Annotated in this window: 35 protein-coding genes (1 of these 35 cut by a window edge); 14 read left to right on the top strand and 21 right to left on the bottom strand. The window is 72.5% G+C overall.

What is annotated here, in order from left to right; genetic code table 11:
* The 6 genes from ACFWNV_RS05330 to cqsA all read right to left on the bottom strand — a co-directional run.
* Positions 1–1135, bottom strand: partial view of an MFS transporter gene (locus ACFWNV_RS05330; RefSeq protein ID WP_383940796.1) — the 5' portion only. Its footprint begins 380 nt before the window's first position; only the first 1135 of its 1515 coding nucleotides appear in the window; it begins with the start codon at positions 1133–1135; its stop codon lies off the left edge, out of view.
* 1115 nt (positions 1136–2250) lie between these two features.
* Positions 2251–3678: an SDR family NAD(P)-dependent oxidoreductase gene (locus ACFWNV_RS05325; protein ID WP_383940793.1), complete on the bottom strand. Its 1428-nt coding sequence runs from the start codon at positions 3676–3678 to the stop codon at positions 2251–2253.
* Positions 3679–3737: 59 nt separating this feature from the next.
* Entirely contained in the window at positions 3738–5357 is a 1620-nt protein-coding gene (locus ACFWNV_RS05320) for a prenyltransferase/squalene oxidase repeat-containing protein (protein ID WP_383940790.1), read from the bottom strand.
* A 174-nt stretch (positions 5358–5531) separates the two neighbouring features.
* Complete coding sequence (locus ACFWNV_RS05315; RefSeq protein WP_383940787.1) at positions 5532–6464, bottom strand: terpene synthase family protein; 933 nt, start codon at positions 6462–6464, stop codon at positions 5532–5534.
* A 74-nt stretch (positions 6465–6538) separates the two neighbouring features.
* Positions 6539–6931 (bottom strand): lipocalin/fatty-acid binding family protein, encoded by a 393-nt coding sequence (locus tag ACFWNV_RS05310; RefSeq protein WP_383940784.1) that lies wholly within the window; start codon positions 6929–6931, stop codon positions 6539–6541.
* 441 nt (positions 6932–7372) lie between these two features.
* Positions 7373–8551, bottom strand: coding sequence for an alpha-hydroxyketone-type quorum-sensing autoinducer synthase (gene cqsA, locus ACFWNV_RS05305; protein ID WP_383940781.1), 1179 nt, complete (start codon positions 8549–8551; stop codon positions 7373–7375).
* A gap of 145 nt (positions 8552–8696) precedes the next feature.
* Here cqsA and ACFWNV_RS05300 point away from each other — a divergent pair, with 145 nt between their 5' ends.
* A complete protein-coding gene (locus ACFWNV_RS05300) occupies positions 8697–9254 on the top strand; it encodes an EF-hand domain-containing protein (protein ID WP_383940777.1) in 558 nt (185 codons plus the stop codon).
* Between the two features lie 390 nt (positions 9255–9644).
* On the opposite strand, the gene ACFWNV_RS05295 is transcribed toward ACFWNV_RS05300, so the two are convergent.
* Both ACFWNV_RS05295 and ACFWNV_RS05290 read right to left on the bottom strand, forming a co-directional pair.
* Positions 9645–10025: a hypothetical protein gene (locus tag ACFWNV_RS05295; RefSeq protein WP_383940775.1), complete on the bottom strand. Its 381-nt coding sequence runs from the start codon at positions 10023–10025 to the stop codon at positions 9645–9647.
* A gap of 861 nt (positions 10026–10886) precedes the next feature.
* A complete protein-coding gene (locus ACFWNV_RS05290) occupies positions 10887–11915 on the bottom strand; it encodes a hypothetical protein (RefSeq protein ID WP_383940772.1) in 1029 nt (342 codons plus the stop codon).
* 375 nt (positions 11916–12290) lie between these two features.
* On the opposite strand from ACFWNV_RS05290, the gene ACFWNV_RS05285 reads away from it, so the two are divergent.
* Positions 12291–12494, top strand: coding sequence for a hypothetical protein (locus ACFWNV_RS05285; protein ID WP_383940769.1), 204 nt, complete (start codon positions 12291–12293; stop codon positions 12492–12494).
* Positions 12495–12613: 119 nt separating this feature from the next.
* Here ACFWNV_RS05285 and ACFWNV_RS05280 read toward each other — a convergent pair whose 3' ends face one another.
* A complete protein-coding gene (locus tag ACFWNV_RS05280; protein WP_383940766.1) occupies positions 12614–18178 on the bottom strand; it encodes an FAD-binding protein in 5565 nt (1854 codons plus the stop codon).
* A 735-nt stretch (positions 18179–18913) separates the two neighbouring features.
* Positions 18914–19591, bottom strand: a complete 678-nt coding sequence (locus ACFWNV_RS05275; RefSeq protein WP_383940764.1) for a TetR/AcrR family transcriptional regulator — start codon at positions 19589–19591, stop codon at positions 18914–18916.
* Between the two features lie 112 nt (positions 19592–19703).
* Here ACFWNV_RS05275 and ACFWNV_RS05270 point away from each other — a divergent pair, with 112 nt between their 5' ends.
* Positions 19704–20660: an NAD(P)-dependent alcohol dehydrogenase gene (locus ACFWNV_RS05270; protein ID WP_383940761.1), complete on the top strand. Its 957-nt coding sequence runs from the start codon at positions 19704–19706 to the stop codon at positions 20658–20660.
* Positions 20661–21094: 434 nt separating this feature from the next.
* On the opposite strand, the gene ACFWNV_RS05265 is transcribed toward ACFWNV_RS05270, so the two are convergent.
* The 4 genes from ACFWNV_RS05265 to ACFWNV_RS05250 all read right to left on the bottom strand — a co-directional run bounded on the left by ACFWNV_RS05265 (position 21095) and on the right by ACFWNV_RS05250 (position 24499).
* On the bottom strand, positions 21095–21400 hold the full coding sequence (locus tag ACFWNV_RS05265; RefSeq protein ID WP_383940758.1) for a hypothetical protein: 306 nt from the start codon (positions 21398–21400) through the stop codon (positions 21095–21097).
* Between the two features lie 224 nt (positions 21401–21624).
* Positions 21625–22059, bottom strand: coding sequence for a DUF6892 domain-containing protein (locus tag ACFWNV_RS05260; protein ID WP_383940755.1), 435 nt, complete (start codon positions 22057–22059; stop codon positions 21625–21627).
* Between the two features lie 647 nt (positions 22060–22706).
* Positions 22707–23330, bottom strand: coding sequence for a GNAT family N-acetyltransferase (locus tag ACFWNV_RS05255; protein ID WP_383940752.1), 624 nt, complete (start codon positions 23328–23330; stop codon positions 22707–22709).
* Positions 23327–24499, bottom strand: a complete 1173-nt coding sequence (locus ACFWNV_RS05250) for a ThiF family adenylyltransferase (RefSeq protein ID WP_383940749.1) — start codon at positions 24497–24499, stop codon at positions 23327–23329. The genes ACFWNV_RS05255 and ACFWNV_RS05250 overlap by 4 nt, the downstream gene beginning before the upstream one ends.
* Before the next feature lie 509 nt (positions 24500–25008).
* On the opposite strand from ACFWNV_RS05250, the gene ACFWNV_RS05245 reads away from it, so the two are divergent.
* Positions 25009–25554 (top strand): EF-hand domain-containing protein, encoded by a 546-nt coding sequence (locus ACFWNV_RS05245; protein WP_383940746.1) that lies wholly within the window; start codon positions 25009–25011, stop codon positions 25552–25554.
* Between the two features lie 99 nt (positions 25555–25653).
* Here the strand turns inward: ACFWNV_RS05245 and ACFWNV_RS05240 are convergent, their stop codons facing one another.
* From ACFWNV_RS05240 to ACFWNV_RS05230, 3 genes are all read right to left on the bottom strand, one after another.
* Entirely contained in the window at positions 25654–26415 is a 762-nt protein-coding gene (locus ACFWNV_RS05240) for an IPT/TIG domain-containing protein (protein ID WP_383940743.1), read from the bottom strand.
* Between the two features lie 117 nt (positions 26416–26532).
* Positions 26533–27012, bottom strand: coding sequence for a ricin-type beta-trefoil lectin domain protein (locus ACFWNV_RS05235; RefSeq protein WP_383940740.1), 480 nt, complete (start codon positions 27010–27012; stop codon positions 26533–26535).
* Positions 27013–27607: 595 nt separating this feature from the next.
* Positions 27608–29632: a glycosyltransferase family 4 protein gene (locus ACFWNV_RS05230; protein WP_383940737.1), complete on the bottom strand. Its 2025-nt coding sequence runs from the start codon at positions 29630–29632 to the stop codon at positions 27608–27610.
* Between the two features lie 209 nt (positions 29633–29841).
* Here ACFWNV_RS05230 and ACFWNV_RS05225 point away from each other — a divergent pair, with 209 nt between their 5' ends.
* The 4 genes from ACFWNV_RS05225 to ACFWNV_RS05210 all read left to right on the top strand — a co-directional run bounded on the left by ACFWNV_RS05225 (position 29842) and on the right by ACFWNV_RS05210 (position 32573).
* Positions 29842–31107 (top strand): glycosyltransferase, encoded by a 1266-nt coding sequence (locus ACFWNV_RS05225; RefSeq protein WP_383940862.1) that lies wholly within the window; start codon positions 29842–29844, stop codon positions 31105–31107.
* Positions 31108–31300: 193 nt separating this feature from the next.
* On the top strand, positions 31301–31480 hold the full coding sequence (locus ACFWNV_RS05220; protein WP_383940734.1) for a DUF6480 family protein: 180 nt from the start codon (positions 31301–31303) through the stop codon (positions 31478–31480).
* Positions 31481–31590: 110 nt separating this feature from the next.
* The gene (locus ACFWNV_RS05215) at positions 31591–31878 is read left to right on the top strand and encodes a DUF427 domain-containing protein (RefSeq protein ID WP_383940731.1); all 288 of its coding nucleotides are present in this window, start codon (positions 31591–31593) and stop codon (positions 31876–31878) included.
* Between the two features lie 200 nt (positions 31879–32078).
* A complete protein-coding gene (locus ACFWNV_RS05210) occupies positions 32079–32573 on the top strand; it encodes a TspO/MBR family protein (protein ID WP_383940728.1) in 495 nt (164 codons plus the stop codon).
* A 105-nt stretch (positions 32574–32678) separates the two neighbouring features.
* Here the strand turns inward: ACFWNV_RS05210 and ACFWNV_RS05205 are convergent, their stop codons facing one another.
* Together ACFWNV_RS05205 and ACFWNV_RS05200 are read right to left on the bottom strand one after the other, a co-directional pair.
* Positions 32679–33641 (bottom strand): anti-sigma factor RsbA family regulatory protein, encoded by a 963-nt coding sequence (locus ACFWNV_RS05205; RefSeq protein WP_383940726.1) that lies wholly within the window; start codon positions 33639–33641, stop codon positions 32679–32681.
* Positions 33638–34423 (bottom strand): MEDS domain-containing protein, encoded by a 786-nt coding sequence (locus ACFWNV_RS05200; RefSeq protein WP_383940724.1) that lies wholly within the window; start codon positions 34421–34423, stop codon positions 33638–33640. The genes ACFWNV_RS05205 and ACFWNV_RS05200 overlap by 4 nt, the downstream gene beginning before the upstream one ends.
* A gap of 353 nt (positions 34424–34776) precedes the next feature.
* On the opposite strand from ACFWNV_RS05200, the gene ACFWNV_RS05195 reads away from it, so the two are divergent.
* The 5 genes from ACFWNV_RS05195 to ACFWNV_RS05175 all read left to right on the top strand — a co-directional run bounded on the left by ACFWNV_RS05195 (position 34777) and on the right by ACFWNV_RS05175 (position 55346).
* Positions 34777–42693 (top strand): amino acid adenylation domain-containing protein, encoded by a 7917-nt coding sequence (locus ACFWNV_RS05195; RefSeq protein WP_383940721.1) that lies wholly within the window; start codon positions 34777–34779, stop codon positions 42691–42693.
* Positions 42690–53201, top strand: a complete 10512-nt coding sequence (locus ACFWNV_RS05190; protein WP_383940718.1) for an amino acid adenylation domain-containing protein — start codon at positions 42690–42692, stop codon at positions 53199–53201. Before ACFWNV_RS05195 ends, ACFWNV_RS05190 begins: the two co-directional genes overlap by 4 nt.
* Positions 53202–53255: 54 nt before the next feature.
* Complete coding sequence (locus tag ACFWNV_RS05185) at positions 53256–53456, top strand: MbtH family protein (protein WP_383940715.1); 201 nt, start codon at positions 53256–53258, stop codon at positions 53454–53456.
* An 86-nt stretch (positions 53457–53542) separates the two neighbouring features.
* Positions 53543–54925: an MFS transporter gene (locus tag ACFWNV_RS05180; RefSeq protein WP_383940712.1), complete on the top strand. Its 1383-nt coding sequence runs from the start codon at positions 53543–53545 to the stop codon at positions 54923–54925.
* A 169-nt stretch (positions 54926–55094) separates the two neighbouring features.
* Positions 55095–55346, top strand: coding sequence for a hypothetical protein (locus ACFWNV_RS05175; protein ID WP_383940709.1), 252 nt, complete (start codon positions 55095–55097; stop codon positions 55344–55346).
* A gap of 101 nt (positions 55347–55447) precedes the next feature.
* Here ACFWNV_RS05175 and ACFWNV_RS05170 read toward each other — a convergent pair whose 3' ends face one another.
* Entirely contained in the window at positions 55448–55960 is a 513-nt protein-coding gene (locus ACFWNV_RS05170; protein ID WP_383940706.1) for a hypothetical protein, read from the bottom strand.
* 110 nt (positions 55961–56070) lie between these two features.
* A complete protein-coding gene (locus ACFWNV_RS05165) occupies positions 56071–57114 on the bottom strand; it encodes a helix-turn-helix domain-containing protein (RefSeq protein ID WP_383940703.1) in 1044 nt (347 codons plus the stop codon).
* A gap of 249 nt (positions 57115–57363) precedes the next feature.
* Here ACFWNV_RS05165 and ACFWNV_RS05160 point away from each other — a divergent pair, with 249 nt between their 5' ends.
* Positions 57364–57591, top strand: a complete 228-nt coding sequence (locus tag ACFWNV_RS05160) for a response regulator transcription factor (protein WP_383940701.1) — start codon at positions 57364–57366, stop codon at positions 57589–57591.
* The last annotated feature ends 80 nt before the right edge of the window (positions 57592–57671 follow it).

Below are 57671 nucleotides of genomic sequence, written 5' to 3'. Positions count from 1 at the left end.
GCGCCATGACGGCCACCCCGGCCTGGATGACCTTGCGGCCGAGGCGTTCGACGACGCCGTGCTTCTCGGCGATCTGGATGACGGCGAAGCCCAGGATCATGCCGAGGGACCAGGGCAGGCTGCCGAGGCCCGCGTGGAGCGGCGAGTAGCCGAGCCCGGCCTGCAGGAACAGGCTGAGGACCAGCGAGAAGCCGGTCAGTGCGGCGAAGATGACCGCGCCCACGACCAGGCCGCCGGAGAAGGCCCGCTTGCGGAACAGGGCGGGCATCACCAGCGGATCCCCGCCCGCACTGGCCTTGCGGACCTCGTAGCGGCCGAAGAGGGCGAAGAGGGCCAGGCCGCCCGCGATGGAGGCGAACGTCCATGCGGGCCAGCCCAGTTCACGACCCTGAACCAGAGGGAAGATCACGAGGAGCGCGGCCGCAGAGGCCAGTACGACGCCTACCAGGTCGAGGCGGGGCGGGACCGCGTGGCGCGACTCCGGGAGGAACTTCCAGCCGCCGATCAGAGCGAGGAGACCCAGCGGCAGGTTGACGGCGAAGATCGTGCGCCAGCCGGCACCGAAGAGGTCGGCGTCGATCAGCACCCCGGCCAGTACCGGCCCGCCGACGGTCGCCAGACCCAGGACGGGACCGAACATGCCGAAGGCGCGGCCCAGCTCGTGGCCGTCGAACATCTCCTTGATGATGCCGAGGCCCTGCGGGATCAGCACCGCGCCGAACAGGCCCTGCAGACCGCGCGCACCGATCAGCATCCCGGACGACACCGAGACGGCGCACAGCATCGAGGCCGCGGTGAATCCGGCGGCGCCGATCAGGAACATCCGCCTGCGGCCGACGATGTCGCCGAGCCGGCCGCCGGTGATCAGACCGACCGCCATGGCCAGCGCGTACGCGGCGCCGAGCCACTGCATCGTGGACTCGCCGCCGCCCAGGTCCATGCGGATCGAGGGCGCCGCGATGTTCGCGACCAGGGCGTCGAGCATGTCCATGGCCTCGGCGACCAGCAGCACGGCCAGGGCTACCCAGCGCCACCGGTACGGCGTGGTCGGTTGCCCGGGAGGCTCGACAGGCTCAAGAGCGGAGAGGTCGGTGGCGATACCGCCGCCCACGCGAAATTCAGACAGGTCAGCCACGGCTGTCCCTTTCTCAAAATGCTGACAGGAGAAAGAGACGCACCGGGCACTACCAGGAGAAACCTGGTGTGCTGAGAGCAAAGACTCCGCCCGGACTAACCAATACCGGGAACCGTGTTTTCGCGCGTCACTACCCGTCCAAAATAGCAGAGGCTCTCCTCGGCCCCCGAGCACGTCCTCGCCACCACGGCGGCCATGGAGACCATGGATCAAGCTGTCAAAACCTCGCGGCTACCACCCGCACAATCGCCCGCGCCCGACGTGGAGACCCCATCGGGGCAGGCCCTGAGCCGGGCCTTGGCCGCGCCGTCCAGAGCCGTACGCCGAGGTCGAGGTCGTGGTTGGCGGGGAGGGCCAGGCCCTGGGTCAGCGGGCCCCAGTAGCGGCGCGCGCCCTCGGACACCACCGACTCCCGGGCGGGAACGGGAGCGGGCGCCGGTCAACGGAGCGGCCGCAGGAGCGGGCGCGGGCGGCGGACCGGGAGCCGCAGCGGCCCGGATGCGGGTGCCGTCGTCACGGCGGGGCACAGGGCGTCGCCCACGGGCCTGCGCGATCCGCGCGGTCGCGACCTCACCCGATCCCCAAGGGCGCCGGCGGCTACGCGCATGGGTGAGGTGGCTGCCCGGCCAACGCCGGCCCGGCCGCGTGCGCACGCTCATCAGGTTGGGTCACCTCCACGCCATGGTTGTGGAGGCGGTCCGTGGCTGCGCCGCCAGTCCAGGCCGGGAAGGCGGGTACCATGCCACGGACCAGGTCCTCGGGCACCGTCGTGCCGACCCGCCCCGCGACCGGTGCCCCCGCATCCTTATACCCGCCGCCATCGCTTCGACGAACCGCTCGCCGATGGCGGAAAACCTCCCCAGCTTCGGCCACGGGACCCTCAGGCTGCCCGGCCCCTACGCCCGACCCGGCCCGAGCCGGGCCCGAGCCCGGGCCGGGCGCAGGGGCCGGCCGGTGGTCAGGGAGTGTAGGTCGGGCCGTTCGCGCCCCGGACACCGGCTGCGCCCGCGGTGCCGTTGGCGCCGTAGTAGGCGTGGAAGGAGTCCCACCCCGCCCGGGCTGCCGGTCCCCCGGGCGACCAGATAGATATCGGGCGTGCGGTGCCTGCTCGGGTGCTATGACGGGCGGCTGTCCGGGGCGGCCGTCGCGGGTATGGGGGTGTTGTCGGTGGTGGGGCTGAGCCGGAAGATCCTCAGGTGGCGTCCGGAGCGGTCGGCGTAGTTGGTGTAGGGCGGCCAGACGGCGAGGAGTTGCTGCCAGGCGCGGTCACGGTCGTCGCCGTCCAAGAGGTGGCCGGTGACGGTGGTGGTGCGACCGTCGCGGATGACGGTCGCGCGGGGGTCCGCGATGAGGTTGGTGCTCCAGGCGGGGTGGTGCGGCTGGCCGAAGTTACTGGCGACGACGAGGAGGTCACCGGTGGATTCGGTGGCGTAGAGCAGGGGTGAGCGGCGGGGCTGTCCGGTCTTGCGGCCGGTGGTCTGGAGCATGAGGGTGGGCAGGACGGCGGAGAACAGGGTGGCGCGCCCTGCGGTGAGGGTGTGGATCGCGCGGTCCAGGGGCGGGGAGATGCGCGTCATGGTGTTGGCCACGGCCCGCTGGGCTCCGAAGGCTGTCAGGAGGCGTCGTGCGCGGGAGGGCTGCCCGGCGGGCTTTGGGGCGGGGCGGGGTGTGCCGTAGTCGTTGCGGGCGTTGCCCAGTGCGCCGCTGAGGTGGGCGAACAGGCCGGGGGTGAGGGCGTAGGCGCGGTAGAGGGCCGGCAGGTAGCCGGGTATGTCGACCTGGGAGCGGCGATGGCGCAGGCCGTTCAGGACCGCGTTGGCGACCTGCTCGGGGGTGGTGGTGGGGAGGAAGTCCGCCAGGCGCGGGAGGCGGTGGGAGGGTACGTGGCGGTGGAAGAAGTCGGTTCCGACCACGACCCCCGGGCGTACCAACAGGGCATGGACGGGAGTGCCGGCCAGTTCCAGCTGCAGGATCCGGGTGTAGCCCTCCACTGCGGCTTTCATCGCGGCGTACGCGGCGGAGGGGCCCTTGACGAAGACCTTTCCCGCTGAGGAGCCGACGTTGACGATGTGCCCCGTCTTGGCGGCGTGCATGAGGGGCAGGACTGCTTTGACGGTGTGGACCATGGCGTCGTAGCCGACACGCATGGTGCGCCCGGCGTCCTCGACCGTCGTGTCCTGGACGTCGGCCCATTGGATGTAGGCGGCGTTGTTGACCAGGATGTCGATGCGGCCGTGTGCGCGGTGGGTGTCGGCGATCCATTGCTCCGTGCCGGGCCGGTCGCTGATGTCGAGTTCGTGGAAGGTGATGCTGCCCGGGCCGGGCAGGGCGGCCGTCTGTTGGGTGGCGTGGGCGAGGTTGGTGGCGGACACGTCGGCGGCGTGGACGCTCGCGCCGTGCGCGGCCAGGGCGCGGGCCAAGGCCAGGCCGATGCCGCCTGCCCCGCCGGTGACCAGAGCCACCTTCCCGCGCAGCCAGAGGTCCGGCGGAGCCGGCCGGGCGGAAGCCGGAGCCGAGGTGGGGGTGGTGGGCGGGGTGGGCACGGTGTCCTCCGGGATGCGTGGGCGGTGGGCGTTGCGGTCAGCAGGTGGGGCGTTGGGTGTCAGTGGAGGCTGACGCCTTGTTCCGCGTGACGGACGGCTGTGGGCGTCCGCTGGTCTGGTTGCGGTGGTATGGGGGCGAGGCGGCGGGTGAGGTGTCCCAGGGCGAGTAGGGCGAAGGTGTCGGCCAGGGCGGGGACGGTGAAGGCGAACGGGCGTGGGCCGATCGAGTCTGCGGCGCTCGCGATGGACCCGTCGGGGCGTTGCTGGGTCAGCAGGTAGGCGGCGCCGCGGGCGGCGGGTCCGGCGGCATCGTGGCGGGTCAGGGTGATCAGGGCGTAGGCGGTGCTCAGGGCGTCGCTGGCGTCGCTGTCCAGGCGGCCCCAGCCGCCGTCGGCGTTCTGGGTGCGCAGGACCAGGCGGATGGCCCGGTCGGTGATGCGCTGCCCGGCACTGCCCGGGATGCTGCGGTGACCGGTGGCGGCGAGGGTGGCGCGGAAGATGGTGTGGTGGCGGCTGCTGCTCCAGTCCGGTGGGAAGGAGCCGTCGGGGTGCTGCTGGGCGGCGAGGAATTCCAGGGCCGCCTGCACGGCGGTGCGCTGTGGGGGGCCTTGCGTTGTGAGGGCGTTGGCTGCGGCCGCGGTCATGGAGGCTTCCGAGGGGGCGCCGGCCAGGTAGGTAGGAAAGCCGCCGTCGTGGCCGCGTAACGCGTGCAGAGCGCCGATCGCGCGCTGGACGGGTGCCCGGTGGGTGCCGGGGCCAGTGAGGTGGAGCATCTCGGCGGCAACCGCGGTGCAGTCGGTGTCGGCAAGTCGGGCGTGCTCGGTGTAGGACCAGGAGCCGTCGGGGTGCTGGAGGCGCAGCAGGCGCCCGGCTATGGCGTCAAGGACCGGGCCCGGAGCTCCGGCGGCGTGCAGGGCGACTCCTGCGGTGGCGGTGACCCAGGTGTCCTCGTCGCAGATGAACGGCATCCCGCCGTCGGCGCGCTGGTGCTCCAGCGCGGTCCGTATCCCCTGGACGACCAGGTGGTGCTGGCCGGGCAGCCGGGCAAGCGCGTGCAGGACGGACAGGTGGATCAGGAGATTGCCCTCCCACACGGTGTTGGCCCGCTGGGTGGAACGCAGCAGGCCGACATCCCGCTCGTCAATCAGGTAGGGGTGCCCGTGAGCATGGGCCAGGACCGTTTTGACGGCCGTGACCTGGACTTGTGCCCAACTGTGCAGCCCGCGGTGGGAGAACGCCTCGGGGTCCGGGAGCCCGGGCTCCCGAGCGGCCCCGAGCAGCAGGAGGATTGCCTGCAGGAGTGCGCGTTTGCGGGGGCCGGTGAAGTCTGGTGCCTGGGCGAGGAACCGCTCCATGTCCGGTAATCCGGCCGGGTCCGGCCGCCGGTCCAGGGCGGTCCGGGCCAGCAGCCGGTCCATCGGATCAACCGAACTACGGTGCGCGGCAAGATAGTCGGCCAGGCGGTGCCGCGCTGCGGGTGCGCGGTGGGTGCGGTCGAGTAAGGCCAGGAGCAGAACCGATTCCAGGACGCGGCTGTGGCAGGGGGAACGCAGTGCTCCGTCGGCGTCGATCCGGTTCTGGATGTGGGTGCGCAGCCGCAGGGTGGCGGGTCCCAGGCCGGCGGGGAATGCCGCGGGCGGCCAGTGGGGCTGGTCGTCGGGGAGCGGGGCGCTTCGCATCGGGTCCGTTTCGGCTCGGCAGGATCAACTCCGGCCGCGCGCCCCGCCGGCGGATATGGCTGTCTGGGCGCGCGCCCGGGGGCGCGTCCCCGGGTACGTACCCAGTGCCGCACGGATATACGACTGATCCGATGATCTTGTGGCGCGTCAGTTTCCGGTGGGGCCGTCTGCCCGTCAGGGGGCCGGGGTGAAGCGTCCGGTGCAGGCCAGCCAGCGCAGGGTCGCCGTCATGAACGTCTCCACCAGGCCCACATAGCGGTGCAGTTCGGCGGCCTGTCCGTCCGGCAGACCGGACGCCGTGCGCAGTATGTGTACGGTGGCGAGGAGACGCATGCGGCGCTGCTCGATCATCTCCGCTACATGCTCACGGGCCTGGGCAACGGGCCAGGACCGTTCCCGGGCCAGGACCGTCACCAGATTGTCCTGGCCGGCGGCCAGGTCATCGGCCACCGAGGCCAGATCGTTCGCCCAGCCCGCGACATCCGCCACCGCCCACCGCAGGTCCCGCACCTGCGCGTCCACCCGGGGATCCTCCACCAGCGGGGTATGGCCGGTGCGTTCCAGTACATCCAGCACGGGCAGCAAGGTGATCGTCCGGCGCCGCAGCCGCAGATACGCTTCCAGGCCCAGGGGCACCTTGTCGCGGCGCAGTGCTACCTCCTGCGCGGTGGCGTCCAGGAAGTCCCCGTAGTCCGCGGCGAAACGCTCCCGCCACCGGCCCGGCATCCCCTCGGCGGTGCGCTCCCACAACTGCGCCAGCACCACCGCGTGAGGGGCCGTCGCCCCGGGAGGCGGGCCGCCGCCGTCGAGGACCTGGCGCAGCGGAGCGGTGAACCGCTCCAGCTCACCGGGGCGCGCCCCCAGCGAGTGCCGGTCGATGCGGTCGTCCACCCAGCAGACGAACGCCGCCCACTGAGCCGTCAGCACCACATCCGCCTCGGCGCCCTGCGGGAGGGCGCCGGCGGCCAGCACGTCCAACCGCATCGCGGCCAGCCGCCGCTCCTGACGATCATCCGCAACCAGCCCGGCGGCCCTGGCCCACGACAACACCGCCTCCACCACCGCAGGCTCCGTGAGAACCGGAGAGTCGTCCGCTATGCCAGTCACATCTCGATCCTGTCAGAGCACCGCCCGCCAGCCGGGCAGATCGGACGCTCCGAGCGCGGGTGCGCAAGCGATCGTCAGACCCGCTTGTAGGTGCGGTTGGACACTACGCCGCCGGCCTCGAACTTGGCGATGAGTGCGTCGCCGTTGAAGGTCCGGGTGATGGTCGCGTTGAGGTTGTCCAGCTTCTGCGTCTGGATCAGCCTGTTCCCGTCGCGGACGAAGGTGGTCTGGCACTTGCGTCCGTCGGCGGTCTCCTCCGTGAACTCCTCGCCGAGAGTGAAGGCCAGGTCCGTCGTCTTGAACGTCGTCACCGTCTTCAGCGTCAGGTTGTCGCCGTTCTCCGTCAGCTCCACGGTCGGCTTCGAGGATGCCGCCAGCTTCCGCGTCGCGAACCCGACCCCCACCGCCTTCAGGTACTCCTCGAAGTTGTCGCTGCTGGTCATCTCGTACTTACCGGCGAAGCTCATCGTTCTCCTGCGCTACGGGGATCCCTACCGTCCGAAACGTAGCCGCCCGGGCAGCACGCCCACCCAGGGCGACCCGATCGCGCCACCCAGCCATGCGAAATGACGCGAACCCGGCTGCTAGTTCTGGTGCCATGAAACGCGGCCCTCAAGCAACCCACCGCGTCGCCAACCCGTCACTGTCCAGGCCGCGGACCGACCGGCGCGTTGCCAGCCAGGACACCGTGCGGGCCCTCCACCACGCGTACGTCCGCCGCGCCCCTCATCCCCGCAGATCCGCACCTACCCAGGCCAGCCATCGCCTCGGACCGGCCAGTGGCCTTCCGGACCGCCCCGTCGTTCGCGCAACAGAGCACCCGCCGGCCGCAGCGGACGGTAACGGCAAGAACGGAGTGCGCAGCATGGAGAAGGAGCCTGAGGTGGGCAGGGTGCCTGTCAAGGGCTTCAGTTCGGGGCGGGCGCGTAGCGGCGCACGCAGGTGGTGACAAGGTGCTCGACCTGGGCGTCGGTGAGTGCGGCGTGGAGGGAGAGACGGACCAGGGAACGGGTGCGGGGGGTGGCGGGAGGGCAGAACACGGAGCCGAACACTCCGTCCCGCTCCAAGGCGTCCCGTAGCGACATGACCTGCTGTTCGTCGCCCGCCACGAGGGAGAGGATGTGGCTGCGCGAGCCGTTCAGGTCGAGGCCGGCAGCGCCGAGTTCCTCGCGTACGTGCGCGGCGATGGTGTGCAGGCGGGTGCGGCGCCAGGTGTCCTCGCGGATCAGGGCGAGCGTTTCGGTGAGGCCCGCGAGGTCGTGGGGTAGCAGGGTGGAGCTGAACACCGCGGGGTGGGAACCCATTTTGAAGTGGTCGGTGAAGTCCTCGTCGCAGGAGGCGATGAAGCCGGCCCGGCCGGCGAAGGCCTTGGAGAGGCTGGCGGTACGGAAGTGGATCCGGCCGGTGAGGCCGAGTTCTGCGCACATGCCTTCGCCGAGGCGGCCGTGGGTGCCCAGGGAGTGGGATTCGTCGACGACCAGGACGCAACCGTGCTCCCCCGCCAACGTCGCGGTCTCGGCAAGGGGGCAGGTGCTTCCGTCGGTGCTGTACACGGAGTCGACCAGGATGACGCCTGGGCCGTGGTCGGTGATGCGGCGGCGCAGGTGGTCGGTGTCGTTGTGCCGGACGCGGTGGAGGGTGGCGCCCGCGATGCGGGCGCCTTCCCACAGGGACATGTGGGCCAGCATGTCGATGTAGACGGGGGTGCCGGGCCCGGCCAGGGTTTGGAGGAGGCCGGTGTTGGCGGCCCACCCGGACTGGCACAGGATCCCGGCCGGGGAGCCCATGTGCGCGGCGAGTTCGCGCTCCAGCCGTAGCTGAGGGTGGTCCCCGTGGAGAAACACCCCGGACATCAGGGCGTCGGTTCCGTGGGTGTCCAGGGCTTCGGTCATGGCCTTGACGATGCGCGGGTGGCGGGCCAGGGCGAGGTAGTCGTTGTGGTTGACCATGACCGCGTCCGGGCCGGGCAGGCTGCCGTGCAGGGGGTGGCGCCCGTCCCAGTCCCGACGCACGCGCTCCATGTGGCGCTCGATCCCGCGCTGGAAAGACTTGGGAAGGCGCGGGTCCGGCGTGGTGGTGGGTTTCATCTGCTGCGTGAACCTCCTATCCCGGCGGGTGGTCAACTTCTCTTTCCGGAAGCCGTATCAAAGCAGATGGCCGATCGTTTCCTCCCATGTGATCACCATCGGGTGATCTTTGACCCCATGCGGGCAGAATAAGAGGAGAAGTCTCATGGATGCTGCTAACGGAGTGCTGGATGTCAAGCTCGGCCGTGCCTTCGCCCTGCTCGACGTCGACGCCGACGGCGACCTGCGCGAGGAAGACCTGCTGGCCCTGAGCAACCGCCTGGCCGGGGCATTCGACCTGAGCGGTGACGCCACGAAGATCGCCCGCCTGCGCCAGGCATTCACCCAGCTGTGGATCCACGACCTGTCCACCATGGACGCCGACCGCGACGGCGTGCTCGACCGGGCCGAATTCATCGCCGGGATGAAGAAGGCCGCCGCCAACGACCGCGAGGGCATCCTGCAGCGCCTGAGCGTCATGGTCGATGCGTGGATGGACATCGCCGACACCGACGGCAACGGCCTCATCAGCGAGGACGAGTTCCAGACCATGTACATCAAGTCGCTGGGCGCCTCCCCCGCCGACTTGAAGATCGCCTTCGCCAAGCTCGACACCGACGCGGACGGCAGCCTCCGCCGCGACGAAATCCGCCGTGCCACCGAGGAGTACTACACCAGCGAAGACCCCCAGGCCCCCGGCAACTGGCTCTTCGGAAACCTGTAACCCGGGCCCGTCACACACCTGGGCTCCCCGCAGCTTCCCGCCTGCCGCCAGCAGCCGACCACTCCCTCGCGGGCCTGCAGCCCGAAGGTACTGGCGCAGGCAGCCACCAAACAGTCGGCCTGTCCCTGTCAGCGGGCCAGGCCGACCGGCTCACTGGTGACCGGCACTGCGCCGCCCTGCCGGATCAGCGCCGCACAGCGAAAGAGCGTCTCGATGAACGCGAAGATCGCATGATCACGGGAAATCGGGAGTCCCAGGACGGGCGGCGGTGCTGCGGACCATACTCGTGGCCATGATCACTCTCCGCCGAGTCTCGCCGCCGTCGGCCGGGGCGGCGGCCAGGACGGCGGCCACCGCCTGGTCGAGGCCTACACCCGCCGCGTGCGCGGTCTATGACTTGTTCGCCAGCCAGACCTCGTCGGCGTCGTTGACCCCGACAATCGTGTCTCCGTCGTAGGAGATCTGCTTGAGCCCACCCGCGATGCGGCCCGTCGCCGCGAGACCAGCGGTTGCCGAAGCGTTCCCGACGCTGACAATGACTGCGTAGGCTCGGGCCAGCTCGGCCAGTGCGGCCGATGCCTGTCCTGCCGACTTCTCCACGACGTGCTGGGCTTCGGCGCCGATGGCGGCCAGAAGGGCGTCGCGGGCTTCAGTCGCGGCGGGCGGCTGGACTACCTGGACCTGGACCTGGATCTGGGCCGGGATCTGCTGCACGCCTTCTTCGGCGGCGGCGTGGGACTGGTCTTCGCTACCGGTGGGCTGGTCAGCCACGACTGTCTCCAGGTGATGAGCACAGAGTTGTTGGTCATGATCAGCATTCCGCGACGGCCGAGGACCAACAAGGGCAAGTTCACGCCACCAGCAGTTTCAAGCGGCCATCCCTGCAACCGGCATCCCGCGAGATCACCCCCAGGCGAAATGAGCGGGCTGGTCCGGGCGCAGCGGCACGTGCCGGCCCGGGAGCGCGGCCAGGTCCCGGCGACGGGCCTGGGTCTCGCCCCGGTCCGGTCGCACGTCGGGGAACGCAGGCGCCCCTGCGAGGTAGACCGGGAGGCCGGCCTCGACAAGGTGGCGGGCCGCGGCAGCCGGACCCTGACCGAACCGGGAACGTCCGTCCAGGCGCAGCATCTCCTACCTCGCCGTCCCGGCCCTGCAGAGTGCGGACTGGCGTGATGCCGTCCCCCGCAGGTCAAGGCGGCCTCAAAGGACGTCCGGGTACGCCGCCGTGTGAGGCCGGTCGCCCCGCACGGCTGTTCACGGCGTACCTGTCAGCGCCGGGGTGGGACGGGTGGCCGGCGGCCGGCGGCCGGTAAGGGCTTCGGCCCGATTCTTGGGAGGTTCCGCGATGTCGGCGTAGTCGCCGCGGGCGACGGACTGGAGCAGTCCGCAGAGCGCGGCGAGTTCCCCCACCCGTCCGGCTGGTGTTGCGAGGACGTCCGTGAGCTCGTCCCGTACGCGGGCCGCGACGGCGGGGACGCGCAGTTGTCTCCGCCGTCGCGGAGCAGGAGATCCCGACGGTGGGCGGTGCCCCGGGGGCGCGGGAGGGGGTCGCGCGGTCCGCACGGCCCTCCCCGGGTAAGCGGTCTCCGATGGCGTTGGAGCGTCACAGCCCTCCGCGCGGCCCTGCGGTGGTCAGGCGCTGTAGGTGTACCTGTCGTACTGCAGGCCGGAGGCGTAGAAAGTGGCGACGGTCAGGGTGGTGCCGTCGAGGGTGGCCGCCTGGCTGAGGACCTTTCCGGCGGCGTCCTTGGGGGTGTGCTGCAGGACGGTCCAGGGGCCGGAGCCGGTGGCGGGCTCTTCCAGGATCCACTGCTGTCCGGCGCCGGCGACGACGGCGATCAGCTGTCCCTGGGTCGGTCCAGGCAGCAGGACCGGACGCACCGAGGGGTAGGCGTTGGGGGCCGGCTGGCCGAATGGCAGCGGGGCCGGGCCGCTCCAGGTTCCGGCGGTGTTCTGCTGGACGCTGAGCAGGGTGCCGTCCGGGGCGGGGAACATCCCGATCAGGGGGTAGTTCCTGGCGGGTGCGACGGCCAGTGGGCCGGTGATGTTGTTGGCGGGGTTGGTGAAGGCCGACCAGGCTCCGTTGGGCGGGGTCTGCTGGATCATCCAGAGCTGGGCGGCGGTGTTGACGTGGAGGAAGGCCTGCAGGCCGTCGGCGGTGGACGCCGTCGCCAGCACGCGGACGTTGCCGCCGCCGATCTTCTGGGCGGGCGGCCAGCCTTCGGCGCCCGGGGCGGTGGCCCACGTGTGGTAGAGCACGCCGTCGGTGCCGGTGAGGTAGAGCTCGATCCGGCCGTCGGCGATGCGGCCGACCGCCGGGTCACCGAGCAGCAGTGCCCCGGCCACCCAGGCGGGCTTCTCCCAGCCGGTGTGGTCGGCCTTCTCCCGCAGGTACATCAGCTGGTTGCCGGGGTCCCGGTAGAACACGGCCATCCGTCCGTCGGCCGCCGCGGCGGCGACGGGCGTGCCGGCGGTCTTGGCCTGTGCGCTGACGTAGGTGTTGGAGGTCTTCGTGCTGTCGGCGGTGATCCAGCCGGTGTAGACCAGGCCGTTGGTGTTGGAGGCGATCAGGATACGGCCATCGGTGCCCTTGGCCATGGTCATCTGCGGGGTGGGCTGGGCGGTGGTGATGGTGCCGACGGACGAAGACGTGATCTTCATGAGGCTCCTGTCGAAGGCGGCCGGCGAAGGCCGGGCCGGTGCAAGCCTCCTCCGACAATCACTTTTTGTCACCACGTCATCACCGTCCAGAATCGGACAGGCAGTCCAGCGGCAGGCCGTGCGCGCCCGCTGACCGGCCGTGCCGGTGGGGGCGACGCGGCATGTGGGCCGGGAGGTTGCCTGCGCCCCCGGTCGCGCTGCGGCCGTCGGTGCGCCAGGCCGGGCCCCGGCACGCCTGGTGCTGCCCGGCGGCACTTTACGGCCAATTCGCCGGAGGGCCTGGCCGGTTCGCCTGTTCAGGCCCAGGCTGCGTACGTGCCGTGCCAGCGTGGACACGGAAGGTCGCCTCACGCGGCTCCGCTGACGCGGGGTCACATGACGTGGGACCCCGCCGTGTTCGGTACGACCGCGCCGGTGGGGATTCAGGAGCCCGTCCCCGGGCTCCGACCGCGGCACGTCGGCGGCAACACCGTCTCCGTCGTCGATCCCGCCACCAATACCGTCACCGGGTCGATCACCGTCGGCTCCTCCCCGCGTGACATCGACCTGGGGTCCGGGGCCGGGGCCCGCTCGGCGTAGGTGTCTCCGCACCGCAGGTGGCCGGGGCGCACAAGGGCTGGCGGCCGGTGGGTGGTTTTCGCCACCGCGTACCGATCTCCCGTTGCTGGCCGTCGGCCCCCAACAGGCCAGCCACACCTTCAGGTTGAAAAGAGTGACTGCCAAGTCGCCCGTCGCGGTGGTCCTGTGAGCATGTGGTGCTGTCCACTGGGATGGTGCCGCGGGGGTCCGTCCGTGGAGCGGGTGCCGGCTGAGGCCTGTGGCTGAGTGGGGAAGGCCGGCCGGGAGGGGGCTCGGACGGCCTGGGGGAAGTCGAGCACCTGGTCGGGGTCGTAGGTCGCCTTGACCTTCTGTAGCCGGGGGTAGTTGTCGGCGTAATAGGCGTGTTCCCAGCCCAGGAGTTCGGGATCGGTGTCGTTGACGTAGGCCCCGGGGCCCAGGTGCATCTGCATGGCTGCGTGGGTGTTTCGCATCGAATCCAGCCTGGCGGCGGAGTCGGAGGGCGGGCACGTCCGGGGCCATGTGGTGATGTATTGAAGGACTGCCAGGGCGTTTCGGTGGGGAAACGCCGTCGCGCTGCTGGTCATGTCGGCCACGGCGCCTCCCAGGGAGTCGAGGTAGAAGCCGCCGGTGGCGCCCAGGCGGTGGAGGTCGTCGATGCCTGCGATCAGGGTGGCGGTGGCGGCTTCGGTCATGGGGGCACGGACGATGTGCGACTTCCCGGCCCAGGCCATCCGGTCGTCGCCGCCGGGGGCGCCGCCCGAGTCGTTGTGGGCCCCCGGGTCCGTGAAGGCAGGGGCGGGCCAGGCGGATTCGGAGTGGGTGGCGCTGTCGCGCAGGGGGTGGTCGGTGACCATGGCGGATTCGACGTAGCTGCCGGGTGTGACGGTGATCCGTTTCGGCGGGCGTCCGACGGCTGTGATCAGGCGGTCGATCTCGCGGAGAAGCGAGGGGGTGCCGCCGATCCAGGCGCCGTGCACGATGGGTTGGGAAGGCCCGCTGCCGTCGAGCAGGATCCGTACGTCGCAGGAGACCTCGCGCGGTGTACGGGGGTCGATGATCCAGTGCTGCCATCCGCGCAGCGCGCTCGCCATGTCGGCGTGCGCCCACTGGATCTGGAAGTGCGCGAACGAAAGGCCGGTGATGTCGACCGGTTGGAACTCCAGGGCCGTGACGACGCCGAAGTTGCCTCCGCCTGCGCCGCGCAGGGCCCAGAACAGTTCGCGGTCGGGATCCTCGGGTGCGCAGGTGAGGTGGCGCGTGCATCCGTCCGGGGTGACGATGGTCGCTCCGATGAGCCGGTCGCAGGACAGTCCCCAAGCGCGGGTGAAGGCGCTCTTGCCACCGCCGAGGGTCAGGCCTGCGACCCCGACCGACCCCCACCGTCCTGCTGCGATCGCCAGGCCGGAGCGCGCGAGGGCCTGTCCGGCGCTCGTGCTGCTGACGCCGGCGCCCAGGCGCACCCTGTCACGTGAGACGGTGATGCCGTTCAGGGCGGCGACATCGATCACCAGCCCCGGGGTGGTGGAGAAGCCCGCGTAGTTGTGGCCACCGGCGCGGACGGCGGTCGCCGTGCCGGTCTCGGCGGCGTAGGCCAGGCACGCCGCGGCGTCGTCCTCGTCCGCGATGCGGGCGATGGCTGTGGGCATGACGACGTCGTAGCGCTGGTTGTGCAGCACCCGGGCCTTGTCGTATTCCGGGTCCCCCGGGCGCAGGAGCCGCCCACGAAGCCTTCGTGCCAGCCGGGTGAGCTCCGCGTCGGTGCGCTGGCCATGAGCCCGGACGGTGGGACGCGGTCCGGTGGGTGTCGTGGCCGTACCGGTGGAGGAGGTCGTGGCCGGGGTGAGGGCCTGGGGCTGGGTGAAGAACCGGTCCGGGTCCGCTGCGGCCTTGACGCGTTGCAGGCGGGGGTGATTGTCGCCGTAGTAGGCGCTTTCCCATGCGTCGAGTTCGGGGTCCATGCCGTTCACGTAGCCACCGGTGCCCAGGTGGGGGTGCATGGTGCTGTGGATGTCACGGAGCCACTGCACGCGCTGTTCGATGTGGGTCTGCGGGGTGAACTCGTGCCAGTAGGAGTGGTACTGGACGACACCGACCGCCGACCGGTGAGGGAAGGCGGTGGCATCCGGAGCCACGTCGTTGACCGCCCCGCCCATGGAGTCGATGAGCAGCCCTCCGGCTCCGGTGACGCCGCCCAGCCGGTGGAGCCGGTTGACCGCGGCGACCATGGCGTCGGCTGCCGCCGGGGTCATGGGCCGGCGGACGATCTGCGATTTGGCCGCGAAGGCAACGCGGGGCCCGATGGTTCCCCCGCCCCACCGCTCCGGTTCGGCTGCCGCCTGGACGTAGCTGACGGGGTGGGTGACGCGGTCGCTCTCGGGCCTGCCGACGGCGGCGACCAAGCCGTCGAGGAGCGGCTGGACTGCGCGGGGGGTGCCGATGAAGGTTCCCGTGACGACGAGTTCGGAGGGCGCGCCCCTGTCGCTGAGCTGTTCGATGGCGGTGCGCAGTTCGCGCGGCAGGTTCGGGTCGGCGTTCCAGGCCGTCCATCCCTGGATGAGGGCGGACATGTCCTTCATGGGCCAGCGCATGACGATGCTGGTGAAGGCCATGGCGCTGATGTCCACCGTGGTGTAGTCCAGTGCGGTGACCACGCCGAAGTTGCCTCCGCCGCCGCCCAGCATGGCCCAGTAGAGATCACGGTCGGCACCGGAGGAATGAGCGCCGACGCTGCGGAGTTGCCCGTCGGCGGTGACGATGTCCACGCCCGTGAGGTGGTCGATGGCCAGGCCCCAGGACCGGGTGAAGGCGCTCAGGCCGCCGCCCAGGGTCGCTCCGGCCACCCCGATGGAGGGGCAGCGCCCCAGTGGCAGGCCCGCTCCGGATGCGGCCAGGGCCAGGTGGGCCGCCATCCCCAGGGTTCCCGCGCCCAGCCTGACCCGGCCGTCGCCCACCGTGATCGAGTTCAGTTCGCGCAGGTGGACCACGAGGCCGGGACCGGTGGAGTACCCCGCGTAGCTGTGGCCGCCTGAGCGGATCGTCAGCTGTACGCCGCGCTCGCGCGCGAAGGTCACGCACGCGGCGACGTCCTCGGCGGTGGCCGGGTAGGCCACGGCTTGCGGGCGCACGTCGTCGTAGCGCTGGTTGACCACGAGCCGTGCCTGCTCGTAGCCGGCGTCGTGGGGCTCCAGCAGCGTTCCGCTCATGCTGCCGTCGAGGGCCGACCAGTCCACGGGGCTGGGGGCTCGGCCGCTGGACCGGGTCCTTCGGTGGGGCGCGGAGCTCGGCGACGGGGCGGCCGGATCGTGGGTGAGGGAGGCTGCGGTGAGGAGGGCCGGCAGGGTGTGGAGGGAGGCCAGGACCGGAAAGTCGAACGGCAGCGGGCGCGGGCCCGTCTGGTCGGGTACGGAGGTGAATCCGCCGTCGGAGTCCTGGTGGGCCAGGAGGTAGCGGATCCCGCGGCGGGCGTACGCGTGGTTGCCGTGGCGGGCCAGGACGGGCACTGCCTGCGCCGTCGACAGCACGTCGCTGGAGTCGTCGTTCTGCCGGCCCCAGCCTCCGTCGGCGTTCTGCACGGCCGTCAGGTGTGACACTGCCCGCGCGGTCGCTTCGGTGATCCGGGCGGCGAGGGAAGCCGACGGCTGCGGGACCGCGTGCAGGGCGTCGAGCGCGCGGAGGATCCCGCTGGACTCGCTGATCGTCCAGCTGCGCTCGAAGGTTCCGTCGGGTCGCTGGGCGTCGAGGATGAACCCGGCGGACCTGGTGAGCATTGCGTGGTGCCGCCCGGTGGGGGCGAGTGCGAGGAGGGCCCCGGCGGTCATGTCCAGGTCGGGCGCGTCGCCGCGGACCCAGGTCGGGAAGCCGCCGTCCGGCCCGGCCATGGCTTCCAGGTACCGGGTGGCCCGTCGCAGGTGGGAGGCGTAGCGCTCGGGGGCACGGGCCTGGAGGAACTCCATGCAGCGGGTGGTGGTGTCGAGGTCCGTCTGGGACATGGCGCTGGCGAACGGCCAGCCACCGTCGGGCGCCTGCCAGGAGGCGACGAACTCGGCCATCCGGCCCGTGAGCGGGCGCAGCCGGTCATCGGCGAGGAAGGCCAGTCCGGCGACGGCTGCGAGCCAGAGGTCCTGGCTGTCGAGAAACGGCAGGCCTCCGTCGCGGTTCTGAGCCAGCGTCATCCTCAGAATGCCGTCGTCCACCACCGGGTGGCCGGGGCGGAAGCCGCGAACGGCGTGCAGGGCGAGCAGGTGGGTGGTGGCGCCGGCCTCCCAGAACAGCCGGTTGCGGCCGGAGTCCAGCGAGTCGACCAGCCGGTTGCGTTCGGCTCCGGTCACCATGTGCGGGTGGCCTGTCGCCCGGGCGCAGATCGCTCGGATGGCGAGGAGATTGACATCGGTGTACGTCGTGATCCGGTCCGGCGGCATCGGCGGCAGGAGATCGTCGTCCGTCATGGGGGCGTCGCACAGCAGGTGAAGCACGGCCTGCAACATGGCGGCTTTGAACCGGCCGCGCCCGCCGGTTCCTCGGTTCAGCCCTCCGGCAAGCTCCGCGACGGCCTGGCCTGCCCGTCCCGCTGTTTCGGCGGGGTGGAGGCAGGCATCGATCAAAAGGGCGTCGACGGGATCCGCGCCCGCCCGGCGTGAGCGCAGGAACGAGGTCAGCTGTTCCTGCTGGGGCTCGTGCGTCCGTGCGGCGCGCAGGAGGGCAAGGAACAGTGCCGATTCGAGTACCCGGCTGGCGCACCGGTCGGTCACCGCTCCTGCGGGCGAGACGGCCAGTGAGAGAAGCCGGGTGAGGCGCTCGATGCTCCTCGGCACGTCTGTCGGTGCCTGCCCGGGGCCCTGCCAGGGACCCAGCCAGGGGCCGAGCCATCCGGTGGCCGGACCGAAGGGCGCAGGATCGTTGCCGGCCCACTCTGACCTTGCCGGTCGGGCGGCATCGGGGGCGGCTGCCTCGGGGTCGTTGCGTCGTGTTTCCCCCTGCCAGGCCAGGGCCCCGTCGAGGAAGGAGCGGATCCGATCGACCCGTGTACTCAGACCTGCAGTGTGCGGGCCTTGAGCGAGTGCGGCTGCCGCTGCCGCGTCGAAGGCGTCCATGCGTTCGCTGATCATCGTGCGGGCGATCGCGGCAGCCTCGTGGTGGGTGCACCGGCGTTCGCGCGCGAGGACCGAGACGAGGTTGTCCTTTCCTTCAGCGGATTCCCGTTCCGCCGACGCCAGGTCGTTGGTCCACGCGACGAGATCTGCGGTGGCCTCGCGCAGACTCTCCAGGTCGCCCTCCTCGCCGGACAGCCCGCGCTCCACCAGAGCGAGCATCGGCAGCACCGTGATGGTGTGCCGGCGCATCTCCACGTAGCGGGACAGCGCGAGAGGGGTGCGCCTGGTGCGCAGCAGGGATTCTTCGCAGGTGGCGTCGGCGAAGTCGCGGTAGCGGGCGGCGAATCGCCCGGCCCATTGCGGGCTGGTGGCCGGTGTCGAGCGGTTCCACAGGTCCATGATCGCCCGCACCGCGGGAATGGACGGATCGGATGTGGCGGCCGACCCGTCTACTACGGAGACCAGGCAGTCCATGAGGGCCCGTACGTGTGAGGGACTGCCGTTGCCCGGTCCGCGGTCGAAGCTGTCGTCGACCAATGCGATGAAGGCACCCCATTGTGCGAGGAGTTCGAGTTCGGCGGGGTCCGCCCAGGGAGCGACGAAGCCGGCCATCCTTCCCTGCCCCATCCTCTCCAGACGCCGCGTCTCTTCCGGGGTCGTGAGCAGCCCCATGCGGTCGGCCCAGGCGCGTGCACGGCGCTCTGCCCGGTCCCATTGCCGGTTGCAGGTGATCGGTCGGTTCACGGTTCGCTCAACCTCGATGGAAGTTCGTGTGCAGTTGGACAGCAGCGGGACGGGCCGCCTTCGAGGGGCTGGTGACCGACCTCGTATCGTGAGCACATCGGTAGGGAGGCTGCCGGCCCCGGAGAGGGGTCACGTTGAACCGGCGCTGTGGGCTCGCCGGTTCACCCGGATTGACACCGCGCTCCACGGCGATCCTGGGCCGGGCTCCCTGAAGGCGGATCTGACCCGCTGGTGCGTGCCGGCGGCCCGGCGCTCCGCCGTTGTCTTTGGCGGTGTCGCGACCGGTGCCTCGCCCGACAATCTCGTGAACAGACGGCGGTCCACGCCGGCTTCCTTCGTGATCTCCCGCAGAGCTCATCGCACCGCACTGGAACAGACCTGGAACGGCCTCGACACCGGACCTCGATGAGGGGCCGACCGCATCGTCAATCGCCCCTCCGCCACTCCGCCACTCCGAAAACCGACCGCAACAGACTCGCGGCACACCCCCGTTACCGCATCGGTTTCGGTGGACTCCCCTCCGCACGGGGTGATGCGCGAACGCCTGTACGGATCAAGGGCATCTTCAAGCGCTGGCCCTGACGCCGTGCTGGGCGTTGGGTCTCAGAGGTGCGGGTGAACTTTGTGCAGCCCCAGGTGTGGGGGTGGTGGCATGGGGCTCGTGTATCGGGTTTGGGCCGAGCGGAGGAAGTGGGCGAGCAGGCGGCGGGAGGCTGCCAGCGCGGTTTCCTCGGGCTGTCCGGCCAGGCCCCTGTTGGCCAGCAGCAGGAGGGTTACGTCAGCGGGGGCCACGTCAGCGCGGAGCTGGCCGGTCCTTTTGCCGCGTTCGATCAGCAGCGCCAGCCCGTCCTCGGCCCGGGCGCTCTCCTGGTCGTAGTCGAGAGCGTCGGGGAAGTGCTCCATGAACGCCGCCGCGAAGCCGCGGTCGGTGGCCTGCATGGCGCACACCTGCTCAAGAAGGTTGCGCAGGCCGCGCAGCGGGTCCGGATCGTCGAGCGCCTCGTCGAGAGCGGCCACGCACACGGCGAGCTGCTCGGCGAAGGCGGCGCTCACGAGGGCGGCGCGGGTAGGGAAGTGCCGGTAGAGGGTGGCGGCGCCGACGCCCGCGCGGCGGGCCACCGCGGTCAGGGGAACGTCGATGCCCTTGTCGGCGAAGGCATCCTGGGCTGCCTGGAGGATACGGGCGCGGTTGCGCCTGGCGTCTGCGCGCCGCTCTGCCGGACCGGCGTCGGCCCGGCCCTCGGCCCGCTGAGGGGGTTCGTGAGAGGGCTGAGCAGGCATGTCTCTCACTTCTCTGTAAGTGGAAGGTGTCGCCCGTTTAGGGGGTTAGCGTGAGTGTACCGGCGGGGCCGGCCGCTCCCCCGGCACCTTGAACGTGGAACAGGACAAGAACATGAGTGAGATGCGTGCTGCCCTCTTCGACCGCTACGGGCCTCCGGAGGTTCTGTACGTCGGAAGCGTGCCGATACCAGCGGTCAAGCCTGACCAGGTCCTGGTCCGTGTCCACGCGGCCAGCGTCAACGGCGGTGAACTCGCAGGACGTGCGGGCAAACTGCGCCTGATCACCGGCCGCACATTCCCCCAGGGCACCGGGGTCGACTTCACAGGCGAGATCGCCGCGGTGGGCGCCTCGGTCACCGGAGTGCGTGTCGGTGACCGGGTGTGGGGCATTCAGCGGCTGAAGGTGGCCAGCATGGCCGAGTACGTGGCCATCAGCCCCCGAAAGATCTCCCCCGCCCCTCGGAACCTGACTCCCGCGGAAGCGATCTCCCTGCTGGCGGGCGGGACCACATCTTTGACGGCGCTACGCGACCACGCGGCGATCAAGCCCGGGGAGCGGCTGCTGGTACGCGGCGCCAGCGGAGGCGTGGGGAGCGTGGCCGTTCAGATCGGCAAGATGCTGGGCGCGCACGTCGTCGCACTGGCCGGAGCACGGAATCTCGACTTCGTCCGCGGCCTGGGGGCCGACGAGGTGCTCGACTATCGCACGACCCCCCTCTCACAGCTGCCGTCCTTCGACGTCATCCTCGATGCCGCCGGCACCCAGCAGTCCCGCCTGCGCCGCCTGCTGGCACCGGGCGGCCGCATGGTCGCCATCACCACCGACCTCAACCGCCCCGTCGCCAGCCTCACCACCATCCTCGCCTCGGCCATCCACGGCCGGGGACGCATCCGCATCTTCAGCGGCAACCCCGGCACCCGGCTCCTCACCGAACTCGCCCAGTACGCCGAGAACGGCGACCTCGTCCCCGTCATCGACACCGTTCACACCCTCGACGGCATCGCGGAAGCCCACCGCGCCCTCGAAGCCGGAGGCGTCCGCGGCAAGCACGTCATCAAGGTTGCATGAATGCAGCCCTACCGCGGTGCGGTGGCGTTCGCGGGGCGCGGCGGGCGCCTGCTCCCACGGGTCCGCGCGTGAGAGACCGAGCAGTGCCCGGTCCACGGCACGTGTCAGCAACGGCAGGACCTCGGCGGCGGGACGGCCCCGGTGCGTACGCGCGAATTCCTGCCGTTTCTGACAGGGGGCACCGTAGGTGCCGGAGCTTCCGTGAGCAGCCGGGACAGGTGCCCCCGCGACCACCCTGATTTCGCCTCTCGCTGTGCTCCTTCCGGCACGCGGCCGGCCGCTCCAGCCCTCGGCTTTCTACGGTACGGACGGCCATGGGCAAGCGGACCATGACAGGGGGGAAGTGTCGCGGGCCCTGACGGCTCGGCGGATGCGGGCGTTGAAGGACAGATGGCTCCCGGCGAGGGACACGGCCGCCAACGGGCCGGGGTCTGCTACCAGGGTGTACAGCGGCTGTCCGGGTGCCCGGTGCGGTCCATCTCGTCGTTGTGCCAGCTGCCCGAGCGGTCGCAGTGCCAGTCGTTGCCGTTGGGGTCGCTGGGATCGGTCTGGCCGGGGTGGTTCGCTCCGTACCACTCATCCGACCGGGACGAACCCGAAGGCGACGCCGAGGGCGAGGCCGACGCGGAGGGCGGATCCACGAGGGTGGGCGTCTGGGCGCCCGCCGTGCCCGACAGCGATGCCGTCGTCAGCACGCCCAACGCCGCTGCTGCCCACCAGCTGCCTGTCTTGCGCTCCACCAGGTTTCCTTCCGTCGCCCGAATCTCAACCGGCAACGTACGGACCCCGACCAGGAATCGTCGACCTGGCCGGCCTGCGATACCGCAACACCACCCGCCCGGCCCATAAGGGGCATTGACGGAGGCAGTGCCCGTCGTCGACGGTGACGCCGGGGCGTGTTCAGGACCCACCCAGCCGCGCGGTAGCGGGGCCGGATTTCGAAAGCGCTGCCAGGTGAGCGGGCTCAGTCCGTGTCAATGCCTCGCCTGGCGAAGACCTCCGCTGCGTCCGGCACCGCCAGGACGCCGTCCTCCACGAAAGTGACCTCCCGCAGGTTGGGCAGCAGGGCCAGATCGTCAAGCGACCGGACGTCGAACAGGTCGTCCTCGCCGTCCCAGGCCGGGGCGCAGTGCCCAAATACGTCCGCCCCTGCGTCGAAGCACAGCTCCTCGACGGCTGCGAGCAGCGCAGCCGGTATCTCCAGGGCCTCGAAATAAGCCCGGGACTCCGCAAGCACCTCCGCATGGAGGCCGTTCTCCAGGACGTAGGACGCGGGATCGCCGATCCCCTGCTCCGCCAGCCGCGCGGGCAGGTCGTAGACCGGCAGGAGCGGCTCGGGGCCGTACATGAGCTCCTCGATGACGAGCAGCTTGAGGTTGAAGTCGTGGAACTGGCTCATGGGAGACGAGTACCACGTGGTTCGGCTCGAATGCGAAGCTCATGCCCGGTCGCAGTTCCAGGTCGGGCAGGAGCGTGGTGCGGTCGGACACGGCCGGATACCGAGCCACGGAGCTTGCTGGAGAGCCCACGGCCCTTGCCCAGGGCGAGTCCCGTGGATGTCGCTGACGGCGATGGTCACCTGGTTTTGGGGGTGGCATCCCGCGAAGTTGGAGAAGACCTCGGCGTAGATTACGTCCCCCTCGGCGCGGATGCGGGGGGGCGGGAGGGGCTCGTCGCGATCGTTCGCGGGGTTTTTCCGGGCCCCCGCAGGTCCGTCGTCGAGTGCGGTCCCAGCGCGTTCCGGCACACGCGGTTGCGCGGGGCCCTGCGGCGGGACGGCGGCTCCCCTCGGCGGGCCCGTACCGCATCCGTGTACAGCTCCCGGGTCAGGCGGGGCCGGCCGCCCGGGGCCGCGGCGGCGGGCCTGGTGGCCGAGCGGGAACGAGCCGCCGGAGAGACCCTCACCCACGACTCGGGCGCGGCCGGTGTGCTCGAACTCCTCGTCCTCCATGCACCCCAGTTCCGCCCGGGCATCTCCGGATGTCCCACCGCTTCATCGATGCCGAGGACGTCCTTGGCGCGGGGATCCGGGTGGGGCCGCGGGCCTCAGGGCCTGGCGCCGGCTGGTACTCGTTCGAGGTGGGGGCCGGCTTCGAGGATGGCGAGTTCGGACTCGGTGGCCTGGAGTTTCCACTCGGGGGCGACGGTGGAGTAGGTGGTGACGTCGTGCCAGGTGCCCTGGGTGCGGAACAGCTGGCGAAGGGTGGCCTCGGGGCGCAGGCCCGCGGCGTGCATGACCGTGGACATCCGGTGGTGGTCGCTGCGGTGCCCGGCCCAGATGCGGTGCAGGCCCAGGTGCCCGAACCCGTAGGCCATGAGGAGACGGCCCGCCTCGTGGCCGTGGCCGCGCACCGGGGCTCCGGGCAGGAGCACGAGGCTGGTGAGCATGGCGTTCCTCCCGTAGTCCTCGACGAGAAGCCCCATGGTGCCGACGAGGGTGTCGTCGTCGGGTGGGCAGACGGCCAGGGTGTACTTGCGGCGCGGGTGGGTGTGGGGCTGGGCGAGGCTTTGCGTGAAGGCGTCGTGGGCCTGGTCGGCATCCATCCGGTCGATGCCGAGGTAGCGGGTGAGTACGCGGTGGGTGAGCATCCGTGCGAAGGAGTCGTGGTCGCCCGCGTGGAGTTCCCGCAGCTTCAGGTGGTGGCCTCGGAGTTCGGGGACTCGGTTCACGGGGTGCCTCCGTGCGGTGCGGGCAGGGCCGCCAGAGCCGGGACGAGGGCCTCGAGATCGATGGAGTGGCGTCCGGACGGCACCGGTTCGCCGAGCAGGATGCGGCGAGCGGTATCGGTGACCAGGGCCGCGCCGAGCATGACGCCGCTGGCCAGTTGCGGCCAGCTGGAGAGGGTTCGTCCGACGCGGGTGAGTGCGTCGGTCATGGCGGGGCTGAGCCGCTGCTCGTCGACGATGTCGAGGAGGAATCGGATGCTCTGGTCTCGGTCGAGGCCTTGTACATCGGCGGCGGTCGTGGCGCCGGTGCGGCCGTGGAAGAGCGGGCGGTCGGGTTCGAGGTCGAAGCGCTCGATATCGAGCAGGCCGCGGTCGTTGGTGTCCATGAGGACGGGAATCCGGCGGCGTCGGGCGTGTTCGCGGGCAGCGACCTTCACCCACGGGGTGTCGCACTCCTCGACCAAGAGGTCCAGGCCCGAGCCGCCCTCTCCGTCGGCGAAGAAGTCCGCGATGCTCTCCTCGGTGACGCCGCCTCGATGGATCTCGATGTCGAGGTAGGGGTCGAGTTCGTACATGCGCCGGGCGCACAGCACGCTCTTTTCCACACCGAGCTCGTGGACGCCGGCGCGCAGCCGATTCAGGTTCGACAGGCCGAGCCGGTCGAAGTCCGCCAGCCGGAAGGCCCCGCCGACACCCTCCATCGCGCAGGTCAGAGCGGCGCTGCTGCCGACCGACAGGCCGATGACGCCCACCCGGCGACGCAACAGCCCCTCCTGCTGTTCGCGGGTGATCTTGTCCCGGTTGCGGTCCGTGCGCACCAGGCGGAACTCCGCCTCGGGCAGGACGTGGACCAGCTGTCCCGACCACGGATACCAGGCCCACCGCCCGTACGCGTCCGGGCGGCCGTCGACGACCTCGCCGATCGCGCGCCGCAGGGCCTGCGCTGCGAGAGCTTGCTGGGGTGCCCGGCTGCGTACGAGCTCCTCGACCTGGTCCTCGATCCGGTCGTGGACCTCGCGCACTTGGCCCGAAGCGCGCAGAGCGGCCAGGGCGGCTGCGCCGGAAGGCCGTGCGGGGTCGAACAGGACCGGGCGAAACGATTCGCTGGCCTCGTACGGGGAGGGCATAAGGAACTGGTCCGGCTCCGGGCCGGCATCCACGAGGTGAGTCACGGCCGAAAAGCTAGCAACCCAAGATCTTGAAGAACGGACCGTCACCCTCACAGGCGCACTCGAATTGATCTTCTATCCGAATGCGCCCCCACGCACGCTCTTCGCGCCCCGTCGCCGCCTCCGCGCGCACGGGCCGGCCAGCCGCCGACGACGCGGCCACCGTGGTGGTCGTACTGCAAGCAGCCCACCCGGAGAGCAGGTCCCACGGCGGTCGCGGAGGCCGGACATCAAGGTCGCACCGGTGCAGCGGATCCGAGCGACCCGAGCTCCACGCACGACCCCAGCCGTTCACCTGAGGACGGGGTTCATCGGCCCGCGCAAGGTCCATCACCTCTCGCAAGATCACACGTTGGAATGACCTGCCGGCACAGGATTGGGCCACCCGGGTGACAGCACGACCCGCCGCGGCCGGCGCTCCCTGTAATCCTTCGTGCCGTCCAAGAGCCCCCACTGCAGCCCGCCCGCTCAACCCGACCATCGGGACGGGTGTGGCCGGCAAAGGAGACCCCATGACCAACGTCATCCACGACAAGTGCGATCGCCTGTTCGCGTTCTACGACACCGACGGCAACGGCCGGCTCGACCGCGACGATGTGAACCTCATGGTCGGCAGGGTCCTGGCCGGCAGCCATGTCCCGCTCGACTCGCCCAAGGCCGCCGCCGTACGAGCGGAGTACGACGCCTGGTGGCAGTCGCTGGTCGACCACGCCGACACCGACGCGGACGGCGTGATCACTCAGGACGAGTTCCGCACCGCGATGAGCGGGCTCTCGCCCGACCGCCCGGCGATCCAGTCCACCGTCCGCAAGGCCGTCGACGCAACGTTCACCGCCATGGACACGGACGACGACAACCAGATCCCGGTCTCCGTCGTGGTCGCCATGTTCACCAGCGGGGGGCTGAGCCATGAATCCGCGGCGGAGGCGGCCCGTGTCCTCGACATCAACGGCGACGGCACCATCACCCGGGACGAGTACGCCACGGCCTGGCTCGGGTTCTTCCTGACCGATGACCCCGATGCCCCGGCAAGCCGCATCCTCGGCAAGCTGTCCTGAACCCCGACAGCCCGCCCCGACTCCTCGCCACGGGCACCCGGGGTTGCGACGTGGGCGTCCGCGGCCGGCGGGTTTCCCGGCCGACCGCGGACCGGGTGTTCAGGGGCAGGTGACCAGGACGATGGAGACGGCGGTGCAGGTCGCGGTGGCGCTGTCGTTGGCCGTGTTGGGGTCGGTGGGCGTGGAGACCGTGCGGCCTGCGGTGACCTTGACCTGGCCCAGGGTCAGCAGGTGCAGCGGGACGCGGAAGGTCTTGCTCGTGCTGAAGCCGTTGGTGAGGGTGCCGTAGGTGCAAGTCACCGTCCCTGAGGCGCTGGTGCATCCGGCGGACAGGTTCGTTGCGGCCGTGCCCGGGGGCAGGGTGGCGGTGATGGTCGCCGAGGTGGAGTTCGCGGGGCCGTTGTTGTGCGCGGTCAGGGCGTAGGTGAGGTAGGGGACGAGGATGCCCAGGTGTGGCTGGGCGGTGACGTGGACGGCGAGGTCGGCGGTGGGCGCGATGTAGGTGAACTGGTCGGCCGCCGTGACCGCGCTGATGCCGCCGGGGGTGGTGACCGTGACGTGGACGGTGCCCGCGGCGTGGGCAGGTGAGGTGGCGGTGCAGGAGGTCGCCGTGCAGCTCACGCCGGTGGCGGGGGTGGCGCCGAAGGTGACGGCGGTGGCGCCGGTCAGGTCGGTGCCGGTGATGGTGACCGCGGTGCCGCCGGCGGTGGTGCCGGAGGCGGGGCTGATGCCGGTGACGGCGGGGGCGGGTGTCGCGGCGCCGAGCTGCAGGACGTCGACGGTGTTGCTGGAGTTGTTGACGATGTAGCCGAGCGGGCCGTCGGGGCTGACGTCCTGGCCGTCGCCCCCGACGGCGACCACGTCTACACCTCGGCTACGGGCCAGCTGTCAGAGCTCCCTGGGGACCCCTGACAACTTGCCGTCAATGCGGTCGGTTTTGCGAGAACCGGCCGGGAATGCCGTGGGCGCGGGAAGGCGTCAGGCGGCGGCGAGGCTGATCTGGTCCTTGAAGATCACCCAGCGCTGGCCCTGGTCCTTCGTGTCGCACGGCTTGGTCGAGACGCTCGGGGTGTTCCAGGCGTTGGCGAAGCAGTAGGCCGGTGCGTAGGAGAGGGTGATCTGCTGGCCCGCCACGTTCCAGTACTGGCCCTGGTCCTTCGGGTTGCACGGCTTCACCGAGACGTCCGAGGCGTTCCAGGTGTTCGCCAGGCAGTAGGCCGGGGCGTTGGTCAGGGAGATCTGGTGGCCCGCAAGGGTCCAGTGCTGGCCCTGGTCCTTCGGGTCGCAGGGCTTGGTGGAGATGTTCGGGGTGTTCCAGGCGTTCGCGAGGCAGTAGAGCCCGGGAGCGCGCAGGGCCGGGGCGGCGGTTGCCGCCGCCTGCGCACCGGCAGCCGGGAGGAGGGAAGCGGTCAAGGCCAGCGTCGTGAGGGCGAGCGTCTTGCGGAGGGCGATAGCCATGAGAGAAGAAATCCGTTCTTGCTTGAGAAGTTCGATTCACGCCCGAACGCGAGATGGAATTCCAACTCTGCGCCGAACGCAAAGTAATTGGTAGCAGCAGCCAAGAGTTGGCCAACGGTTTCTGCGCAGCGCGTTCATCCCTTAGAGCCGGTACATGTGATGACCCGACAGACCCCCGAAAGAGCTGTTTGGGAGTACACCGAGCCCCCTGTGCCCGTACAAAGCCAGAGTCCACTACCCCAGATCCAAGGGCCGGTATTGCCATTTCCCGCCCCACCCCTACGCCAGTACGGCGTCGACACCTGGTCAGACGCCGGGGAACAGCGGCCCGGGACGAAGATCCTTGAGGACGCCTGACTGAAATGGCCCTTCGATGCGCGGACAGCGAGGTCACGGGCGGTACCCGGAGATACGGTGGCACCACCGCCAGCCGGGGAAGGACACGGCCATGCTGGAATCCTTGATCCGCACCCTGCCGTGCCGCACTTGAGGTTGTCATCGACGAGGTGCTCGGCCCTCAGCCGCCACCCGGTTACTCCCGTTCAGCAGGCAGCGGTGTAACCGCTGCAGCCGGCGCACTCGTTGTGGGACCGGATCACGTGCGCTGTGCCGCCGTTTCGGTCCGCGGCAGCCTTGTGTAGACAGAGGCGAACGCCGTAGCTGCGGCGTCAATTGAATAGCGCGCCCGGACCGTGGCACGGGCGCGGCGGGTCATGGCGTCGACGACCGCCGGGGCCATCTCCAACAGCCGCTCCAGCCCTTCGGCCAGGGCTTTGGATGACGAGGTGTCCAGGAGGATTCCGTTGACCGAGTCCTCCACGTAGTGCGGAATGCCGCCTCGGCCGGTGCCTGCGACCGGCAGGCCCGCGTCCATGGCCTCCAGCACGGCAATGCCGAACTCTTCCTTCGCGCTGGGGCAGACGTAATGAGCTCGACCGCTGGTTCCCGGGCCTGCCAACGCCCGCTCCAGGCACCGGACCGCGTTGTTGGGCATCGCCGGCACCAGTGCCAGTCGTGCGGCGGCATCCGGGTGCTCGTCGATCAGGTCGGCGATGGCCGAACGCACCGCGCGTTCCGCTGGATCTCGCCCCTCCGCCCGGGCGGACCCGCCCACCACGACGAGGGTCGAGCGGAGGTGGAGGCCGGATTCGATCCACGCCCGGACCAGGACATGCTGCTGCTTGAGCGGGTGGAGGCGCCCCACGGTGAGTAGCAGGGGCAGGCCGCGCGCGGCGGGGTCGAGCGCCGAGGGGAGTTCGGTGGCGAAGAGACCCTCGAGGAGACTCTGCCGTCGCATTGCTTCGTCGGCGGCGGGCCGGTAAGCGGTGATCCCCTCCTGAGGTGCGCTGGGGCCTTCCCCACCCCTGACTGCGGCGAGCTGCGGGAAGTAGCGGATCAACTCGCCCGTGCCGCCACGGCCGGGGATACCGACGACTTCATCGGCACGGTCGACGAGCCTGTCCGCCGCGAATACGCGGTGAAGGTCCTGGCGCAGTTCCTCCGCTTCGGTCTCGCTGGTTGCCGTGCGTCCGGCGTGACGTTCGCTGACGCGACGGTGCGGGTCGGGTGTCGCGGTGAAGATCAGGCGTGCGCCCAGCTGCCGGGCGGCTTCGGCTACCGCAAGGGATCCGTCGTCCGCGTACCTGACATGGACGAGGTCCGGTCGTCGTCCCAGCCCATCGAGGACCCTGTTCGTCCACCAGGTCAGAGCGGTTCCGGCGGGAATCCCGGCAGTGGCGGTGTCGTGGGGGGCGGTCGGCAGGGTGAGCGTCCAATGCCCGGCTCCCCTGACGCGCAGGAGGTCAGGCTCCTCCCCCAGTTCCCGCGCGTCCTTCGTCACCAGAGTGATCACCGCATCGATACCGCGCGTGCGCGCGAGTGCGTCGCCCAAGCCGGCGAGAAGGACTCCGAGACCTCCGCTGCTCCCCTCCCCCGGGCTGTCCATCTCGCCGAGCAGCATCGACTGGACCACCAGCAGGCCGTCGCCCTTCGGAAAGGCAGGAGATTCGAACAATCGGCGGCCGCCGGCGGCCGCGAGCAGCAGGCGTTCATAGGCGTCGTCGGCCGTGCCGGGCAGCGGAAGGATCCGGCGCAGGTCGGGGTGGCCCGCGATGTGGCGCCACAGGGCGAGTCTGGCCGGTTTGGTGTTGAGGGGCTGCCGGCGGGCCAGGTCAGCCCATTGGGCCGGTTCCAGCACGTTCAGGCACCCCGCGGTGGCGAGGTCGATCAGGTGGGCCAGGGTCCCGGGATCCGTGCAGCGCAGGATCTCCTCACGCAGTCCGCGTCGCACACGCTCGGTGTCATGGAGGGGAAGCGACAGATGCCAAGCCTCCATGACCGTACTGCGCAGCCGGTGGTCCCCGCGCAGCGCTGCGGCCAAGAGCTCTTCGGGTGCGAGGGCCCTTCGGAGCCTCAGGTCGCGGCGCAGTGAAGCAAGCCTCTCGTCGAGTGGATCGGCAAGGAGACGGACCGGACGCTCATGGCGCCGGTACTCGGTGTGCAGGAAGGACGCCAGGATGCCCGGGGTGCCGGGAATCCGCAGTGCTGCCTCGGGAGCCCAAAAATTCTGGCGGGCCGCTACGAAGGGGTCGGTCCCGTCCTGCGGGGTGTGTGCGTCCATGGGGCGCTGCTCTCGCTCGGGCGGATGGTCACCTCCCCTTCCGTCACGCCCACGACTTCGGATGCGGACAGAGTTCCGTCCGACCGCTGCCTCCGCATGCGGGGCCGGTACGGAAGAAGACGTGACAGCCGTCTGCCGGAAGTGGATCCCTCATGCCTCGAGTCACCGTGATCGCTCCCCCGTTCCACTCGCACGCTGCTCCCTTGTCCGTGCTGGCCGGCGAGCTTCGTGCAGCGGGTGCCGAGGTCACGTTCGCCTGCGCGGAGGGTTTCGCACCCCTGGCCGAGACCGCGGGGGTGGAATTCGCACCGCTGAGGATCGGCCGCAACGCGAACACGGGCATCGCGCGGCGCACCGTCCAGGCCGAAGGTGAGGCCGGACGCCTGGAGGAGTTCTTGGAGGCGACCCGGGCCGGAGCCGTTCCCGCCCTGTTGGTCCAGGCCCGGCACCGCAGGGCAGACATGCTGGCCGACCCGGAACGGGTCCTCGCGGAGCTGCGGGCGCTGCATGCCCGGCATCCGGCGGACTGGTACGTGGTGGACCAGCTGAGCTACGCCGCAACACTGGCCCTGCACTGTCTGGACCTGCCGTACGCGACCTTCTGCCCCGGCCATCCCAGCTATCTGCCGGCCGAACCGGGTGCCCTGTTCGGCGTTCCCTACGCCTGGCCGCAGGAGGTGCGGCCGACCGCCGCGGACCTGCAGACGTTGCGTGGAGAGGCGCGGGCGAACGACCTCTCCTTCACCGCATTGTTCGCACGGTTCATCGCCCGCCACGCTCCGCACCGACCCATACCGCGCCGGGCGTTCGCTCTGTGCTCCCCCCACGCCGTCGTGCTGAACTATCCCCGGCTCGACTGGCTGCCCCCGCGCCCCGAAGGCCCGGCCTACGTATTCAGCGGGCACCTCACCCCCGCCGGCACGCTCGACCCGGGTCCCTTCTGGAACGCCGAGGTGGCCCGGCTGCGCCAAGCAGGCCCGCGCCTGGTGCTGGTCGCGCTGGGGACGTTCCTGTCGGCCCGGCGGGACGTACTGGAGTCGGTGACGCGGGGCATTCTCGCCGAGCGCCCCGACACTTCGGTGATCCTCGCAGCCGGGGACCAGGCAGCGCCACTGGCGGGTCTGGCAGGCCCCCGGGTCTCGGTGGCCGCGACCGTACCGCAGCAGGCACTGCTCCGGCATGTGGACGCCATGGTCCACCACGGAGGCAACAACTCCTTCACCGAATGCCTGGCCGCAGGCGTGCCCGCCCTCGTGCTCCCCTTTTCCAGCGACCAGTTCTCCGTCGCCCACGACGCCGAAAGGTCTGGCGCGGGCCTGTGCCTCGACCCGCACCGGCTGGACTCGAAGAGAGCGGGCCAGGCGGTCTCCGCCCTTCTGGACTCCCCCGGGCACGCCCTCGAGGAACTGCGCGGGCACGTACACGCACACGGCCCGCGACGAGCTGCTCGGCAACTGACCGCCCTGATGGCCTGACCCGAAAGTCGAGAAGATGGCGGGTGAGCCGGCGGGGCAGCCGTGGCGCAGGACGGCTTCCGTGCCAACCGCGCGGAGCTCTGATCTCGCGGGGCGGGGTTCAGGCGGTGCACGAACGATGCGAGGTGCGGCCGGGTGGCCGGCGTCGGACGGTTGAGGAGAAGGTACGACCGCGTCTGGCGGAGGAGGCACCATGAGCGCCCGTCCTGTTTTGCCGGAGGAAACGCCGTCAGCGGAGGGTTCCACGGCCGAAGCACACCAGGAACGACCTGACGGCGGGATCTGGGAGCACCCCTGGTTCTTCCTGGGGCTGATCGTGCTCGGCGCCGTCCTCGTGGCGGGCTTCTTCGTGGCACGGATCGCCGGCCTGTAGGGCGAGGGGACCGACATGGCCCTGCCTCAGGGCGGCGACCCGGCCGTAGCCGTACGAGCCGTGGTCGACCAGCTCAAGGGCCCGCCGCGCGGTGACCGAGGGGAGTGGCTTTGAACCCGACCGGGACATCGGGCCGACCCGCCGAGTCCGTGTGGGACTACCCACGACCGCCGCGCGTCGAGGCGGACGGGCGTCACGTGGTCGTCGACTTCGCAGGGGTCCGCATCGCCGACACCCGTCGCTCGGTCCGGGTGCTGGAGACCAGCCACCCCCCGGTCTTCTACGTTCCGCCCCAGGACACGCGCCAAGAGCTGTTCCGGCAGTCCGGTACCGGGGGCTGGATCACCTCCGAGGTCAAGGGGCCGTTCAAGGGCGCACCGGGTACGCGGGGGTGGTGATGCCCGACCGCGCCGCTGCCTGATGGGACCGGGTTACGCATCCGGCAGCGGCCCGGCAGGAGAAGAGGAGGCAAGCAGCAACAAAGCCGTGTCCGCGCGGAGGAGATGGCGGGCCGCGGCGTACGCAGGCCGCGCTGCGCGTCAGAAGTCGTCGAGCACACCGGGAGCCGGCCGTGGCACATTCCGGGACACCAGCACCGATGCCGGCCCCGGCCCGCCCGCACGGATCGAGGCAGTGGTGGGCCCTGGCGGGCTTCCTCGCCGTGAGTTACGGCGTCGCGGCACTTGGAGCGCTGGCCTCCGCCGATGCGGGTGAGGTGTACGCGGCGTTGGTCCGGCCCGGCTGGGCCCCGCCGGCCTGGCTGTTCGGGCCCGTCTGGACGGTGCTGTACGGGATGATCGCGGTCGCGGCCTGGCTGGTCGGGCGCCAACCGGATCCTCTGCGCGTGCGGCGGGCCCACATGTGGTGGTCGGTGCAGCTCGTCCTCAATCTGGCCTGGACCCCGCTGTTCTTCGCGGCCCGCCAGTTCGGACTCGCCCTGCTGGACATCGTCCTGCTGCTGGCCGCGCTCGCCACCACGGCTGTCCTGTTCTGGCGGCTGAGCCGCGCTGCTGCGCTCCTGCTCGTCCCATACCTGTTGTGGGTGGCCTTCGCGACCGCCCTCAACGCGTCCATCTGGCAGCTGAACCCGTGAAGGTCGAAGAGCAACCCCTGATGCCGCCGAGGGTCGGCAGCACGCGACCGCCTTCGCGATCTTCGATGGCCGGGAGGGAGGGGAACCGGGTTGGTTGTGGGTCGGCTACTGCTCCGCGTCCATGTGGAGGCGGACAGTGGTGCCTTGACTGCGGAGGGAGCGGATCTCGACGAGGTCGCAGAGCTGGTGGGCGAGCCAGAGTCCGCGGCCGCCGATCTGGTCTTCGGTGGGACGGGTACGTCCGGCCATGACGTCGCTGATGTAGCCGGCGTCGCGGAACTCGCACAGGAACGTGGCGTCCTGGGTCCAGGCGCGCAGGGTGCCGTGACCCCCGCCGTGGCGGATGCTGTTCGTCGCGATCTCCGTGACGGCGACCGCCAGCTGTCCCAGACGGTCCTCGGGCACGCCGGCCTCCGACGCGCTCTGGGACACCTTCGAGCGGATGACGGCAAGGTCCCCGTGTGTGTACCTGAGCTCGAAGGACGGCTCACGGGGGCCGATCAGGGCCTCGAAGACGTAGTCCTCGCCCGCGAGGTAGTCCTCGTTGGGCGCGTACATGTCGTTGCGGCGAATCAGGGGGTGACAGCGGGAGACGGCGGCCAGGGCGTCCGGGTCCTGGTCGGTGTCGTCGTAGGGGCACAGCATCGACCAGGTGGAGCTGCGCGCGAAGGCCCGGTTCAGCAGCCATTCGTGGTAGCGCAGCTCCGCGAGGTGCGCGGGGTTGCGTGCCTGTCGCCAGGCCGTTTCGCCGATGCCCCGTACCGGGGTCTCTCCTGCGCCGCGCTCTGTCATCCAGGCCGCCCAGGCGGCGACGAGCCGGCCGGGGTTGGGTCCGGCCGTGGTCGTGTCGACAAAGGTGACTGCGGGTTCGTCGGCGAGTTCGTCGCGCAGCAGGACGGTCTTGTCGGAGGGGACGGCGACGACGACCGCCTCACCGCCCTCGAGAGCTTCGTGGATGAAGCCGAGGGTGCCGGCCAGGAACTCCTGGGGTCCGCGGTAGGGGTAGAGCTCGTGCCGGAAGGCAGCTTCCTCCGGGCCGGACGGAGTCGGGGGCAGTGTCGTGGTCATGGTCCCATCACCACCGGGACGCCCTGATTCGCGTATCCCGCCAGTTGCCAGCACAGGCGCACGGTCTCGTTCGCACCGTCCACGAGGATCCGCCGGTCCGGGAGGTGGCGGGCCGCATCGACGAGCGCGTGCATCCCGGCTGCGTCGATCATCTCCAGGGCATCGAAGCGGAGCCTCAAAGCGGGCGCGTGAGCCATCGCGGCCCTCGCAGCCGTGTTGAACGCGTCCGCGCCCTCCGAGTCGATCACGCCGTCCACGCTCCACTCGTCCGTGCCCGTGCTGAACATCCGAAAGGCCGGACGCACCGCCCGTCTGCCCACCTCGTGCGGATGCACGCACGCCACCCGCTCCAGGGCCAGCGGGTCCCACAGCGACGGGTGGAACGCGCACACCACGATCGCTCCGCTCTCGGCCGCGAACTCGTCGAGCTTCAGCTCCTGCGCCAGCAGCTCCTCGACTCCCCCGGGCAACGCCACCGGCGTGGCCTCGGTGAGGACCCGTACCGAGCGGAATCCCTCACGGGCGGCGGTACGGACTTCCCGGCGGACCGCGGTCAACAGCGATGACGCGGCCGCGGGGCCGGGGAAGTCAAGGACCACCGAGGTCGCGGGCCGGCAGTCGCGCGGGATCGGAGCAGTACCAGGGGACCCGATCACCACGACCTTGTCCCCGTAGAGGGCGCCGTCGGCCACGTACGCCCGCGTATCCGAGAGGAGGGTGCCGGAGGAATTCATGAACCAGCAGACGTGGTCACCGAGCGCGACCTCATCCAGGCTCGCCAACGTCCGCGCCGTCCGCACCACGCCTCCTTCAGACCGTTCGGCCCGCCACGCCGGGCCCGGTAGAGCACCATACCGGGCGATCATGAAACCGGCCGGAGAACGACCGGAAGCGGGACGTCTCACACCATGCCGCCTGCCCGGTCCGGGAAGAATCAACCGTTGCCCGACCGTCCTCGGCCGCGGAGGTGGCGCGGTGGTGTGGTCACGGCAGTGCGGTACCGGGGACTTTTCCGGGTGGATCGGCGCTCGTCAAGAGGCGTATTAGTGGGACTTTCGGGACCCCGCGGCCGTCGCGGAGAGTGGCGTCACGTCGTCGTTGATCGACCGATCCGACTGAGGAGACTGACCACCGCATGGCCACTCACGACCGCGGGCCGCTGCCCCTGACCCCGCCGCAGAACGGCGTCTGGTTCGCGCAGCAGCTCGACCCCACCCGCCTCGACTACACCATCGGCGAGTACCTGGAGATCCGCGGGGCGGTGGATCCGGAGCTGCTCGCCGAGGCTGTGCGCACCGTGGTGGCCCAGACCGAGACACTGTGCGTGCGGTTCGCCGAGGTGGACGGGGTGGTGCACCAGATACCGGCCGGGCCTCCGCCGCTGCGGATGGACACGGTGGACGTGAGCGCTCACCCCGATCCGGACGCCGAGTCCGAGCGGCTGATGCGCGCCGAGCTGGGCCGGCCGACGGACCTGGCGAACGGGGACGTGTGCCGTCAGCTGCTCGTGCGGACAGGTCCGCAGGTCTACCGCTGGATGCAGGGCTACCACCACCTCGTGGCCGACGGGGTCACCGGATCGATCCTCGCGCGGCGCGCGGCCGAGGTGTACTCGGCGCTGGTCGCGGGAGAGCCCGTACCGGCCCCCGGGAGCGCCCCGTGGGAGCGGATCGTGGCCGAGGAGGAGGAGTACGCCCGCTCCGAGCGGTGCGCGGCGGACCGGGAGTTCTGGCGGGCCCGGCTGGAGGGCGCCCCCGAGCCCGTTTCCTTCACCGGGAGCGCCCCGGCGCCGGCGTCCGGTACGACGGTGCGGGTGAGCGGGGAGCTCGACCCCGCCGACGCCCGCACCCTGCGCGAGGCCGCGCGGCGGCACGGGACGCGCTGGTCGGCGCTGGTGATGGCCGCGGCCGCCGCCCACCTGCACCGCGCGGGCAGCACCGAGGACGTCGTCCTCGGCCTGCCGGTCACCGGCCGCACCACCCAGGACGCCCGCCGGACGCCCGGCATGTTCTCCAAGGTCCTGCCGCTCCGGCTGACGGTGACCGGGGAGACGACGGTCGGCGCACTGGTACGGAACACCTCCGCCGGTATCAAGGAGGCCCTGCGCCACCAGCGGTACCGGATCGAGGAGTACACCGGGACCGGGCCGCGGCTGTGGGACGCCGCCGTCAACCTCATGTCCTTCGACTACGAGCTGTCCTTCGCCGGCGCGCCCGCGTCGGCGCACAACCTCGCCGTCGGACCCGTGGAGCACGTCTCCCTCAACGTCTACGACCGCGGCGGTGACAGCCCGCTGACCGTGCAGGCCGAAGGCGACGCCGCCGATATCGGCGCGGACGAACTCGACGCGCTGCGCGTGCGGTTCACCCGCTTCCTGGTCGCGCTCGCCGCGGCCGACGACGGGGCCCCGGTCGGCTCGCTGCCCTTCCTGACCGCCGAGGACACGGAGCGCCTCGCCGGTTTCGCCGAGGGCGGCGGCGACGGCGCTCCCCGCGGCGGGCTGCTGCACACGCTCTTCGAGGAGGCGGCGGCGCGCGCACCCGGGTCGGTCGCCGTGGTCTGCGCCGGCGAGGAGGTCACCTACCGCGAACTCGACGCCTGGGCTTCGGACATCGCGGACCGGCTGCGGCCGGCCGTGGAGCCGGGCACCCCCGTCGGTGTGTGCGTGGAGCGCTCCCCCGCGATGGTCGCGGCCCTGCTCGGAGTCCTGAAGGCCGGCGGCTGCTACGTACCGCTCGACCCCGGCCTGCCGCCGGAGCGGATCGCGTACGTCGTGCGCGACGCGGGGCTGCGTGCGGTCGTCGCCGGGGCCGGGACGCGTGACCGGCTGCCGCAGGACCTGCCGTCCGTGGTCCTCGCGGGAGCGGTGAACGACCCGGTCCGCGGTGGCCGCAGAGGTGCGGCGGTGCCGTCGGCCTGCGCCGCGTACCTGCTGTACACCTCGGGCAGTACGGGCGAGCCGAAGGGCGTCGTCGTCCCGCACGCGGCAGCCGTCGACTTCGTACGCGGTCACCTCGCGCTGTGCGGCGGGGGCGAACACGCCGGATCCGCAGCGGCAGCGGGAGCCGGGCGTACGGAGCGGTTCCTCGGCTTCGCCTCGGTGTCCTTCGACGTGTCGGTCCTGGACGTCTTCGGCTCCCTGCTGAGCGGTTCCACCCTGGTGCTCGCCACCGACGCCGAGCGGGTCGACGTCGACCGCCTCCAGGCTCTCCTCGCCGAGCAAGCGGTGACGGTCGCCGACCTCCCGCCGGCGCTCCTGCCGCTGCTGGACCCGGCCTCCCTTCCCGAGCTGCGTTTCCTGTCCACCGGCGGCGAGGCCCCGTCCGGGGACGCCGTGGACCGCTGGGCGGTGGACGGCCGCGAGGTCTGGAACGCCTACGGGCCCACCGAGGCGGCCGTGTCCGTCACCATGCACCGGGTGGTACCGCCCTCGCACGGCCGGATCCCGCCGATCGGACGGCCGATGGCCCACCACCGGGCGTACGTGGTGGACCGGGACCTGCGGCTGCTGCCGCCGGGGGCGACCGGCGAGTTGTGCGTGGCCGGTGCGGGGCTCGCCCAGGGGTACGCGGGGCGCGCGGCCATGACGGCCGACCGTTTCGTGCCCGATCCGTTCTCGGGTGTTCCCGGTACGCGGATGTACCGGACGGGCGACCTCGTGCGCTGGTCGGCGCGCGGCGAACTGGAGTTCCTCGGGCGGGTGGACCGTCAGGTCAAGATCAACGGCCACCGGATCGAACCGGGCGAGGTCGAGGCCGTGCTAGGCCGGCAGCCCTCGGTCGGTCAGGCCGCGGTGATCGTGCACGCGCCGGCCGGCGCCGCCCGGCGGCTGGTCGCCTTCGTGGCACCGCCGCAGGACGGCCCGGCGCCCGAACCGGAGCAATTGGCGACGGAACTGGGCCGGGTCCTGCCCGGCTACATGGTGCCCCGCACCATCGTGGCCGTGGACCGGCTGCCGCTCACCCCGGGCGGCAAAGTGGACCGCGCGCGGCTCCACGTACCGCAGGCCGCGGCGCGTCCGGAGCGCCCCCAGCGCACGTACGGGGCCGTCGAGACGACCCTCGCGGCGCTGTTCTCCGAGGCCCTCGGCGTCACCGCCGCTCCCGACGACAACTTCTTCGAGCTCGGCGGTGACAGCATCACCGCCCTCACCCTGACGAGCCGGGCGCGGGCGCACGGCTTCTCCTTCACCTTGCGCGACGTGTTCGCGCACAAGACTGCGGCCGCCCTCGCCGCGGCCGTCGGCGAGCCCGCCACCGGGACGTCCCCGGCCGCCGCTCCGGCCGCCGACGCGTGCGGTCCGCTGCCCGCGACACCCGTCATGCGCTGGCTGCTGGACGGACCGGGCCCCATCGGGCACTTCAGCCAGTCCATGGTGCTGGCCCTGCCCGCGGGCGCGGACGACGCGACGCTCGTACGGGTCCTGCAGTCGGTCGTGGACCGGCACCCGGCGCTGCGCCTCGGCGTGGCCGCCGGCCCCGAGGGGCCGCTGTGCACGATCGGCGAGCCCGGCTCGGTGGACGTGTCCCGGCTCTACCGCACCGTGACCGTGGCGGGGCAGGACCAGTCCGCCCGCGCCACGACCGTGGCCGAGGCGGCCCGGGAGGCGGCCGGACAGCTGGACCCCGCGGCCTCGGTGATGCTGCGGGCGGTGCGCTTCGACGCCGGTGGCGCCGGGCCGGACCGGCTGCTCCTGTGCGTGCACCACCTGGCCGTGGACGGGGTGTCCTGGCGGATCCTTTCGGCCGACCTGGCCGTCGCCTGGGAGGCCGCCGTCGCCGGGCGGCCGCTGCCGGCCGCCGACGGGGAGGTGTCGTTCCGTGCCTGGGCCCGGCACCTCGAACTCCTGGCGCGGGCCCCGGAGGTGCTCGCCGAGCTCCCCTTCTGGCGCTCGACGCTGGAGGGCCCCGGGGCGGGAGCGGACCCCGAGGCGCCGTGGAACCGGGTCCCCGACCCGGTCCGGGACACCGCGGGCACCGCCCGCACGCTCACGCTCGACCTGCCGAGCGAGGTCGCCGGCCCGCTGCTGGCCGAGGTGCCCGGCGCGCTGCGCACCGGGCCGGCCGAGGTGCTGCTCGCCGGGCTGGTCCTGGCGGCCCACCGCCTCCGGTCCCCCGGGGCCGCCGCCGGGCCCCTGCTGGTCGACCTGGAGGGCCACGGCCGGGCCGACCGCACCGGCCGCCACGACCTGGCGCGCACCGTGGGCTGGTTCACCACCCAGTACCCGGTCCGCTTCGACCCGGCCGGCCTCGACCTGGACGCGGCGGCCCTGGGCGGCGAGGCCCTCGCCGACCTGGTCGCCCGGATCCACACGGCGGTCGCCTCCGTACCGGACCACGGCACGGGATTCGGCCTGCTGAGCCGCCTCAATCCGCGGACGGCCGCGGAACTGTCCGCACTCCCGCGCCCCCGGGTGCTCTTCAACTACCTCGGCCGGTTCTCCGGCGGGGACGAGGCGCCCTGGAGCCCCGCCCCCGAGGCGGGCGGGCTGCGGGCCGACGTGGACCCGGCGATGCCCGTCGAGCACGTCCTGCAGATCGACGCCATGGCCGTGGACGGCGCCGGCGGTCCCGCCTTCACCGCGGCCGTCACCCATCCGCGGGCCCTGCTCACCGACGCCGAGGCGGACGCCCTGGTGGCGGCCTGGGGGGAGGCGCTGCGCCTGCTGGCCGCCTGGACGGGCGCCGCCCGGCCCCGCCGCCTCACCCCCCGCGACCTGCCGCTGGTCCGGCTGACGCAGCCGGAGACGGACGCCCTGTCCGCACGGCACGCCGGGCTCGTCGACGTGCTGCCGCTCTCGCCGCTCCAGGAGGGCCTCTTCTTCCACTCCGCCTTCGACACGGGCGCGATGGACGCCTACACCGGCCAGCTCGTCCTCACCCTTCGGGGCCCGGTCGACGAACGCACCCTGCGGACGGCGTGCGACCGGCTGCTGCGCCGCCACAGCGCACTGCGCTCCGCCTTCACCGACCAGGGGCTGGACCGCCCGGTCCAGGTCGTCCTGGAATCCGTCGAGGCGCCCTGGGAGACGGTGGACCTCGGCGGACTCGCCTCCGCGGACGGGCAGCGCGCGTGGGAGCGGCTGCTGGCGGCCGACCGGGCCCGCCGCTTCGACCTGGAGCGGCCCCCGCTGGTGCGCTTCACCCTGGTCCGGTTCGGCCCCGACGAGCACCGGCTGGTCATGACGAACCACCACATCCTCTGGGACGGCTGGTCCTCGGCGGTCCTGCTGCGCGAACTGCTCGCGGGATACGCCGAATGCACCGCGCGCGCCGGGGAGAACGGGCCCGGGGAAACCGGCCCGGTCGCGGAAGGGGCTTCGTACCGCTCGCACCTGGACTGGCTGGCCCGCCAGGACCACCGCGCCGCCGAGGCCGCCTGGAGCGGCGCGCTGGCCGGGCTGGCGGAGCCCACCCTGCTCGGGGCGGCAGACCCCCACCGGATCGACGCCCTGCCCGAGCGCGCCGCGGTGGAACTGTCGGCGGAGCTGACGGCGCGGCTCATCGCGCGGGCCCGTACCGCGGGGGTCACCCTCAACAGCGTCGTCCAGGGCCTGTGGGCGGTGCTTCTGGGCCGGGTGACCGGGCGGGACGACGTGGTGTTCGGCGGCACCGTCTCCGGGCGCACCGCGGACGTCGCGGGCATCGAGGAGATGGTCGGGTTGCTGATCAACACGCTGCCCGTGCGGTTCCGGATCCGGGAGGACGAGCCGCTGCTGGCCGCGCTCGCCCGGTTCCAGGACGAGCAGGCGGACCTGATGGACCACCAGCACGCCGGACTGGCCGGCATCCAGCGGGCGGCGGGGCTGGGCACCCTCTTCGACACGACGGTCGTCGTCGAGAACTATCCGCTCGACCTGGAGTCGATGCGGGACCTGGCCGGCGGGCCGCGGCTGACCGGGGTGGAGGGTTCGGACGCCACCCACTACACCGTCAACCTCATCGTGCTGCCCGGGGAGCGGCTGCGGCTGCACCTGGACCACCGCACGGACGTCCTGGACGCGCGGACGGCGCGCAGTCTGGGCGAGGCGCTGGAACGGCTGCTGACGGCCGTCGCCGACGCTCCCGCCACCCCGGTCGGGGAAGTGGACCTGCTCTCCGCGGAGCAGCACCGGCTGATCCGGGAGTGGAACGGCACCGCCGTGCCCGTCCCCCGCACCACGCTGGTGGAGCTGTTCGCGCAGCAGGTGGCCCGGACGCCGGACGCCCCGGCGACCGTGTTCCGCGGCGAGCGCCTGACCTACGCCGAGCTCGATGCCCGTGCCGAGCGGCTGGCGCGGGAGCTGTGCGACCGGGGCGCCGGTCCGGAGCGGATCGTGGCGGTCGCCCTGCACCGCTCCACCGAGATGGTGGTCTCGCTGCTGGCCGTGCTGAAGTCGGGGGCGGCCTACCTTCCGGTGGACCCCTCGCTGCCGGCGGACCGGATCGCGTACCTGCTGTCCGACGCCGAGCCCGTCCTGCTGCTCGCCGACGACGCTGTGGCGGCCGCGCTGCCGGCCGCCGCGGGCCTGCCGCGGCTGGATCCGGGGGCCGTCCACGTCGGGGGCGGCGGTGCACCGCTGCGGATGCCGCTGCCCGCGCACCCCGCGTACGTGATCTACACGTCCGGCTCGACGGGGCGGCCCAAGGCCGTCGTCGTCGAGCACGCGGCGATCGTCAACCGGCTGCTGTGGATGCAGGACCGGTACCGGCTGGGCGCGGACGACCGGGTGCTCCAGAAGACCCCGTTCGGTTTCGACGTATCGGTGTGGGAGTTCTTCTGGCCACTGCTGACCGGTGCGGCCCTGGTCGTCGCCGAGCCCGGCGGGCACAAGGACCCCGCCTACCTCACCCGGGTGATCCAGGAGGAGGCGATCACCACCGTGCACTTCGTGCCGTCCATGCTGGCGGCGTTCGTGGAGGACCCGCAGGCGGGCCGCTGCCGGTCGCTGCGACGGGTCGTGTGCAGTGGCGAGGCCCTGCCGGAGGAGTTGAAGAACCGATTCCTCGATGTGCTCGACGTGCCCCTGCACAACCTGTACGGGCCGACCGAGGCGGCCGTGGACGTCACGCACTGGGACTGCCTCCGCGAGGAGACCGGACCCGTGCCGATCGGCCGTCCGATCTGGAACACCTCGCTGTACGTGCTCGATCCGCGGGGGCGGCCCGTCCCGGTGGGCGTGGCGGGCGAGCTGCACCTCGCGGGCGCGGGCCTGGCCCGCGGCTACCTGCGCCGCCCGGCGCTGACCGCGGAGCGCTTCCCCCTGGACCCGTTCGGCCCGCCGGGATCGCGCATGTACCGCACCGGTGACCTGGCCCGGCACCGGGCCGACGGTTCCGTGGAATACCTCGGCCGCACCGACGACCAGGTCAAGATCCACGGCTTCCGGATCGAACTCGGCGAGATCGAGACGGCGCTGGGCCGGCTCGACGGGGTGGGGCGGGCCGCGGTCGTCGTCCGCGAGGACGTCCCGGGCGAGCGCAGGCTCGTCGGGTACGTCGTCCCGGAGGCCGGGGCCGCCCCGGACCCGGCCCCGGACCGGGAGCCGGGACAGGCCCGGGCCCTGGACCTGGAGGCGATGCGCGCCGAACTGGCGCGCTCCCTGCCGGAGTACATGGTGCCGCTGCTGATGGGCGTCGACGGGCTGCCCGTCACGGCGAACGGCAAGCTCGACCGCAGGGCGCTCCCGGCGCCCGCCGCGGCAGCCGCCGCCGGGTACGAGCCGCCCGCCGGGGAGACCGAGGAACTGGTCGCCATGGTGTGGGCCTCCGTACTGGACGCGCCGCGCATCGGCCGCCACGACGACTTCTTCGCCCTCGGGGGGCACTCGCTGAGCGCGACCCGGGTGGCGGCCCGGCTGCGCCAGTCCCTCGGGCTGGATTTGCCCCTGCACACCCTCTTCGAACAGCGGACCGTCGCCGCGCTCGCCACCGCCGTCGAAACGGTGCTGCTGGCCGAACTGGAGTCCGAAGCGGCCCCGTTCGACACAACGGCCCCGTTCGACGCACAGACCGCCACCGCCGACGCCATCGACGGCGTTCCTTCACTCGTACTTCAGGGAGAGACCTCGTGACCACCCAGGAGAGCCTGCCCGCGGGCATGGACAGCCGGCTGGCCGCCGCCCGCGAGCTGCTGCGCCGCCGTGTGCGCGCAGCGCTGGACGACTCGACGGCCGGCCCGGATGCCCCCACCGCGGCCACCGACGGCCACGGCCTCGCCCCCGTCGCCTCCTTCGCCCAGGAGCGGATGTGGCTGGTGGACCGGATGACGGACGGCACCCCGGGCTACGCGATCCCCGAGGTCGTCCGGCTGCGCGGCCCCCTCCGGCCGGACCTGCTGCGCCGGAGCCTGACCGCCGTCGTGGCCCGCCACGCACCGCTGCGCACCGTCTTCGAGGAACGCGACGGCGCGCCGCACCCCGTGGTCCTGCCCGCGCCGGAGGCCTTCCCGCTACCGGTGCTCGACCTGGGCGAGGCCCCCCTCGCCGGACTGGAGGAGAGGGCCCACGCCCTGGCCCGGGAGGAGGTCCGCAGACCCTTCGACCTGGCGACGGGCCCGCTGCTGCGCGCCCTGCTGATCCGGCTCGGCGCCGAGGACCACCTGCTGGTGCTGGTGGTCCACCACATCGCGACCGACGGCTGGTCCATGGGGCTGCTCTGGCAGGAGTTCTCCGAGGGCTACGCGGCCCTGCTCGCGGACCGGCCGCTCCCGCGGGCGCCGCTCCCCCTCGACTACCAGGCGTACGCCCGTACCCAGCGCGAGCGGTTCGCGAGCGGCGCGATGAACGGGCAGCTGCGCTGGTGGGAGAAGTCCCTCGCGGGGCTGGAACCCCTCGAACTGCCCGCGGACCGGCCCCGGCCCACCCGCCGCAGCGGCGACGGCGCGAGCCTGGACTTCGCCCTCGACGCCCATCTCACCGCGCGGCTGCGCGGGATCGCCGAGAGCGGCGGCGCCACCCTGTTCATGACCCTGCTGGCCGGCTTCCAGGCCGCTCTGGCCCGCTGCTCCGGCCGCACCGACATCGCCGTCGGCACTCCGGTCGCCGGGCGCGACCGGGTGGAGCTGGAGCCCCTCGTCGGGTTCTTCGTCAACACCGTGGTGCTGCGCGCCGACCTGTCGGGCGAGGTGGGGTTCCGCGAGCTGCTCGGCCGGGTCCGCCGGGCCACGGTGGACGCGTACGACCACCAGGAGGTGCCCTTCGACCGGCTGGTGGAGCACTTGAGCCCCGAGCGGGTCGGTGACCGCAACCCTCTCGTCCAGGTCATGTTCGCGTCGGCTCCGGACGAGACGGCCGGGCTGCGGCTGCCGGGCCTGGACGCGCGGATCGTACGGACCGACTTCGGCGGGTCCCTCTTCGACCTGAGCGTCTTCGTCTCCGAGGGTGCCGAGACCTGCTCCGGCTCCCTCGTCTATGACACCGACCTGTTCGACCGGGCCACCGCGGAGCTCGTCCTCGGCCACTACCTGGAGCTGCTCGCCTCCGCCGCCGAGGAGCCCGACCGGCCCCTGGCCGAGCTGCTGCCCTCCGCCCCGACCGCGGCCCGGCTCGTCGCCGGGGGCCACGGCGCGGCCCGCCCCGACCTCGCCCCGGCCACCCTGGTCGAGCTGTTCGCCGAGCAGGCCCGGCGCACCCCCGCGGCCGAGGCGGTGGTCTGCGGCGACGACCGCCTGAGCTTCGCCGAACTCGACCGCCGCTCGGACCGGCTGGCGGCCCGGCTGGCCGCCGCCGGGGTGGTGCGCGAATCGCCGGTGGCCCTGCTGATGGAGCGCTCGGTCCACCTCCCGGTGGCGATCCTGGCCGTCCTGAAGGCCGGCGGGCTCTACGTACCGCTCGGCGAGGGGTTCCCCGTCGCCCGGCTGCACTGGATGCTGGAGCGGACCGGCGCCCGCCTGCTGCTCGCCGACGCCGCGACGGCCTGCCACGAGGCCGTCCGTACCTCGCCGGTGCCGGTGCTCGACGCGACGGCCCCGGTGGACGGGGCCCCGGCCGCCGCGCCGGATCCGTACCCGCCCTGCTCGCCGGACCAGCTGGCGTACGTGATGTACACCTCCGGTTCCACGGGCGAGCCGAAGGGCATCGGCGTCACGCACGCCAACGTCGCGGCGCTCGCCCGGGACGCCTCCTTCGGCGCCGCGCACCGCCGGGTGCTGGCGCACTCCCCGCTGTCGTTCGACGCCTCGACGTACGAACTGTGGGTGCCGCTGCTCTCCGGCGGGCAGGTGGTCCTGGCGCCGCCCGGCCGGGTGGACACCGCCGCCCTGACCCGGCTGGTGCGGGAGCACCGGATCACGTCGCTGTTCCTCACGGCCGCCCTCTTCAACCTGGTGGTCGAGGAGTGCGTGGAGCTCCTGACGCACGTGCGGGAGGTGTGGACCGGCGGTGAGGCCGCCTCCCCGCACTCCTTCGCCCGGGCCCTGGAGCAGGCGCCCGGGACCGTCCTCGTCAACGTCTACGGGCCCACCGAGACGACAGTCTTCGCCACGCGGCACCGGCTGGACCCGCGCGCCGGAGCCGTCGTGGACGGCCGGATCCCCATCGGCACCGCGCTGGACGACACCCGCCTCTACGTCCTGGACGAGCACGGGCGCCCGGTGCCGCAGGGCGCCGTCGGCGAGCTGTGCGTCGGCGGAACCGGAGTGGCCCGCGGCTACCTGGACCGGCCCGGCCTGACCGCGCGGCAGTTCACCCCCGACCCCTACGGCGCCCCGGGCGCCCGGATGTACCGGACGGGCGACCTCGCCCGGCGGCGCCCCGACGGCGCCGTCGACTACCTGGGCCGCAACGACCAACAGGTCAAGATCCGGGGCCATCGGATCGAGCCGGGCGAGATAGAGGCCCAGCTGACCCGCTGCCCGCAGGTCGGGCACGCCGCGGTCGTGGTCCGCGAGGACGTCCCCGGCGAGCAGCGCCTCGTCGCCTACGTGGTTCCCGCGCAGGGGCGGCCGGCCGACGCGGCCGAGCTCCATCGGGTGCTCGCCGCACGGCTGCCCGCGTACATGCTGCCCTCGGCGATCGTGCCGCTCGACGCGCTGCCGGTCACGCCGAACGGCAAACTGGACCGGCGCGCGCTGCCCGCTCCGCCCGAGGAGGGCGTGCGCCGGGCCGAGTTCGCCGCACCCGCGACGCCGACGGAGGAACTCGCCGCCTCGGTGTGGAGCGAGGTGCTGGGCACCGGGCGGATCGGCCGCCACGACGACTTCTTCGCGCTCGGCGGGCACTCCCTGCGGGCCACCCGCGCCGTGTCGCGGCTCGGCGCCCGCCTGGGCACCGGGGTGCCGCTGCGGCTGCTCTTCGAGCAGCCGACGCTGGAACGGTTCGCCTCGGCGCTGGACGCCCTGCGTACGGACGCGGCCTCCGGACCGGCCCGGGCCACCGTCACGGCCATCGGCGCCCGACCCGCCGGGGAGCCCGCGCCGCTGTCCTTCGCCCAGCAGCGGCTGTGGTTCCTGGACCAGCTCCAGCCCGGCCGCCCCGACTACAACATCCCCGTCGCGGCCCGCCTGCGCGGTCCGCTGGACGCCGACGCGCTGGCCGCCGCGCTGAGCACGGTGGTGACCCGGCACGAGGTGCTGCGTTCCCGGATCACCGAGGGCCCGCGAGGTCCCGTACAGACCGTGGAGGCGCCGGAGGTCTTCGTCCCCGTCCGCACCGATCTGGGGGACCTGCCCCGGGAGGAGGCCCGCTCGCGGGCGCTCGGCCTGGCCCACGCGGATGCCGCCGCCCCCTTCGACCTGGGCTCCGCTCCCCTGCTGCGGGTTCGGGTGGTGCGGGTCGCGGACGACGAGCACCTGCTCGTCCTGGTCCTGCACCACACGGTCGGCGACGGCTGGTCGATGCCGGTGCTGTGGCGGGAGCTGTCCGGTGCCTACGCGGCGCTGCGCCGCGGTGAGCGTCCCGCACTTCCGGAACTAAGCGTCCAGTACGGGGACTTCGCGTTCTGGCAGCAGAACCGGCTGGCGAACGGCGACGCCGACGCGGGGATCGCCCACTGGCGGCAGGCACTGGCCGGGCTGCCGGCCCTGGAGCTGCCCACCGACCGGCCGCGGCCGCAGGTGCGCTCCGGTGCCGGCGACTCCTTCGTCTTCGAGGTCCCGGCCGAACTCGCCGGGCGGCTCGGCGCGCTGGCCCGTGAGCGCGGCGCCACCCTGTTCATGGTGCTGCTGGCGGGCTTCCAGGCCTTGCTGGCCCGCTACACGGGTCAGGCCGACATCGCGGTGGGCTCGCCCATCGCGGGCCGCGACCGCACCGAACTGGAGCCGCTCATCGGCTTCTTCGTCAACACCCTCGTCCTGCGCACCGATCTGTCCGGCGACCCGGCCTTCGGGGAACTGCTGGGCCGGGTGCGCCGCACCGCGCTCGCCGCGTACGAGCACCAGGACGTGCCCTTCGACCGGCTGGTGGAGGAGCTGCGGCCGGAGCGCGACCTCAGCCGCAACCCGCTGTTCGACGTGCTGTTCCAGCTGCATCCCGAGCAGCTCGCCGCGCTGCCGCTGGACGGTGTGGAGGTCGAGGGCCTCGACACGTCCAACGGGACGGCCAAGTTCGACCTCAGCCTCGCGATGACGGAGCACGCGGGCGGTCTCACCGGCACGGTGCAGTACGCGACGGACCTCTTCGACCGGGCCACGGTCGAGCGGTTCGGCGCGCACTACCTGCGGCTGCTGGCCGGCGCCGCCGAGGACCCCGACGCACCCCTGTCCCGGCTGGACGTCCTGTCCCCGCAGGAACACGCCGCCCTGCTCGGGGAGGAGCCGGGCCCGCGCGCGGACCGGCCGGCGGACCGGACCCTGCACTCCCTGGTGGCGGAACAGGCCCGGCTGCGGCCGGACGCCCCCGCCGTGACCTGCGCGGGCCGCACCACCAGCTACGCGGAGCTCGACGCGGCCGCCAACCGGCTCGCCCACCGGCTGCGGCAGCTCGGGACCGGCCCGGAGACCACGGTGGCCGTGCTGGCCGGCCGCGACCCGCGCATGCTGGTCTGCGTCCTCGCGGTCCTGAAGGCCGGCGGCGCCTACCTGCCGCTCGACGCGGGGCACCCGGCCGAGCGGATCCGCACCGTCCTCGCCGACAGCGCCGCCCGGCTGGTGCTGACGGCGGGCCTGCCCGGCGGGATGCCCGCGGGCCTGGCCGGCGCCGTGCCGGTCCTGGACCTGGACGCCGAGCAGCACCGGGTGGACGCCCTGCCCGCCACGGAGCCGCCCGCGGCGGCCTCCCCCGCGCACCTCGCCTACCTGCTGTACACCTCCGGATCCACCGGCCGCCCCAAGGGCGTGGCCGTCACGCACGCGGCGATCACCGGCTATCTGGCGGCGCTGACCTCCACCTTCGGGCTCGGGACCGATGACGCGGTGCTCGCCCGTACGGCGCTGACCTTCGACCCGTCGGTCCGGGACCTGTTCGCCCCGCTGTCCACCGGCGGCCGGATCGTCCTCGCCTCCGCGGACGAGGCCGGGGATCCGGACGCGCTGGCCCGGCTGCTGCACGCCGAGGGCGTGACGGCGCTGCTGTCGATCGTCCCGTCGATGCTGGAGCCGCTGGTCACCTCCGTGGCCGCGGGAGAGGGGCCGTCGCCGGCCCTGCGGCTGGTGATGACCACCGGTGAGGCGCTGACGCCCGGGCTGGCCCGGGCCGCGCACACCCTGGGCACGCCCGGCCGGCTGCGGCTGGTCAACCAGTACGGTCCGACGGAGTGCACCAACACCACCACGTACCACGAGGTGACGGACGCCGACATCGAGGCGGGCCGCATCCCCATCGGGCGGCCGCTGCCCGGCGCCCGCGTACTGGTGCTCGGCGAACACCTCGAACCGCTGCCCCGGGGCGCGATCGGCGAGCTCTTCATCGCCGGACGCGGGGTGGCCCGCGGCTACCTCGGCGATCCGGCCCGCACCGCCGAGGCGTATCCGCCGGACCCGTACGGGCCGCCCGGCGCGCGCATGTACCGCACCGGCGACCTGGCCCGGCTGCGCTCCGACGGGGTGCTGGAATTCCACGGCCGCCGGGACAACCAGGTCAAGGTCCGGGGCCATCGCATCGAACTCGGCGAGGTCGAGGCCGCCCTGCTGCGCCACCCGGACGTCGCCCGGGCCGTGGCCGCCGCGCACGGCGAGGGCGCCGACCGGATGCTCGCCGCGTACGTCGTCTGGCGGGACGGCGGCGGCGATCCGGCCGCCGTACTGGACTTCGTACGCGCGGCCCTGCCGGCCGCGATGGTGCCGTCCGCGCTGGTGGTGCTGGACGCGCTGCCGCTGACCCCGAACGGGAAGACCGACCGCAGGGCCCTGCCCGCGCCGGAACCCGGCGCGGCCGGCGGCCACCGCGCGCACGTCGCCCCGCGCACCGCGCTGGAGCGGACGGTCGTCGAGGTGTGGGAAGAGGTGCTCGGGGAGGGCCCGATCGGGGTCCGCGACCATTTCTTCGAGCGCGGCGGGCACTCCCTGCGCGCCACCCGGGTCATCTCCCGGCTGCGCGCCCTGCTGGAGCTGGACATCCCCATGCAGTTGCTCTTCCGGCACCCGGTGGCCGAGGACCTGGCCCGGGCGCTGGCCTCGCTGGGTGCGGCGGACGCCTCGGAGCCGGGAATCCCGGCGCTGCCCGTGGGGCCGGGTCCGCTGTCCTTCGGACAGCAGCGGCTGTGGCTGCTGGACCGGCTCCAGCCGGGCCGGCCCGACTACAACATGCCCGGCGCCGTGCGGTTGACCGGGGAGCTGGACCGCGCCGCCGCGCTGGCCGCGCTGGAGGACGTCGTCGCCCGGCACGAGGTGCTGCGTTCGCGGATCGAGGAGACCGAAGAGTGCCGGGCCGAAGGGGTCTTCGCGGCCCGCGTCGTGCCCGGCCCGGCCTCGATGTTCACCCCGCTGTTCACCGACCTGTCGGAGCTGGGTGCGGCGGCCGGGGAGCGGGCGCGAGAGCTGGCGGCGCAGGACGCCGCGCTGCCCTTCGACCTGGCCGCGGCGGGCCCGCTGCGGGCCCGGCTCGTGCGGATCGCGGCGCAGGAGCACCTGTTGGTGATCGTCGCCCACCACATCGCCTTCGACGGCTGGTCGGTGGGAGTGTTCTGGCGGGAGTTCTCCGCCGCCTACCGGGCCCGCACCCTCGAAGGAGCCGAGCCGCTGCCGCACCTCGTGGTCTCCTACCGGGATTTCGCGTCCTGGCAGCGAGAACGGCTCAGCGATGGCGCGCTCGCGGACACCTTGGACTACTGGCGCGGCCGGCTCGACGGGCTCGCCCCGCTGGACCTGCCCACCGACCGGCCCCGGCCGGCCACCCCGTCCGGGCGCGGCGAGCAGTTCTCCTTCGAACTGCCCGAGCCGCTGCTGCGGGGCCTGCGCGACCTGGGCCGCCGGCACGACGCGACCCTGTTCATGGTCCTGCTGGCAGGCTTCCAGGCCCTCCTGGCCCGCTGGTCGGGCGGCGAGGACGTGGCGGTGGGCTCCCCCATCGCCGGGCGCGACCGCACCGAACTGGAGCCGCTCATCGGCTTCTTCGTCAACAGCCTGGTGCTGCGCACCGACCTGTCCGGCGATCCCGGCTTCGGCGAGCTGCTGGACCGGGCCCGTGAGACGGCCCTGGGTGCGTACGCCCACCAGGAGGTGCCGTTCGAGCGCCTGGTGGAGGAGGTGCGGCCGGAGCGCGACCTGAGCCGCAACCCGCTGTTCCAGGTGATGCTGGTGCTGGACGAGGAGGCCTCGAAGCCGCCCGCCCTGCCCGGCCTGGACGTCGAACCGCTCTCGCTGGCCAGCGGCGCTTCGAAGTTCGACCTGTCGCTGTACTTCGTCGAGGAGGAGGGGGCGCTGCGCGGCGAGGCCGTGTTCGCCACCGACCTGTTCGACCGGGCGAGCGTCGCGCGGATGGCGTCGGCACTGGCCGGACTGCTCGCGGCCGCGGTCGCCGATCCCGCCACCCCGTTGAGCGCCCTGCCCCTGATGGACGCGGCCGAGGAGGCCCTGCTCCTGGAAGCGGGCGGCGGAGGCGTCGAGCCTGGCCCCGGGCGGGCGCTCCCCGTGCTCGTCGGCGAGCAGGCCCTGCGCACGCCGGGGGCCGTCGCCGTGGACGACGGCGAACGGGCCCTCACGTACGCCGGGTTGTGGGAGGCGTCGGGCCTGCTGGCCCGGGAGTTGGCCCGCCTGGGTGTGGGTCCGGAGACGGCGGTGGCCGTGTGCGCGGAGCGCTCCGTGCTGCTGCCGGTGGCGCTGCTGGGCGTGCTGCGTTCCGGCGGCATGTACGTGCCCGTGGACCCCGGGTACCCGGCCGACCGGATCGGCTACATGATCGCGGACAGCGGTGCCCGGGTGCTGGTGGTGTCGGGTCTGCCCGGCCCCGCCGAGGCGCCGGACGGGGTCGCCGTGCTGGACCTCGACGCGCTGACCGGGACCGCGGCCTCCGCGGGCCGCGAGCTCGAACCCGCGCGGCCCGAGCGCGCCCCGGAGCCGGAGCAGCCGGCGTACACCCTGTACACCTCGGGTTCCACGGGACGCCCGAAGGGGGTCACCGTCCCGCACCGGGCGCTGGCCAACTTCACCCGGGACATGGTGCGCAGGCTGGAACTGACGGCCGGTGACACGGTCGCGGCCGTCACCACCGCCTCCTTCGACATCGCCGTGCTGGAGCTGCTGGTCCCGCTCGTGTGCGGGGCGACCGTACGGGTCGTCGATCGGGAGACCGCACGGGACGGCGCCCTTCTCGCGAAGGAGCTGGACGCCGCGCCCGTCACGGTCGTCCAGGCCACCCCGGCGACCTGGCACCAGCTGATGGAGTCCGGCTGGCAGGCGCCCCGCGTACGGGCCCTGTGCGGCGGCGAGGCGCTGCCGCCGGCCCTGGCCGAGCGGATGCGCACGGCGCTGGGCACGGTCCGCAACGTGTACGGGCCGACGGAAACCACCGTCTGGTCCACGGCCCACCGGTTGTCCGGTCCGGTCGGTGACGGGCCGGTGCCCATCGGCTCGGCGCTCGCCAACACCCGGCTGCGCGTACTGGACGCGAACCTGCGGCCGGTGCCGGTCGGCGTGTTCGGCGAGCTCTACATCGGCGGCGACGGGGTGGCCCGCGGCTACCACGGGCGGCCGGCGCTGACCGCGGAGCGGTTCGTACCCGACCCGTACGCGGCGGGCGAGCGGCTGTACCGCACCGGTGACCTCGTACGGCGCCTCGCGGACGGCGGCCTGGAGTACCGCGGCCGGGCCGACGGCCAGGTGAAGGTGCGCGGCCACCGGATGGAGCTCGGCGAGATCGAGTCCGCGCTCGCCCGTCACCCGCGGGTGGCGGCGGCGGCCGTGGCCGTGCACGGCACGGGGGTGGACGCCGTACTGGCCGGCTACGTGACCTGGCGGGAGGGGGCGGGCGAGGTCTGCGAACTCGGCGAGATCGGCGACTTCCTGCGCCAGGACCTCCCCGAGTACATGGTGCCGGCCGTCCTCACGGCGCTGGAGCGGCTCCCGCTCACCCCGAACGGCAAGCTCGACCGCAAGGCGCTGCCCGCTCCTTCGGCGGACGCGGTACGCGGCGGGGGCGCGGGCCGGATCGCCCCGCGCGACACCACCGAGCTGCGGATGGCGCGGCTGTGGGAGCAGACCCTGGGCACGTCCCCGATCGGGGTGCGCGACGACTTCTTCGCACTCGGCGGCCACTCGCTCAAGGCCTTCGCCCTGATGGCGGCCGTGCGCCGGGAGTTCGGGGTGGAACTGCCGCTGAACATGGTCTTCCGCCGGCGCACCGTCGAGCTGCTCTGCGAGGCCCTGCCGGAGGCGGGGGCGGCCGCGGCCCGGCTGCTGGTCCCGCTCGCCGACGGGGACCCGTCCAGGCCGCCGCTGATCCTGGTCCACCCGCGGGGCGGCGACGTCGTCTGCTACCGGGACCTGGTGCGGGACCTGTCCGCCCGTCCCGGCGGCGACCGGCGGATCCTCGGCCTGGAGTCCGTGGGCTACAACACCGGCGAGACCCCGCTGGAGCGGGTGCCCGAGATGGCGGAGCGCTACCTGGCCGCGCTCCGCGCGGAGCAGCCGCAGGGCCCGTACCTCCTCGCCGGCTGGTCGTTCGGCGGAACGGTGGCCTACGAGATGGCCGCCCGGCTGGAAGCCGCGGGCGAGGAGGTGGCCTTCCTCGGACTGATCGACGCGGCCGCTCCGGGTGCCGCTGCCGGCAGCCGGTCCGGCGCGGCGGGGCCGGGCGATCCGGACCTGCTGCGGTACGGGATCGCGGCGGGGCTCGACGCCGGCTCGGCGCGCGAACTGGACGAGGAGGAGCTGCTCGACGTCCTGGTGCGCCGCGGCCGCGCGGAGGGCACTCTTCCGCGCACCTCCCCCACGGAGGCCCTGCGCAGGCTGCTGCGGGTCGCCGAGGCGAACGGGGCGGCCTCCGCCGCCTACCGCACCGACGCCGTACTCGGTGTCGACCTGCACCTGTTCACGGTCGACGAGCGCCACCCCGAGCTCGCGACCCCGCTGGTCGACCCGGCGGCCTGGCGGCCCCGCACCGACGGCGCCGTCGTACGGGCCGCGGTCCCGGGCAACCACCACGACCTGGTGGACACCCCGCACTGCGCCGCGCTGGCGCGGTTGCTCGCCGCGGCCCTGCCCCGCTGACCCACCGCACGCCGACCGACCCTTCCGCATCACCGATCCGTCCTGGAGAGCACCGTGAACGACGCGTCCCCGCAGCAGTACCTGGTCGTGGCCAACGACGAGGAGCAGTACTCCCTCTGGGAGGCCGGCCGGTCCGTCCCTCCGGGCTGGCACGACCAGGGTGTGCACGGAACGAAGGAAACGTGCCTGGAGCACATCGAGCGGGTGTGGACCGACATGCGCCCGCTGAGCCTGCGCCTGAACATGGCCGGCTGACCCGACGATCCCCGGGCACCACGCCGCCCCGGCGGTCCGCGTAGCGGGCTGCCGGGGCGGTGCGGCGGTGCCGGAAGGAACCCCCTATGACCGGCTCGTATCCGGGCGGCTCCGCATCCTCGCGCCGCCTCACCCCGCTGGCCGCCCCGCTGGCCGCCCTGGTGGCGGCCTCCGGGATCTCCTCGCTCGGCATGGCCGCGACCCTGGTCGCCGTGCCCTGGTTCGTCCTGCACAGCACCGGCAGCGGCACCCGGACGGGGCTCGTCGCCACCGCCGAGGTGCTGGGCCTGCTGTGTTCCGCCGTACTCGCGGGGCCGGTGGTCGACCGGCTGCCCGTACGCGCGACGAGCGTGGGGGCGGACCTGCTGACGGCCGCGGCGATCAGCCTGATCCCGCTCCTGCACTCCTGGGACGCCCTGCCCCTGCCCGTCCTGATCGTCCTGGTCTTCCTGGTGGGGGCCGCCCGCGGGCCGTCCGACACCTCCAAGCAACTGCTGCTGCCCGCCGCGATGGAACGCGCCGGGGTGACGGCGGAGCGGGCCACCGGATGCGTGGAGGGTGCCCGGCGGATCGGCATGATGGCGGGGGCGCCGCTGGCCGGTCTGCTCATCTCGACGGTCGGCCCCGTACGCACCCTGTACGCGGACATGGCGGCGATGGCGCTGTGCGCCCTGCTGGTGACGGCCCTGGTCCCGGTGGTGGCGCGGGCCCGGCCGGCCGGCGGGGCGGCGGGAGGCTCGTACGCCGGGGAACTGCGGTTCGGACTGGCGCAGTTGCGCCGGGACCGGCTCCTGGGGGCGATGGTGGGGGTCCTGATGCTGACCAACGCCCTGGACGGGGCGCTGAACGGGGTGCTCTACCCGGCCTACGGAACCCAGGTGCTGCACAGCAGCGCCCTGTTCGGGGCGATGATCACCGCCATGGGCGCGGGCGCCCTGCTCGGGGCGGCCCTGTACGGCTGGGCGGGCCACCGGCTGCCCCGGCGCGCGGCCTTCGTCGGGGCGTTCGTCCTGGTCGGGGCGGTGCGCTGTGCGGCGCTGGCGGCCGAGCCGCGGGTGCCGGTGCTGCTGGCGGCGCTGGCCCTGTCCGGGATCGGATCGGGGGTGGTGGGGCCGCTGATGATGTCGGTGGCCTACGAGCGGGTGCCCGAGGAGGTGCGGGGGCGGGTGTTCGGCCTGCTGGTGGCCGTCGCGCTGGCGGCGACCCCGCTGGGGATGCTCGGTGCGGGCCTGGTCCTCGACGCCTCGGGGCTGGTGGCGGCGCTGCTGGGCACGGGGGCGCTGTACCTCGCGGTCACCCTGGCGCCGCTGGTCCTCCCGGTGTGGCGGGAGCTCGACGCCCGCGGCTCTGCCGGGACTTCGGGGACTTCGGGGACTTCGGGGACTTCGGGGATCGCGGAGGGGCCGGCCGGGAGCCGGAGCAGCTCGCCGACCGCGCCGGTAGCCGGAATCCTGACCGAACAGGCCTAGTTGGTCCGCTTTTGAGGCCCCTCACCATCGGGCCAGGCAGCTTGCTGAGCTGTCGGACCCACCGCCAAAGTGCCCCGGGCACGGCAAGGTTGGTCCTGCACCGACCGGCGCGGACGGCCCACGAAGCAGTTCGCGCGCACACCAGACCGCTCGCCTTCCTGGGGATCCCATGCTCAAGCGTTTTGTCATCGCCCTGTCCGCGGCCGCCTCCGCCCTGCTGCTGCCCGCGGCCGGCGTCGCGCAGGCCGCCGACGACACCTCGGCCACGACCACCGCGACGACCGCCACCGGAGGGGAGAACAGCACCACGACCCCGACGACGCACCAGATCGTGACGCCCGACGGCCGGGTGTTCACGGTCGGCGCCGGCACGCTGGGCACCCGCAACCGCGACACGGCCGACAGCTCCTGGGGCGGCTGACCCGGACGGCCCGTCAGGGCCCGCCGAAAGGGGGGAGGGAGGATAGGGTCGCGATCCTCCCTCCCCCCTTTCCTGTTCCGCCCGCCCCGGCGCGGCCGCCGTCAGCCGCCCCGGGGCCCGAGACAGACGACGGCGTACTGGGCCCCCGGTGCGTCGATGTACCGGCGCGACCAGCCGGCCGGTACGTACAGCAGCTCGCCCGGCAGCAGCCGGCACTGGAACGACTCCGGCCGGCCGTTCTCGGCGGTCCCCGTCAGCTGCCAGGTCACGGCGCCGGCGATCTGGTGGACCAGGAGGTGCTCCCGGCCCCCGGGCTGCGCGGTCCAGACGGCGTCCGGCCCTCCGCCCGGGGTGGATCCGGGGGTCTCCACCCGGTCCAGCCGGACGGACAGTCCGGTCAGGGCGCCCAGTTCGGCGGTGAAGCGGTCCGCCTGGGCCGGCCGCACACCGCCCTCCGCCGGGAGGGCGCCCGCGTCATCGGCGTCGCCGAACGCCGGGTTGTCGTACTCGGGCCACAGCACGCCCGGCGCCCGGTCCAGGTGGACCGAGAGGAACAGGACGACCTCCCGCAGGTGCGGGGTCCCCCGGCCGCGGCCCGCGTCCGTCACGTCCATGGCACGTCCCTCTTGCTTCGGCGACTCGGCAGCTCTCATCCCAGCAGCATGCGACACGCCCGCCAGCCGCGACAGACACGAGAACGCGTGACATCCGGGCCGCGAGGGTGCTACCCGCCGTCCTCCTCGGCCTCGGCCGCCTCTTCGGCGTCGGGGTCCCGGTCCAGCAGGCCGCGCGCGGCGGCCGCCACGCCCGCCTGGAAGCGGCTGCCCGCACCGAGCTCGTGCATGATGTCGGCGATGTGGCGCCGGGCCGTGCGCAGCGACATGCCCAGGCGCCTGGCGATGGCCTCGTCCTTCAGCCCGGCCGCGAGCAGCCGGATGATCGTTTCATGGATCTCCCGGGCCACCTCCTCCAGCCCCTGGCCCGCCGCGGCCGAGAAGGGCGAGGCCAGGTCCCAGGTCTGGTCGAAGATGCTGCACAGGTAGGCGACGGTGGAGGGCTCGCGGATCACCACGGCGCCCCAGCTGCCGTCGGCGACCGGGATGAAGGCCAGCTCCCGGTCGAAGGCGATGAGCCGGCCGAACAGTTCGTGCGCCGTGCGGTACTGCGCCCCCAGGGCGGAGGTGGCCGCGACGTAGGCCTGGCTCGGTCCGTTGAACCGGGCCGTGTGGTGGTAGAGCGTGCGGATCGAGATGCCCCGCTGGAGCATCGTCTCGTCCCGCCGCAGTGCCTCCTGCATCGCCTCCGGCACCCTGCTGCCACCCCCGGGCTGTGAGCTGAGCATCTCGGTGGCGCAGTTGAGCGAGGCCCGGTTCAATGCCCCGCGCACGTCCTCCAGGCTGGCCAGGACCTCCAGCGACTCCCCCGTGGAGCGGCGGCCCAGATAGTGCGGCAGGAAGCGTCCCAGGTCCTCACGGATCGAGCTGATCTCCCGCTGCTGGTCCCGGATCCGCGCCTCCAGGGGCGCGACGAGCTGCTCGGCGGCGGTGTCCGGGGCCACGGCGAAGGCGACCGACGGGTCCGCCGGGCTCATGTGGAGCAGCCGTGACGCGCGTAGACGCTCCACGCTGCGGCAGACGTCGACCGGGTCGAGGCCCGTGCCCGCGGCCACCGCGACCTCGTCCACCGTGCGGTGTTCGAGCACCCAGCCGTAGACATCGATGTCAGCATCGGCGTTCTTGGGATCCGGCTCCCCATCAGATTTTTGCATTGCCCTACTTTGCACTTTTCACCCCGGGTCGCTTTGCTGCCAGGCACCTTGGTGAGGTGCCCGCCCCCTGGCGCCAGGATATGCAGCGGGCAAGGCTGTACGGGACGAACAGCAGCGGGTATCCGGCCACTTCAGGACCCGGGACGACCGAAACGGTGCGATCACGCACAGCGTGATCGCACCGTCGCCCGGGGGCGCCCCCGCCGCTCCCCTCCACCTTCACCATCGATCCGGAATCCGGAGCCCCACATGCTGGACAGCACGCTCACCGCCCCCGCACCGGCACTGCCCGCCCTGACCCCCCGCGAGCACGAGGTACTCGCCTACCTCGCGCAGGGGCACACGTACCGGATGATCGCCTGCCAGATGGGGTTGAGCCCGCACACGGTCGACACCTACCTGCGGCGACTGCGCAGCAAGACCGGTTCGGTCAACCGGACCCAGCTCACCCACATCGCCTTCCGGCTGGGCTACTGAGCCCCCTCACTGCCGTACGGTTTCTGCAGATGAGAGAAACACATCGCCCGCGGGAGACCGCGGGGGATTCCGGGCCGGAG

It is taken from the genome of Streptomyces sp. NPDC058401, assembly GCF_042722885.1.
GTDB lineage: Bacteria > Actinomycetota > Actinomycetes > Streptomycetales > Streptomycetaceae > Streptomyces.
This window is presented reverse-complemented; position numbering and strand designations above follow the sequence as displayed.

Excerpts from the sequence above, each read along its gene's own strand:
- ACFWNV_RS05280 (WP_383940766.1), bottom strand. The coding sequence starts at position 18,178 with ATGGCCGGCTTCGTCGCTCCCTGGGCGGACCCCGCCGAACTCGAACTC.
- ACFWNV_RS05245 (WP_383940746.1), top strand. The coding sequence starts at position 25,009 with ATGACCAACGTCATCCACGACAAGTGCGATCGCCTGTTCGCGTTCTAC.
- ACFWNV_RS05210 (WP_383940728.1), top strand. The coding sequence starts at position 32,079 with ATGCCGGCCCCGGCCCGCCCGCACGGATCGAGGCAGTGGTGGGCCCTG.
- ACFWNV_RS05285 (WP_383940769.1), top strand. The coding sequence starts at position 12,291 with ATGACGTGGGACCCCGCCGTGTTCGGTACGACCGCGCCGGTGGGGATT.
- cqsA (WP_383940781.1), bottom strand. The coding sequence starts at position 8,551 with ATGAAACCCACCACCACGCCGGACCCGCGCCTTCCCAAGTCTTTCCAG.
- ACFWNV_RS05300 (WP_383940777.1), top strand. The coding sequence starts at position 8,697 with ATGGATGCTGCTAACGGAGTGCTGGATGTCAAGCTCGGCCGTGCCTTC.
- ACFWNV_RS05160 (WP_383940701.1), top strand. The coding sequence starts at position 57,364 with ATGCTGGACAGCACGCTCACCGCCCCCGCACCGGCACTGCCCGCCCTG.
- ACFWNV_RS05320 (WP_383940790.1), bottom strand. The coding sequence starts at position 5,357 with ATGCGAAGCGCCCCGCTCCCCGACGACCAGCCCCACTGGCCGCCCGCG.
- ACFWNV_RS05260 (WP_383940755.1), bottom strand. The coding sequence starts at position 22,059 with ATGAGCCAGTTCCACGACTTCAACCTCAAGCTGCTCGTCATCGAGGAG.
- ACFWNV_RS05205 (WP_383940726.1), bottom strand. The coding sequence starts at position 33,641 with ATGACCACGACACTGCCCCCGACTCCGTCCGGCCCGGAGGAAGCTGCC.
- ACFWNV_RS05235 (WP_383940740.1), bottom strand. The coding sequence starts at position 27,012 with ATGGCTATCGCCCTCCGCAAGACGCTCGCCCTCACGACGCTGGCCTTG.
- ACFWNV_RS05180 (WP_383940712.1), top strand. The coding sequence starts at position 53,543 with ATGACCGGCTCGTATCCGGGCGGCTCCGCATCCTCGCGCCGCCTCACC.
- ACFWNV_RS05310 (WP_383940784.1), bottom strand. The coding sequence starts at position 6,931 with ATGAGCTTCGCCGGTAAGTACGAGATGACCAGCAGCGACAACTTCGAG.
- ACFWNV_RS05165 (WP_383940703.1), bottom strand. The coding sequence starts at position 57,114 with ATGCAAAAATCTGATGGGGAGCCGGATCCCAAGAACGCCGATGCTGAC.
- ACFWNV_RS05275 (WP_383940764.1), bottom strand. The coding sequence starts at position 19,591 with ATGCCTGCTCAGCCCTCTCACGAACCCCCTCAGCGGGCCGAGGGCCGG.
- ACFWNV_RS05195 (WP_383940721.1), top strand. The coding sequence starts at position 34,777 with ATGGCCACTCACGACCGCGGGCCGCTGCCCCTGACCCCGCCGCAGAAC.
- ACFWNV_RS05170 (WP_383940706.1), bottom strand. The coding sequence starts at position 55,960 with ATGGACGTGACGGACGCGGGCCGCGGCCGGGGGACCCCGCACCTGCGG.
- ACFWNV_RS05220 (WP_383940734.1), top strand. The coding sequence starts at position 31,301 with ATGAGCGCCCGTCCTGTTTTGCCGGAGGAAACGCCGTCAGCGGAGGGT.
- ACFWNV_RS05270 (WP_383940761.1), top strand. The coding sequence starts at position 19,704 with ATGAGTGAGATGCGTGCTGCCCTCTTCGACCGCTACGGGCCTCCGGAG.
- ACFWNV_RS05175 (WP_383940709.1), top strand. The coding sequence starts at position 55,095 with ATGCTCAAGCGTTTTGTCATCGCCCTGTCCGCGGCCGCCTCCGCCCTG.
- ACFWNV_RS05230 (WP_383940737.1), bottom strand. The coding sequence starts at position 29,632 with ATGGACGCACACACCCCGCAGGACGGGACCGACCCCTTCGTAGCGGCC.
- ACFWNV_RS05290 (WP_383940772.1), bottom strand. The coding sequence starts at position 11,915 with ATGAAGATCACGTCTTCGTCCGTCGGCACCATCACCACCGCCCAGCCC.